Origin of the sequence: Streptomyces sp. NPDC088246 (assembly GCF_044741025.1) — a bacterium.
Classification (GTDB): Bacteria; Actinomycetota; Actinomycetes; order Streptomycetales; family Streptomycetaceae; genus Streptomyces.
Window position 1 is genome coordinate 112,103 of record NZ_JBIURV010000018.1, and the last position, 57,671, is coordinate 169,773.

General features: G+C 68.3%; 46 protein-coding genes and 3 pseudogenes (1 of these 49 cut by a window edge). 25 read left to right on the forward strand and 24 right to left on the reverse strand.

Going from position 1 to position 57,671, the window contains the following annotated elements; all coding sequences use genetic code 11:
- A protein-coding gene (locus tag ACIPEK_RS24595) for a fumarate reductase/succinate dehydrogenase flavoprotein subunit (protein ID WP_401999759.1) crosses the window boundary here: on the forward strand, positions 1-841 show its 3' end. Its footprint begins 1,109 nt before the window's first position; the window shows 841 of its 1,950 coding nt (coding positions 1,110-1,950); its start codon lies off the left edge, out of view; its stop codon occupies positions 839-841.
- The gene (locus tag ACIPEK_RS24600; RefSeq protein ID WP_266355361.1) at positions 838-1,584 is read left to right on the forward strand and encodes a succinate dehydrogenase/fumarate reductase iron-sulfur subunit; all 747 of its coding nucleotides are present in this window, start codon (positions 838-840) and stop codon (positions 1,582-1,584) included. The genes ACIPEK_RS24595 and ACIPEK_RS24600 overlap by 4 nt, the downstream gene beginning before the upstream one ends.
- A gap of 72 nt (positions 1,585-1,656) precedes the next feature.
- On the opposite strand, the gene ACIPEK_RS24605 is transcribed toward ACIPEK_RS24600, so the two are convergent.
- From ACIPEK_RS24605 to ACIPEK_RS24615, 3 genes are all read right to left on the reverse strand, one after another.
- A complete protein-coding gene (locus ACIPEK_RS24605; RefSeq protein WP_401999762.1) occupies positions 1,657-3,420 on the reverse strand; it encodes a glycosyl hydrolase family 18 protein in 1,764 nt (587 codons plus the stop codon).
- Between the two features lie 248 nt (positions 3,421-3,668).
- Positions 3,669-6,092, reverse strand: coding sequence for an ABC transporter (locus ACIPEK_RS24610; protein ID WP_401999765.1), 2,424 nt, complete (start codon positions 6,090-6,092; stop codon positions 3,669-3,671).
- A 204-nt stretch (positions 6,093-6,296) separates the two neighbouring features.
- A complete protein-coding gene (locus tag ACIPEK_RS24615; protein WP_401999768.1) occupies positions 6,297-7,688 on the reverse strand; it encodes a polysaccharide pyruvyl transferase family protein in 1,392 nt (463 codons plus the stop codon).
- A gap of 384 nt (positions 7,689-8,072) precedes the next feature.
- Here ACIPEK_RS24615 and ACIPEK_RS24620 point away from each other — a divergent pair, with 384 nt between their 5' ends.
- Complete coding sequence (locus ACIPEK_RS24620; RefSeq protein WP_401999771.1) at positions 8,073-8,561, forward strand: hypothetical protein; 489 nt, start codon at positions 8,073-8,075, stop codon at positions 8,559-8,561.
- A gap of 50 nt (positions 8,562-8,611) precedes the next feature.
- Here the strand turns inward: ACIPEK_RS24620 and ACIPEK_RS24625 are convergent, their stop codons facing one another.
- Entirely contained in the window at positions 8,612-8,827 is a 216-nt protein-coding gene (locus ACIPEK_RS24625; RefSeq protein WP_266355349.1) for a dodecin, read from the reverse strand.
- 201 nt (positions 8,828-9,028) lie between these two features.
- Between ACIPEK_RS24625 and ACIPEK_RS24630 the strand changes: the two genes are divergently transcribed.
- The 3 genes from ACIPEK_RS24630 to ACIPEK_RS24640 all read left to right on the forward strand — a co-directional run bounded on the left by ACIPEK_RS24630 (position 9,029) and on the right by ACIPEK_RS24640 (position 12,206).
- The gene (locus tag ACIPEK_RS24630) at positions 9,029-10,285 is read left to right on the forward strand and encodes an extracellular solute-binding protein (RefSeq protein ID WP_401999774.1); all 1,257 of its coding nucleotides are present in this window, start codon (positions 9,029-9,031) and stop codon (positions 10,283-10,285) included.
- A gap of 173 nt (positions 10,286-10,458) precedes the next feature.
- The gene (locus ACIPEK_RS24635) at positions 10,459-11,274 is read left to right on the forward strand and encodes a GNAT family N-acetyltransferase (RefSeq protein ID WP_401999777.1); all 816 of its coding nucleotides are present in this window, start codon (positions 10,459-10,461) and stop codon (positions 11,272-11,274) included.
- Positions 11,271-12,206: a lysophospholipid acyltransferase family protein gene (locus ACIPEK_RS24640; RefSeq protein ID WP_401999780.1), complete on the forward strand. Its 936-nt coding sequence runs from the start codon at positions 11,271-11,273 to the stop codon at positions 12,204-12,206. Before ACIPEK_RS24635 ends, ACIPEK_RS24640 begins: the two co-directional genes overlap by 4 nt.
- On the opposite strand, the gene egtD is transcribed toward ACIPEK_RS24640, so the two are convergent.
- The 4 genes from egtD to egtA are packed head-to-tail and all read right to left on the reverse strand — an operon-like array spanning position 12,149 to position 16,543.
- The gene (egtD, locus tag ACIPEK_RS24645) at positions 12,149-13,111 is read right to left on the reverse strand and encodes an L-histidine N(alpha)-methyltransferase (RefSeq protein WP_401999783.1); all 963 of its coding nucleotides are present in this window, start codon (positions 13,109-13,111) and stop codon (positions 12,149-12,151) included. The genes ACIPEK_RS24640 and egtD overlap by 58 nt on opposite strands.
- A complete protein-coding gene (egtC, locus tag ACIPEK_RS24650; RefSeq protein WP_401999786.1) occupies positions 13,108-13,863 on the reverse strand; it encodes an ergothioneine biosynthesis protein EgtC in 756 nt (251 codons plus the stop codon). Before egtC ends, egtD begins: the two co-directional genes overlap by 4 nt.
- Positions 13,863-15,227: an ergothioneine biosynthesis protein EgtB gene (gene egtB / locus ACIPEK_RS24655; protein ID WP_401999788.1), complete on the reverse strand. Its 1,365-nt coding sequence runs from the start codon at positions 15,225-15,227 to the stop codon at positions 13,863-13,865. Before egtB ends, egtC begins: the two co-directional genes overlap by 1 nt.
- Positions 15,224-16,543, reverse strand: a complete 1,320-nt coding sequence (gene egtA, locus ACIPEK_RS24660) for an ergothioneine biosynthesis glutamate--cysteine ligase EgtA (protein ID WP_401999791.1) — start codon at positions 16,541-16,543, stop codon at positions 15,224-15,226. The genes egtB and egtA overlap by 4 nt, the downstream gene beginning before the upstream one ends.
- A 150-nt stretch (positions 16,544-16,693) precedes the next feature.
- Here egtA and ACIPEK_RS24665 point away from each other — a divergent pair, with 150 nt between their 5' ends.
- Entirely contained in the window at positions 16,694-17,527 is an 834-nt protein-coding gene (locus tag ACIPEK_RS24665) for a TIGR02452 family protein (RefSeq protein ID WP_401999794.1), read from the forward strand.
- A gap of 257 nt (positions 17,528-17,784) precedes the next feature.
- Here the strand turns inward: ACIPEK_RS24665 and ACIPEK_RS24670 are convergent, their stop codons facing one another.
- Positions 17,785-19,299: a flotillin family protein gene (locus ACIPEK_RS24670; RefSeq protein ID WP_401999797.1), complete on the reverse strand. Its 1,515-nt coding sequence runs from the start codon at positions 19,297-19,299 to the stop codon at positions 17,785-17,787.
- A gap of 138 nt (positions 19,300-19,437) precedes the next feature.
- Positions 19,438-19,656: a hypothetical protein gene (locus ACIPEK_RS24675; protein ID WP_093897988.1), complete on the reverse strand. Its 219-nt coding sequence runs from the start codon at positions 19,654-19,656 to the stop codon at positions 19,438-19,440.
- Positions 19,657-19,705: 49 nt separating this feature from the next.
- Between ACIPEK_RS24675 and ACIPEK_RS24680 the strand changes: the two genes are divergently transcribed.
- On the forward strand, positions 19,706-20,728 hold the full coding sequence (locus ACIPEK_RS24680; RefSeq protein ID WP_401999800.1) for a LacI family DNA-binding transcriptional regulator: 1,023 nt from the start codon (positions 19,706-19,708) through the stop codon (positions 20,726-20,728).
- A 71-nt stretch (positions 20,729-20,799) separates the two neighbouring features.
- The gene (locus ACIPEK_RS24685; protein ID WP_327271353.1) at positions 20,800-21,081 is read left to right on the forward strand and encodes a hypothetical protein; all 282 of its coding nucleotides are present in this window, start codon (positions 20,800-20,802) and stop codon (positions 21,079-21,081) included.
- Positions 21,082-21,244: 163 nt separating this feature from the next.
- On the opposite strand, the gene trxA is transcribed toward ACIPEK_RS24685, so the two are convergent.
- Positions 21,245-21,616 (reverse strand): thioredoxin, encoded by a 372-nt coding sequence (gene trxA / locus ACIPEK_RS24690; RefSeq protein WP_401999803.1) that lies wholly within the window; start codon positions 21,614-21,616, stop codon positions 21,245-21,247.
- Positions 21,617-21,731: 115 nt separating this feature from the next.
- On the opposite strand from trxA, the gene ACIPEK_RS24695 reads away from it, so the two are divergent.
- Complete coding sequence (locus tag ACIPEK_RS24695) at positions 21,732-23,174, forward strand: dihydrolipoyl dehydrogenase family protein (RefSeq protein WP_401999806.1); 1,443 nt, start codon at positions 21,732-21,734, stop codon at positions 23,172-23,174.
- An 81-nt stretch (positions 23,175-23,255) separates the two neighbouring features.
- Here ACIPEK_RS24695 and ACIPEK_RS24700 read toward each other — a convergent pair whose 3' ends face one another.
- Positions 23,256-23,849: a histidine phosphatase family protein gene (locus tag ACIPEK_RS24700; protein ID WP_401999809.1), complete on the reverse strand. Its 594-nt coding sequence runs from the start codon at positions 23,847-23,849 to the stop codon at positions 23,256-23,258.
- A 260-nt stretch (positions 23,850-24,109) separates the two neighbouring features.
- Here ACIPEK_RS24700 and ACIPEK_RS24705 point away from each other — a divergent pair, with 260 nt between their 5' ends.
- A complete protein-coding gene (locus ACIPEK_RS24705; protein WP_401999812.1) occupies positions 24,110-24,325 on the forward strand; it encodes a CbtB-domain containing protein in 216 nt (71 codons plus the stop codon).
- A 29-nt stretch (positions 24,326-24,354) separates the two neighbouring features.
- Positions 24,355-25,128, forward strand: coding sequence for a CbtA family protein (locus ACIPEK_RS24710; protein ID WP_401999815.1), 774 nt, complete (start codon positions 24,355-24,357; stop codon positions 25,126-25,128).
- 127 nt (positions 25,129-25,255) lie between these two features.
- Here ACIPEK_RS24710 and ACIPEK_RS24715 read toward each other — a convergent pair whose 3' ends face one another.
- Positions 25,256-25,762, reverse strand: coding sequence for a GNAT family N-acetyltransferase (locus ACIPEK_RS24715; protein ID WP_401999818.1), 507 nt, complete (start codon positions 25,760-25,762; stop codon positions 25,256-25,258).
- A 223-nt stretch (positions 25,763-25,985) separates the two neighbouring features.
- Here ACIPEK_RS24715 and ACIPEK_RS24720 point away from each other — a divergent pair, with 223 nt between their 5' ends.
- From ACIPEK_RS24720 to ACIPEK_RS24730, 3 genes are all read left to right on the forward strand, one after another.
- Positions 25,986-26,732 carry an SDR family oxidoreductase gene (locus ACIPEK_RS24720; RefSeq protein WP_401999821.1) on the forward strand — a complete coding sequence of 249 codons (747 nt, stop codon included), beginning with the start codon at positions 25,986-25,988 and terminating at the stop codon, positions 26,730-26,732.
- Between the two features lie 66 nt (positions 26,733-26,798).
- Positions 26,799-27,695 (forward strand): SDR family NAD(P)-dependent oxidoreductase, encoded by an 897-nt coding sequence (locus ACIPEK_RS24725; protein ID WP_401999824.1) that lies wholly within the window; start codon positions 26,799-26,801, stop codon positions 27,693-27,695.
- Positions 27,696-27,729: 34 nt separating this feature from the next.
- Positions 27,730-28,458, forward strand: coding sequence for a TetR/AcrR family transcriptional regulator (locus ACIPEK_RS24730; protein WP_401999827.1), 729 nt, complete (start codon positions 27,730-27,732; stop codon positions 28,456-28,458).
- Here ACIPEK_RS24730 and ACIPEK_RS24735 read toward each other — a convergent pair.
- Positions 28,455-28,814: a tetratricopeptide repeat protein gene (locus ACIPEK_RS24735; RefSeq protein ID WP_401999830.1), complete on the reverse strand. Its 360-nt coding sequence runs from the start codon at positions 28,812-28,814 to the stop codon at positions 28,455-28,457. The two genes, ACIPEK_RS24730 and ACIPEK_RS24735, sit on opposite strands and share 4 nt — an antisense overlap.
- Before the next feature lie 178 nt (positions 28,815-28,992).
- On the opposite strand from ACIPEK_RS24735, the gene ACIPEK_RS24740 reads away from it, so the two are divergent.
- The 5 genes and pseudogenes from ACIPEK_RS24740 (at position 28,993) to ACIPEK_RS24760 (ending at position 39,248) form a co-directional block, all read left to right on the forward strand.
- Positions 28,993-29,958, forward strand: a complete 966-nt coding sequence (locus ACIPEK_RS24740; protein ID WP_401999833.1) for a pirin family protein — start codon at positions 28,993-28,995, stop codon at positions 29,956-29,958.
- Between the two features lie 742 nt (positions 29,959-30,700).
- Positions 30,701-31,597 (forward strand): annotated as a pseudogene (locus ACIPEK_RS24745) (IS30 family transposase); the annotation flags it as partial.
- A gap of 61 nt (positions 31,598-31,658) precedes the next feature.
- Positions 31,659-31,934, forward strand: a pseudogene (locus ACIPEK_RS24750) (IS3 family transposase); the annotation flags it as partial.
- Positions 31,935-32,218: 284 nt separating this feature from the next.
- Positions 32,219-38,521, forward strand: coding sequence for an RHS repeat-associated core domain-containing protein (locus ACIPEK_RS24755; protein ID WP_401999836.1), 6,303 nt, complete (start codon positions 32,219-32,221; stop codon positions 38,519-38,521).
- 124 nt (positions 38,522-38,645) lie between these two features.
- Positions 38,646-39,248 carry a hypothetical protein gene (locus ACIPEK_RS24760; RefSeq protein WP_401999839.1) on the forward strand — a complete coding sequence of 201 codons (603 nt, stop codon included), beginning with the start codon at positions 38,646-38,648 and terminating at the stop codon, positions 39,246-39,248.
- A 1,317-nt stretch (positions 39,249-40,565) separates the two neighbouring features.
- Here the strand turns inward: ACIPEK_RS24760 and ACIPEK_RS24765 are convergent.
- From ACIPEK_RS24765 to ACIPEK_RS24775, 3 genes and pseudogenes are all read right to left on the reverse strand, one after another.
- Positions 40,566-41,735: a hypothetical protein gene (locus ACIPEK_RS24765; protein WP_401999842.1), complete on the reverse strand. Its 1,170-nt coding sequence runs from the start codon at positions 41,733-41,735 to the stop codon at positions 40,566-40,568.
- A 731-nt stretch (positions 41,736-42,466) separates the two neighbouring features.
- Positions 42,467-42,652: pseudogene (locus tag ACIPEK_RS24770) on the reverse strand (transposase family protein); the annotation flags it as partial.
- Positions 42,653-43,013: 361 nt separating this feature from the next.
- Positions 43,014-43,850: an SDR family NAD(P)-dependent oxidoreductase gene (locus ACIPEK_RS24775; protein ID WP_401999930.1), complete on the reverse strand. Its 837-nt coding sequence runs from the start codon at positions 43,848-43,850 to the stop codon at positions 43,014-43,016.
- A 359-nt stretch (positions 43,851-44,209) separates the two neighbouring features.
- On the opposite strand from ACIPEK_RS24775, the gene ACIPEK_RS24780 reads away from it, so the two are divergent.
- Positions 44,210-45,433 (forward strand): IS701 family transposase, encoded by a 1,224-nt coding sequence (locus tag ACIPEK_RS24780; protein WP_401999933.1) that lies wholly within the window; start codon positions 44,210-44,212, stop codon positions 45,431-45,433.
- 67 nt (positions 45,434-45,500) lie between these two features.
- Here ACIPEK_RS24780 and ACIPEK_RS24785 read toward each other — a convergent pair whose 3' ends face one another.
- A complete protein-coding gene (locus ACIPEK_RS24785) occupies positions 45,501-46,988 on the reverse strand; it encodes an aldehyde dehydrogenase (protein WP_401999845.1) in 1,488 nt (495 codons plus the stop codon).
- A 106-nt stretch (positions 46,989-47,094) separates the two neighbouring features.
- Here ACIPEK_RS24785 and ACIPEK_RS24790 point away from each other — a divergent pair, with 106 nt between their 5' ends.
- Positions 47,095-47,685, forward strand: coding sequence for a TetR family transcriptional regulator (locus ACIPEK_RS24790; RefSeq protein ID WP_401999848.1), 591 nt, complete (start codon positions 47,095-47,097; stop codon positions 47,683-47,685).
- A 1,001-nt stretch (positions 47,686-48,686) separates the two neighbouring features.
- Here the strand turns inward: ACIPEK_RS24790 and ACIPEK_RS24795 are convergent.
- The 3 genes from ACIPEK_RS24795 to ACIPEK_RS24805 form a co-directional block, all read right to left on the reverse strand.
- Positions 48,687-48,902, reverse strand: a complete 216-nt coding sequence (locus ACIPEK_RS24795) for a hypothetical protein (RefSeq protein WP_401999850.1) — start codon at positions 48,900-48,902, stop codon at positions 48,687-48,689.
- A gap of 33 nt (positions 48,903-48,935) precedes the next feature.
- Complete coding sequence (locus ACIPEK_RS24800; RefSeq protein WP_401999853.1) at positions 48,936-49,739, reverse strand: DUF2254 family protein; 804 nt, start codon at positions 49,737-49,739, stop codon at positions 48,936-48,938.
- Positions 49,740-50,205: 466 nt separating this feature from the next.
- On the reverse strand, positions 50,206-51,213 hold the full coding sequence (locus ACIPEK_RS24805) for a DUF6528 family protein (protein WP_401999856.1): 1,008 nt from the start codon (positions 51,211-51,213) through the stop codon (positions 50,206-50,208).
- 1,336 nt (positions 51,214-52,549) lie between these two features.
- Here ACIPEK_RS24805 and ACIPEK_RS24810 point away from each other — a divergent pair.
- The gene (locus tag ACIPEK_RS24810) at positions 52,550-53,002 is read left to right on the forward strand and encodes a hypothetical protein (RefSeq protein WP_401999859.1); all 453 of its coding nucleotides are present in this window, start codon (positions 52,550-52,552) and stop codon (positions 53,000-53,002) included.
- Positions 53,003-53,339: 337 nt separating this feature from the next.
- Here the strand turns inward: ACIPEK_RS24810 and ACIPEK_RS24815 are convergent, their stop codons facing one another.
- From ACIPEK_RS24815 to ACIPEK_RS24825, 3 genes are all read right to left on the reverse strand, one after another.
- On the reverse strand, positions 53,340-53,933 hold the full coding sequence (locus tag ACIPEK_RS24815; protein WP_401999862.1) for an HAD family hydrolase: 594 nt from the start codon (positions 53,931-53,933) through the stop codon (positions 53,340-53,342).
- Between the two features lie 38 nt (positions 53,934-53,971).
- Entirely contained in the window at positions 53,972-55,114 is a 1,143-nt protein-coding gene (locus ACIPEK_RS24820) for a cytochrome P450 (protein WP_401999865.1), read from the reverse strand.
- A 122-nt stretch (positions 55,115-55,236) separates the two neighbouring features.
- Positions 55,237-56,874 (reverse strand): prenyltransferase/squalene oxidase repeat-containing protein, encoded by a 1,638-nt coding sequence (locus tag ACIPEK_RS24825; protein ID WP_401999868.1) that lies wholly within the window; start codon positions 56,872-56,874, stop codon positions 55,237-55,239.
- Between ACIPEK_RS24825 and ACIPEK_RS24830 the strand changes: the two genes are divergently transcribed.
- Positions 56,852-57,010 carry a hypothetical protein gene (locus tag ACIPEK_RS24830; protein WP_401999871.1) on the forward strand — a complete coding sequence of 53 codons (159 nt, stop codon included), beginning with the start codon at positions 56,852-56,854 and terminating at the stop codon, positions 57,008-57,010. The two genes, ACIPEK_RS24825 and ACIPEK_RS24830, sit on opposite strands and share 23 nt — an antisense overlap.
- Positions 57,011-57,076: 66 nt before the next feature.
- Entirely contained in the window at positions 57,077-57,370 is a 294-nt protein-coding gene (locus ACIPEK_RS24835) for a hypothetical protein (protein WP_401999874.1), read from the forward strand.
- Positions 57,371-57,671: the final 301 nt, after the last annotated feature.

The following is a 57,671-nucleotide window of genomic DNA, read 5'->3' on the forward strand; positions in this document are numbered from 1 at the left end:
GGAGGCCATCCAGCGGATGGGCAAGGCCAAGGTGGAGGAGAAGTACGGCAACCTCTTCGACATGTACGCGCGGATCACCGCGGAGAACCCGTACGAGACCCCGATGCGGATCTACCCCGCCGTGCACTACACGATGGGCGGACTCTGGGTCGACTACGACCTCCAGACCACCATCCCCGGCCTCTTCGCCATCGGCGAGGCCAACTTCTCCGACCACGGCGCCAACCGGCTCGGCGCCTCGGCGCTGATGCAGGGCCTCGCCGACGGCTACTTCGTCCTGCCGTCGACCATCAACGACTATCTGGCCCGCAACCCGCACCACGGGGAGGTCGACGCCTCGCACCCGGCCGTCGAAGAGGTCGTCGCTGACACCGAGGACCGGCTGAACCTGCTGCTCTCCGTCGAAGGCGACCGCACCCCCGACTCCTTCCACCGCGAGATCGGTGAACTCATGTGGGAGTACTGCGGCATGGCCCGCACCGAGGAGGGGCTGCGCAAGGCCCTCGACCGGATCCCGCAGATCCGCGACGAGTTCTGGCGCCGCATCAAGGTTCCCGGCACCGGCGACGAGTTCAACCAGTCGCTGGAGAAGGCCAACCGCATCGTCGACTACCTGGAGCTCGCCGAGCTCATGTGCCTCGACGCCCTGCACCGCGCCGAGTCCTGCGGAGGCCACTTCCGCGAGGAGTCACAGACCCCGGACGGCGAAGCCGCCCGCCGGGACGAGGAGTTCTCCTACGCCGCCGCCTGGGAGTTCTCCGGCACCGGCGAGGCACCCGTCCTGCACAAGGAAGACCTCGTCTTCGAGTACGTCCACCCCACTCAGCGGAGCTACGCATGAAGCTCACCCTGCGCGTCTGGCGCCAGAAGAACGCCGACGCCCCCGGCGCCATGTCCACCTACGAGGTGGACGGCATCTCGCAGGACATGTCGTTCCTGGAAATGCTCGACACCCTCAACGAGGAACTCATCCTCGCCGGCGACGACCCCGTCGCCTTCGACCACGACTGCCGCGAAGGCATCTGCGGCGCCTGCAGCCTTGTCATCAACGGCGATGCCCACGGCCCCGAGCGCACCACCACCTGCCAGCTCCACATGCGGTCCTTCCAGGACGGCGACACGATCGACATCGAACCGTGGCGCGCCTCCGCCTTCCCGGTCGTCAAGGACCTGGTGGTGGACCGTTCGGCCTTCGACCGGATCATCCAGGCGGGCGGCTACATCTCCGCCCCGACCGGCACCGCCCCCGAGGCGCACGCCACGCCGGTGCCCAAGCCGGATGCCGACTTCGCCTTCGAGCACGCCGAGTGCATCGGCTGCGGCGCCTGCGTCGCGGCCTGCCCCAACGGCTCGGCGATGCTCTTCACATCGGCGAAGATCAACCACCTCAACGTCCTGCCGCAGGGCGCCCCGGAGCGCGAGACCCGGGTGCTCGACATGGTCGGACAGATGGACAGCGAGGGCTTCGGCGGCTGCACCCTCACCGGCGAGTGCGCCACGGCCTGCCCGAAGGGCATTCCGCTGCCGTCGATCTCGGCCATGAACAAGGAGTGGCTGCGGGCGACCCGGAAGGTGCACCGCTGAGACCACGGCCGACTTCCTGGCCCCGGAGGCCGCCCACCTCAGGGGCCAGGAAGTCTCAGATGCTCAGGCGGGTCACGACGTCACCGAGATGTCGTCGCCGTAGACCGTGCCCTGCCCGTACCAGCCGTGCAGATAGACGGTCACCGTGCCGGTCGAGCCGGTGGTGAACGCCACCGTCTGCTTGGCGTAGCCGCTCGACGAACCCCAGGTGCTCGCCGAGGCGTCGCCCCGCACACCGAGGTAGCCGTAGTTGCCCTGCACCCAACCGCTCAGTGTGTAGCCGGTGTTGGGGGACAGTGTGATCGTCTGCGTGCACTCGCCCGTCCGGGACGGGTCGGCCGCCGCAGCGAGCGCGTGCGAACCGCCGTGCACAGGAGTGGAGACGACCGCGCCGCCGGACTCACAGGTCCAGGGACTCAGCGAACCCGTCTCGAGGTCGCCGTTCACCAGTGCGCCGGTGCCGCCACCCGGACCCGACACCGTCAGGGTGAAGGTCGCCGCGTGGCTGAGCGTGCCCGCGGTGCCGGTCACACTGATCCGGTACGTGCCGGGCGCCGCGGAAGCCGACGCGTCGACCGTCAGCTTCGACGTACCCCCTGCGGTGACCGAGGTCGGGCTGAGGGCCGCCGTCACCCCGGCGGGCGCCCCGCTCGTCGTCAGCGCGACGGTCTTCGCGTTGCCGGAGGTGACCGCGGTGTTCACGGTCGCCGTGGTGGAGCCACCTGGGGCGACCGTGGCCGAACCGGGTGCGACGCCCACCGAGTAGTCGTCCGTCACCGGACCGGCACCGCTCGTGAAGGGCGCGAAGGTGTGCGAGAAGTACCAGGTGTCCTGCGCGATGCCGGAGCAGGTGTCGCTGCCCCCGGTGCCGGGGCAGCCCCCGTTGTCTCGCTGCAACGCCCAGAACGACAGCGTGCTGACGCCCTTGGACACGGCCCAGTTGTAGACCGCGGTCGCGTCCGCCGTCGTGAACGTCTCGGCCGGGCCGTAGTCGTCGATGCCCGGCATCTCGGTGATCCCGGTCATGCCCCACAGCTGGGCGTCGGTCTTCGACGGGTACAGATCGGCCAGTTGACCCTTCAGGCCGGTGATCGCCGTCTGGGTGTCCCGCGCCATGTTGTGCGAGGCGCCGTCGTAGTAGTCGAACGTCATCAGGTTCACGACGTCGACCTTCGTGCCGTTGGACACGGCGTTCTCCAGCACCGCCAGACCGCTGTCGGCGAGGCCGCTCGTGGTGGTGGGCAGGGTGTAGGAGATCTGCACCGAGCGCCCGTTGGCGGCGGCCCAGTCCTGCACCTTCTTGATCGCCTTGTTGCGGCGGTCGATGCCGGCGTTGTTGTCGAGGGAGTTGTCCTCGATGTCCATGTCGAGGCGGGACACGTCGTAGGTCGTGATGACCTTCTCGTACGCCGCGGCGATCGAGTCGACGCTGGTGCAGCTGTCGGCGATCTCGGTGCCGCCGTTGTCGGCCGCGTAGCCGCCGAACGACGGGATCACATCGCCGCCGCGCGACCGGATGGCGGTGAAGTCGGCACCGAATTCGGACTGTGCGATGGGCCGGCCCGAATCGCCGTTCCAGTACGGGGTGCAGGAACCGCGGGCCTCCGTCTGGACGAAGGCCATGGTCAGATACTTGGCACCGGACTGCTCGGAGAGAGCGGCCGGGCTGTCTCCGTTGTACGCCTCGAAGTACGGGGCGAAGACATGCGCGGGCAGGGGCGTGGCGGCGGTCGTGGCGGCCTGCGCACCGGCGCCTGATCCGAGGACGAGGCCGGCGGACGCGATGGTCGTTGCCAGGACACTCAGGACTGCGCCGAGTGTTCTTGGACGTCTCATGGGGTGCTCCCAGGGGGGTGAGACAACGGGCGGATCGCACGGCTGCGCCGCGCCCCGTCGGGGGCGCGGCCCGTTCCTGTGAATCCCGGCCGGGGGTCACATGCCGCACGGCATGCAGCGGCCGTGCGGCATGCCCATAATTGGTCTGGACCAGCCTGTGGTCAATGTTCTTTGCCTTTTCATTTCCCATTGCTTGCCCGATGCGGCAACTCTCAGTGGAAACCGGGCAGTTGAACCCGATCGAATCCTCAGGCGAGACGGAGGGACGCTCTGAGGTACGCCGCCGTACGGCTGCCCTCCGCACGCGCGACCTCGGCGGGCGGTCCCGCCGCAACGATCCGGCCGCCCCGGTCGCCGCCGCCGGGACCGAGGTCGATCACCCGGTCGGCGCCCGCCACCACCGCCATGTCGTGCTCCACGACCACAACCGTGTTGCCCGCGTCGACCAGACCGTGCAACTGCCGCATCAGCACCTCTACATCGGCAGGGTGCAGCCCGGTCGTCGGCTCGTCGAGCAGATACATGGTGTGGCCTCGGCGGGTGCGCTGGAGCTCGGCGGCGAGCTTGATCCGCTGGGCCTCACCGCCCGACAGCTCCGTGGCGGGCTGACCCAGCCGCAGATAGCCGAGCCCGACGTCGAGCAGTGTCCGCAGACTGCGCTCGGCAGCCGGCGTACCGGCGAAGAAGCCGGCCGCCGACTCCACCGTCAGGTCCAGCACCTGCGCGATGTCGAGACCGCGCAGGGTGACCTCCAGGGTCTGAGGGTTGTACCGCGCACCGTGACAGTCGGGGCAGGGCGCGTACGTACTGGGCAGGAAGAGCAGTTCAACGGAGACGAACCCCTCGCCCTGGCAGGTCTCGCACCGCCCGCCCGCCACGTTGAACGAGAACCGTCCGGCCTTGTAGCCGCGCTCGCGCGCCGTGTCCGTCTCGGTGAACAGCTTCCGTACGACATCGAAGAGCCCGGTGTACGTGGCCAGATTGGACCGAGGGGTACGGCCGATCGGCCTCTGGTCGACCTGCACCAGACGGTCCACCGCCTCCAGTCCCTCCACCGACGCGCACCCGGGCGTGGGACGCTCGGTGGGGAGGTCGGCGATGGCGGACGCCTGCCGGTCGGCGAGGACACCGGCCAGCACCTGACCGACCAGGGTCGACTTCCCCGACCCCGAGACACCGGTGACGGCCGTGAACACCCCGAGCGGGAACTCCGCGTCCACCCCCCGCACATTGTGGCGGTCGACCCCGTTCAGCTTCAGCCACCCCGACGGCGTACGCACCGCCCGCACCGGAGCGGGTCCGTCGTCGAAGAGGAAGCGCCGGGTCGCCGACTCCGCCACCTCCGCAAGGCCGGCCGGGGGACCGCTGTGCAGCACCCGGCCCCCGTGCTCACCGGCCAGCGGTCCCACATCGACCAGCCAGTCCGCCCGGCGCACCACATCCATCTGATGCTCCACGACGAAGACCGAGTTCCCGGCCTCCTTCAGCCGGCCGAGCACCCCCAGCAGCGACTCGGTGTCCGCCGGGTGCAGACCCGCCGACGGCTCGTCCAGCACATAGACGACACCGAACAGACCGGAGCGCAACTGGGTGGCGAGCCGCAGCCGTTGCAGCTCGCCCGAGGACAGTGTCGGAGCCGTACGGTCGAGGCTGAGATAGCCGAGTCCGAGCTCGGTGACCGTCTCGATCCGGGCGAGCAGATCTGCCGTCAGCACCCGCGCCGTGTCACCGCCGCCCGCCTCGCGCAGCACCTCGGCGAGCGAGGTGAGCGCAAGCGCGGCGAGTTCGGCGATCGAACGGCCGGCGAAGGTGACCGCCATCGCCTCCGGACGCAGCCGGCTGCCGCCGCAGACCGGGCAGGGGGCGCTGGTCAGGAAGCGCTCGGCCTTCGCCCGCAAAGTGCGGCTCTTGGAGTCCGCGAAGGTGTGCATCACATAACGGCGGGCGCTCATGTACGTGCCCTGGTAAGGGCGTTGGATACGCCCCGCGTCACGCACCGGATGGACCGTCACCACCGGCTGCTCATCGGTGAACAGGATCCACTCCCGGTCCCCGGCGTCGAGCTCGCGCCACGGTCGGTCGATGTCGTAGCCCAGCGCGTCCAGCACATCGCGCAGGTTCTTGCCCTGCCAGGCCCCTGGCCAGGCGGCGATCGCACCGTCCCGGATCGACAGCGAGGGGTCGGGTACGAGCAGCTCCTCGGTGGTGCGGTGGATACGGCCGAGACCGTGGCACTCAGGACACGCACCGGCGGCGGTGTTCGGTGAGAAGGAGTCGGAGTCCAGCCGTTCGGCACCGGCCGGGTAGTCCCCGGCGCGCGAGAACAGCATGCGCAGGGAGTTCGAGAGCGTGGTGACCGTCCCGACGGACGAACGGGCACCGGGCGCCGAGCGGCGCTGCTCCAGCGAGACGGCGGGCGGCAGCCCGGTGACCTCGCCGACCGCGGGCGCACCGACCTGATGGATCAGCCGGCGGGCGTACGGGGCGACGGACTCGAAGTAGCGGCGCTGCGCCTCGGCGTAGATCGTCCCGAACGCGAGGGAGGACTTCCCGGAGCCCGAGACGCCGGTGAACACGGTGAGTGTGTCGCGCGGGATGTCGACCGAGACGTCCTGGAGATTGTGTTCACGGGCGCCGCGCACCCGGACGTACGGATCGTGGGGGGTGGACATGTGCGCGGGGACTCCGTACGGATCGGGGCAGGGCCGGCGGCCTGGGGACAAACACTCCGATTCTAGGCGTCGGGAGTGGCTCAGGCGTGGCGAGGCCCGTAGGTACGGGACCGGTCGGCGCAGGGCTGCCGGACCATCTCCCGGGCCCCGGACGACCGGAGGCCGGTCCTGCCGGACCGGCCTCGGACCAGGTTCGGACAGGTCCTAGCGCGACGGACGCAGGGCGCGCTTTATGGGCCTTCCCACGACACTGCGGGCCCGCTGGTACGTGGAGCGCTGGACGGGCAGCGCGGTGCTCTTAGCGAGCTTCCGCTTGAGCTGGGTGTTCTGGGCGGTGAGGTCCGTCAGCTGGGACTGGAGCCAGTTGAGTCGCGCACCCATCGTGGAGGCGTCGGCTCCGACCCAGGGGCGGATACCAGGAGGGAAGGCCAGAGTGCTCATCCGTGCCTCGAAGGCCGCACCGCCGTCGCCGTGGGTGAAGGTGTTCTCCAGGCCGTTCTTGTCGAGGAAGTTCATGAACCGGTCGAACCGCTCCTGGTGACCGCGCATCAGCGGCCCGAAGTCCGCCTCGGCGTAGAGGTCGGCGGGGTCGAGGTCGAAGGGGGCCTCGGTGAGCATCCGGTGCGGGATGTCGTAGTAGCGGCACAGCTCCAGCGTCCGGGAGTCGCCGCAGAGCACGGTGGCGGGCGTTCCGGTCAGCAGCGCCGCGATGTTGCCGTGGATCCGGGAGCCGAAGGAGAAGTCGAAACCCCGCAGGTCGTCCATCCAGGTGACCGGGTCGATGTAGACCCGGACCTTGTCCTCCCCGTACATGGGGTGGTCGGGATGGGTGGGGATGTCGGTCAGCGAGGCGTTCTGATGGGACAGGTCGCGCCAGTGCAGCTGACGTGCGTCGGAGAGGTTCTGGCCGATGAACCGGAGGTGGGGGTAGCGCGCGTGGGTACGGTTGATGATCTGCCCGAGCTTGTGCTTCCGCACGGCGTCATGGGATCCGTTGATGGCGACCCGCGACTCGGGCCCCAGTGCCCGGCCGCTCTCCCGGATGTCGAGCCTGCTGCCGTTGAGGAACATCGAGGGACAGCCGATGACCTCCACGTCGCGGAAACCCATGTCCCGCAGATACCGCTCGGTGAACTCCCCGCGCACGCCGATGGAGGCGCTGTGGTCGAGCACGGCGGAGACGAACGCGTGGACCGTCTCCTGCATGGGCCGCAGCCGGTCCGCGGAGTAATTGACTCCGGTCTGGGCGCCCACCCCCGGGACGACGACCGGGATCTTCAGTTTCGAGATCAGCTGCGTCAGGCGCTCCAGCTGGCGCTCGAAGGACGGCCGGAAGGCGTTGGCGAGCGGGATGACGAAGACATCGTACTCGCTGTTGATCCGGTCGGCATCGGCGACCCTGGTGGCGATGCCGTTCGACACCACCTCCGAGCGTGGCGTCTCAAGGATCTTGTGAGCGGCGTCGCTGAAGATCAGGTTGCCTGAGTTGGTGGCGAACACGTCGTCATGGAGAGCTCGCTCGACGGGGACGACGTCGTAGGGGCTCTTCCCTGAACGCAGGAGTATTCGCTTCACATGGTTAACGTTGGATGCCACAAACCTGAATATAGCTTTACAAACGCTTTTGATTCCATGCGCATCCTGCACAACCTTTTGCGATCTGCGCGGAACGTAAGGGCATGATCGCACATCCGCGCGCGCGTGGACGCGGGGGTGTGTAACGGAGGCCTCGGGGCGGTCCTCGTGAGGTCCTCACGACGCACTCTTGAGTGCCGGACGGCCCCGCCCGTACGCTGCGTCCTGCGCGCGGGCGCGCCTACCGGGGAAGTGGAAGCGCCGTCATGGCCGACTCACCGGCCGAGGACGACGTCCTCGAAGCGGTCGCCCGGCACACCGGCCGGTCCGGACAGGGGCCGCAGCTGCGGCGGGCCGGCGCCGGCATCGCTCAACTCCCGATGCTCGACCTGATTTGCTGGGGGTGTGAGAAGCGACCACCGGCCCCTGGCCGTATTCGACTTGGACGGCACGCTCGCGGACACCGGCCACCGGCAGCACTATCTGGAGGGGCGACGGCGCGACTGGAGCGGCTTCTTCTCCGCAGCCGTTGACGACCCACCGCTTCCCGAAGGGGTACGGCTGGTACTGAGCAGCGCCGAGGAGTGCGAGATCAGGTATCTCACCGGGCGGCCCGAGCGCTGTCGCCGGGACACCGTTGCCTGGCTGGCGGAACAGGGACTGCCCGAGGGACGGTTGTACATGCGCCGCAACGACGACCGCAGGCCGGCCCGGCACACCAAGCTGGAGATCCTGAAGCGGCTGGGCCGGGAGCATGAGGTGCGGATGCTGGTCGATGACGACGAACTCGTCTGCGATGCGGCGGAGCAGGCCGGCTTCGCCGTGGTGCGGGCCCGCTGGGCGAAGGTGTCGCCCGCGCTCGAGGACGCGCAGGAGCGTGAGGGCCGTACGTGAATCCGGCGTGGCGGAACCGGCCGGACGCGGCCCTGAGCGCTCGCGCCGGATCAGCTCGTCTCGTCGAGCCGGAAGCCCACTTTCAGGCCCACCTGATAGTGCTCGATCCGGCCATCCGTGATCTCTCCGCGAACCTGCGTGATCTCGAACCAATCGAGATTGTGCAACGTTTCCGAAGCTCTCGCGATGCCTCTGCGGATGGCGTCGTCGACGCCTTCATGAGAGGTTCCCACGATTTCCGTGACCCGATAGGTGTGATTCGACATCTTATGTCTCCTCTCGTCCCTACCACGGTGCCCTACCCGGCCCGGGGACGCGAGAGGTCGGTGTGCGGAATGCGTGATGAACGGGACTTGACCAGAGCAATGGTCCATACCAAAATCCAGCCACGCCCGTGCGAGCGCCGCCCGCATTCCCCCACACCGGGTTCTGGATTTCGTCGTGCCGTTTCGCAGAAGGTGAACCTGGTGAAGAACCGCATACTCGTCGGAGCCGTTGCGCTCGTTTCCACCTTTGCGCTGGGCGGATGCGGCTTTGTCCCGGGCTCGGAGACGTCCAGCAGCAAAAAGGTCACGATCTGGCTGATGAAGGACAGCGTCTCCGCCGATTTCCTGAAGCGCTTCACGAAGGCGTACGAGGACGAACACCCCTCCGTCGAGCTCGAGTTCAAGATCCAGAGCTGGAGCGGCATCGGCCCGAAGGTCACCGATGCGCTCAACGGCAAGGACACCCCGGACGTCATCGAGGTCGGAAACACCCAGGTCCCCCAGTACGCGGAGAGCGGCGGGCTGCGCGACCTCACCCTGGAGTCCGTGCGTGACCTCGGCAGCGAGGACTGGCTGCCAGGTCTCGCCGACCCGGGCAGCATCGACGGCGTCCAGTACGGCATCCCCTGGTACGCAGCCAATCGAGTGGTGATCTACAACAAGGACCTCTTCGAGCAGGCCGGTATCAAGACTCCGCCGAAGACCCGGGACGAATGGATCGCGGACAGCTCACAGCTGAACCGGCACGGCAATCAGGGCATCTATCTCGCGGGCCAGAACTGGTATGTCCTTGCCGGATTCATCTGGGACGAGGGCGGCGAACTGGCCGAGGAGAGGGGCGGCGACTGGGAAGGCGCCCTGGACAGCCCCGGCGCAATCAGGGGCATGAGCTTCTACAAGGAACTCCAGGCGCTCGGTGACGGCCCCAAGGACGCGGACGAGGAAAGGCCCCCGCAGGCCAAGGTCTTCGCCAAGGGCGACGTCGCGCAGATCATTTCGGTGCCCGGCACCGCCGCGCAGATCGAGCAGCTGAACCCCGAACTCAAGGGAAGGCTGGGCTACTTCCCGATCCCGGGCAAGTCCGCGAAGGCCCCCGGCTCCGTGTTCACCGGCGGGTCCGATCTGATCGTTCCGGAGAAGGCGAGTCAGCGCGCCGCGGGTATCGATGTGATCAAGGCGCTGGCGGGCCGGAAGTGGCAGGAGGAACTCGCCAGGACCATGAGCTACGTGCCCAACAAGCCCGGTCTCGCGCGTGCCATCCTGGGACAGGAGGGCACCGCGGCGATGGCCCGGGGCGCCACGAAGGGGCGTGCGACGCCCAACTCGCCGCAGTGGGCGAACGTCGAGGCCGTCAACCCGATCAAGCCGTACATGACGGCTGTCCTCCAGGGCGGCGACCCGCGGGACGAGGCGAAGGCGGCCTCGCAGAAGATCACCGACCAGCTCGCGGGCGGCTGACACACCCAGTATTGATCCGCTCGGACACACCCGGGATTCAGCCTTCGCACATCCCGGCTCCCCCATGCGGTCATGTCGAATCCAGCCGGTCACGGAAGAAGTAAGGGGCCGGGCTTCGCAGCAGTGCGAAGGCCCGGCGGCCGCCCTTGCCGATCCGTCCCCCGGAGACCGTCATGAACGCGCTGCCCGTCACCTCGCTCCCCGCCGCCCCCGTTGTTCCCGCTCAGCCCGCCCCTCCCGCCCCGTCGCGCTACCGGGTGTCCCTCGCCGTCGACCAGGAAGACGTACGTGCCGCCCAGCGCCTGCGCCATCAGGTTTTCGCCGGTGAGTTCGGCGCCAGGCTGGACGGAGCCGAACCCGGTCTGGACAGCGACGCGTTCGATGCCTACTGCGACCATCTGCTGGTACGGGAGGAGACCACCGGCGACGTCGTCGCCACCTACCGCCTGCTGCCGCCCGACCGGGCACGGATCGCCGGGCGCCTCTACGCGGAGAGCGAGTTCGACCTCGGGCGGCTCGGACCGATCCGCGAAGACCTGGTCGAGGTCGGCCGGTCCTGCGTCCACCCGGCCCACCGGGACGGCGCCGTCATCGCGCTGATCTGGGCCGGACTCGCCCGCTACATGGAACGCACCGGGCACAACTGGCTGGCCGGCTGCTGCTCCATACCCCTCGCCGACGGTGGCGTCGCCGCGGCCGGGGCCTGGGCAACCGTACGGACCAAGCACCTGGCACCCGAGGATCACTGGGTCACCCCCCACCGACTCTGGCAGCCCACCGCCGGATCCGCAGGAAGGGGAGACGTGCCCACCGGACTCTCCACGCTCCCTCCCCTTCTCCGCGGCTATCTGCGACTGGGCGCCCGGGTCTGCGGGGCGCCCGCGTACGACCCCGACTTCAACGTCGCCGACCTGTACGTACTGCTGTCGCTGCGCCGCACCGACCCGCGCTATCTGCGCCACTTCCTCGCACTCGCCCCACAGCGATGAACCCGTGGCTGCCCACCTCACCCTGCACCCCGCTCACCTGCGCAGGTCACGACGGACGTACGCGGGGCCGCGCGGCGGCCGTGGTCCTGCTGCTCGCCGGGTGCGCGTTCATCCTGGCCGGGGTACTGGGTGCCCCGCTCGTGCTGCTGCTCGGCGCGGTACGGCGGGAGCGGTTGATCCGGCTCTGGGCGTACGGGGTCGTGCGGGCCTTCGGGATACGTGTGCGGGTCATCGGCACACCCGGGGCAGGCGCACCGGGCACGCTCGTCGTCGCGAACCACATCTCATGGCTGGACATCCCGCTCGTCGCGGCCGTGTTCCCCGGCCGGATGCTGGCCAAGAGCGAGATACGGAACTGGCCGCTGCTCGGCCGGCTCGCCGCCGTCGGCGGCACGCTCTTCGTCGAACGTGAACGGTTTCGCGCACTGCCCACGACCGTGCGCGACATCGCGGCGGTACTGCGCGGCGGTTCACGGGTGGTCGCCTTCCCGGAGGGCACCACCTGGTGCGGGTGCGGCGGCGGGCGGTTCGGGCCTGCCGTGTTCCAGGCCGCGATCGACGCGAATGCCACCATTCAACCAGTACACATCACCTACCGCACCGCTCCGCCGCGCGGCACTGTCGCCGCCGACCGGACGGGGCCCGCCGTCGCTGCACGGCCGGCCGGTGGGGGCGGCCGGTCGCCCGGCCACGAGCGCGCCGCTCCGGCGGAGCACACGGCCCCGGCCGGTGCGGCCGCGTTCGTCGGTGACGATCCACTCATCGCCTCACTGTGGCGGGTGGTGACGGCGGCCGGGCTGACCGCGGAGATCCGCGTCCTGCCGCAGATTCCGGCGGGCGACTGCCCGGACCGCCGTACCCTGGCCCGTCTTGCTCAGACCGCCGTCGCCAACGACAGCGCGAACCGGTCCCCTGAGTCCGTCCACCACTGATCCATGCTCAGACCGACCGCGGCGAGTTCGGCCCGGATGCCCTCCTTGCGGAACTTGGCCGACACCTCCGTACGCACCTCCTCGCCGGCCTCGAAGGCCACCACCAGATCCAGGTCCGGGACCTTCACCGTGAGTGCCTCGCGGGCCCGCAGTCGCATCTCGATCCACTCCCGCTCCGGGTCCCAGAGCGCCACGTGATCGAAGTCGGCCGGGTCGAAGTCCGCGCCCAGCTCCCGGTTCACGACCCTGAGGACGTTCTTGTTGAACTCCGCCGTCACCCCGGCCGCATCGTCGTAAGCGGCGACCAGCACCTTCTCGTCCTTCACCAGATCCGTGCCGAGCAGCAGCGCGTCGCCGGGGGAGAGCAGCGACCGGACCGACTTCAGGAACACCGACCGCTCGCCGGGCAGCAGATTGCCGATCGTGCCGCCCAGGAACGCGATCAGCCGCGGCCCCGGGGTGCCGGGCAGCGCGAGACCGCCCGTGAAGTCGGCGATCAGGGCGTGCACGGAGAGGTCGGGCCGCTGCGCGAGCAGAGCCTCGGCGGCGCCGCGCAGCGCGCTCTCGCTCACATCGACCGGCACATAACTGTGCAGCACGGGCAGCGCGTCCAGCAGGTGCCGGGTCTTCTCCGACGACCCCGATCCCAGCTCGATCAGGGTCTGCGCCCCGGACGCCGCGGCGATCTCCTCGGCGCGGTCGATCAGGATCTCGCGCTCGGCGCGGGTCGGGTAGTACTCGGGAAGCCGGGTGATCTCCTCGAACAGTTCACTGCCGTGCGCGTCGTAGAACCACTTGGGCGGCAGTGTCTTCGGGTGCCGGGTCAGGCCGTGCAGCACATCGGCGCGCAGCGCCGCGTCCGTCGCGTCCGCCGGCAGGGTGCGGGTCAGCAGAAAGGGACTCACTCAGCGGGCTCCTTGAGCGGGGTCAGCAGGACTTCGGCGCGGGTCGCCGTCAGCAACGTCCGGTCGGGGACCGTGCGCCAGTGCGGATCGTCGTCGTACGGTTCCGAGGCCACGACCGTGCGCAGGCCGGGCTCGGCGAGATACCACAGGGTGTCTCCCCAGGCCGTCGCCACGATCGTGGTGCCGTCGGTGAGCAACAGATTCAGCCGCGATTCCGGTGCGGCGGCCGCCACGTCGAGCACGGTGTCGGCGACGGCCTGCGGCAGTTCGTCGCCGTCGGCGAGGCGGTGTCGTACGAGGGCCCAGACCAGGGCCGAGTCGCAGCGGGCGGTGAGGGTCAGCAGTTCGGCCGGGGGCAGCGCGGCGGCGAGTGGCGCCAGGGACTCGGGCCAGCCCTTCACCGCGCCGTTGTGGCTGAACAGCAGCCGGCCGGCGGCGAACGGCGCGGCCGCCGCCTCGCCGTCGGCGCCCGCCTCCGTGGCGTCACGTACCGCGGCGAGCAACGCCGGACTGCGCACCACTCTGGCCAGATCGGCGAACGTCTGGTCGCCCCAGACCGGGCCCCGGCGCCGGTACCGTCCGGGCACCGGATCGCCGTCCGCGTACCAGCCGACGCCGAAACCGTCTGCGTTGACGGTCCCATGCCGCTGGTTTCTCGGCGCCCAGGACTGGCGCACGAGGCTGTGCGGCGGTCGTTCCAGCACCTCGCCGAGAGCCACCGACGGTCCCAGATAAGCGATATGACGACACATCAGAGATCCCTCGCGGTACGGAATCCGGAGAAGATCTGGCGCCGCACCGGCAGGTCCCAGTTGCGGAACGTCCCTCGGCACGCCACGGGGTCCACGGCGAACGAGCCGCCGCGCAGCACCTTGTGTGCCGGTCCGAAGAACACCTCGGAGTACTCGCGGTACGGGAACGCCGCGAAGCCGGGATACGGCAGGAAGTCGCTCGACGTCCACTCCCATACGTCACCGATCAACTGCCGTACGCCGAGCGGCGACTCGCCCGCGGCGTACGCCCCCGCAGGTGCCGGCCGCAGATGGCGCTGCCCCAGGTTGGACCGCTCGGGAGTCGGGTCCTCGTCGCCCCACGGATAGCGCAGCGAACGGCCCGACGCCGGGTCGTGGCGTGCCGCCTTCTCCCATTCCGCTTCCGAGGGCAGCCGGCGCCCGGCCCAGCGGGCGTATGCGTCCGCCTCGTACCAGCTGACATGGAGCACCGGCTCGGTCTCGGGGACCGTCTCGGTCACTCCGAAGCGGCGGCGCAGCCACTGACCGGCGTCCCGGTACCAGAACAGCGGAGCGGTCAGTTCGTGCTCGCGGACCATGGCCCAGCCCTCGGGGGCCCACCAGCGCCGCTCGGTGTAGCCACCGTCCTCGACGAACCCCTGGTACGCGCCGCAGGTGACCGGGGTCGTGTCGATGAAGAAGTCCGGCACGTCGCGCACATGGGCCGGGCGTTCGTTGTCGAGAGCCCACGGTTCGGTGGACGTACCCATGGTGAACGGGCCGCCCGGGACCAGTACTTCGTCAGGGAGGCCCGCCGCGTCGGCGGGTGCGGGCGGCGGAACCGGCGCGGTCAGAACGGCAGGTCCCGATCTCAGCTGATGGGTGATCAGCATCGTTTCGTCGTGCTGCTGTTCATGCTGGGCGATCATGCCGAAGGCGAACCCGGCCCGCACCAGTGGGCGGTCACCGTGCAGTGCCGTGCCGTCGAGTACGTCCAGCGCGCGACCACGTACCTCCGCGGCGTAGGTGCGGGCCTCGGCAGGCGCCAGCAGCGGCAGCGAGGGGCGGGTCGCCCGGGGATGCTCGAAGGCGTCGTACAGCCCGTCGATCTCCGGGCGCATCGCCTCCCGCCCGGCCACCCCGCGCAGCAGCCACAGCTCCTCCTGATTGCCGATGTGTGCGAGGTCCCATACCAGGGGGGACATCAACGGCGAGTGCTGGGCGGTCAGTTCATGGTCGTCCACGCTGTCGGTGAGAAGTGTGGTGCGTTCACGAGCGGTGAGCAGCGCAGTGAGGGCGCGCTGCCGGAGCGCCTCGGTGTCCGCCTCGTCCGGACCGGCCGTGCTGTGCGGACCGGAAGCGGCGGGCATGGGGGAGTCGGTCATGAGCGGGGCCCCTCGAAGTGATGGCCCGAATCACCTGCTGAACCCGGCGCGAGCAGTTCGGGAAGATCGTCGGCCGGACATCGGCTCCGGGCGACGAAGCGGTCGTTGAAGTCCGCCACCGCCTTCTGCACGGCCGTGGTCGCTCCCATCCGGGGCAGCGCCTCCAGCGCGAGTTCGAAGCAGGTGACGGCCGCCGACCGCAGTTCGGGATCGGTCAGGCCGTCGCGGGCGGCGCCCACCCAGAGCGGATTGCGCGGTGCGGGCCGTGGCCCGGCCGTCTCGGCCAGTGGTTTGACGGTGCGGTACACGGTCTCGGCGGCCTCCGGGTCGTCGAACAGGGCAGTGGTGACGGCGAGCGGCACCAGCCACCCGTCCGCGCCGTGCTGCGCGTCGATCATGCGCAGCTCAAGATGTCCGCGCGGACGCACGGGCGGAAAGAGGGTGCTGATGTGGTAGTCGAGGTCGGCGCGTACCGGTGGTCTCGGCGTGCCGGTGCGGATCCAGTTGCGGAAGGTCAGACCGTCCGGCACTGCCCATGGCCCCTTGTCCTTGCGGATGCACATCACCGGGGTGTCCAGGACATGCGTGGCCCACGCGTCGCGCGGCGGCAGACAGCCGGGCGGCGCCAGGGACCGCCACGGATCGAGGTCGGCCCAGAGCGACTGCCGGGTGGACCGCCACGGTGTCGGGCGGCCGAACTGGAACGGCGAGTTGGCGAACACCGCCACCAGCACCGCGCCCAGCAGATGGGACAGCTGCCAGCGCCGCCCGTAGCCGAGCGGACCCGGCTCCTCCTCTCCTGCGTCCAGACATACCTGGACGGACGCGGTGGTGCACATCATGGCGCGGCCGGCCGGTCCCGACCGGTCGAACGAGATCTCCATGGCGTCGTAGCGGGGCTCGTGCAGCAGACGGCGGGGTGGATGCCACGGATCGACGCCGAGACCCACCGGTGCGAGATCCACCCGGTCCAGGGCGTCACGTACCGCGGTGAGATCGGCGGCGGTGGCGTCGATGCACGCCATCAGGGAGCCGGCGGGGCGCGAGCTGAGTTCCAGCTGGCCGCCGGGTTCGAAGGTGAGCGCCGCACTCAGGGGCAGGGCCCGGAGGATGTCGGCGGCCGCGTCGAGACGGTGGTGTGGGACAGGGACGCGGGGCTGATCCCGGTGGTGAATGAGCCATTCGAGTTCAACGCCGACCGTTCGGGGCGGTCCGGTCTTGAAGCAGATGCAGCGCAGTAAATCCTCCGCCTCGCCCTCGCCGAGGGGCGGGGCCTGGCCGGGCGGACCGTGGTCTCCGGGTGTGTCGGATGACATGCCGGGGCCTCCTTCTGCTCGGTTCGTCCGTACCAGCCAAACCCCTACGGGGAGATCGCACAAGAGTGCCCCTGTGCGTCGGAAATACAGTTGCATCCATGCCGTTGGAGCGCAGAGCATGCCCCGTATGCACCACACGGGGGAGTACCGATGAGCGCACGGCTGCGCGGCATCGCGCGAGAGACCGAAGCCATTGTCGAGGCCGGCCGCTACCGCACGCAGGAAGGGCGTGAGGTGAGCATCGAGCGTGCGCTGACCACCGCACTGTCGGGTACCAGGCTGTACGGCCCCGAGCCGGTACCGGTCGCGGCACTCGACTCTGACCGCACGCCGGTCGTCGAGGTCACCGACGAGAGCAGCCTGCAGGCGGCGCGGCGGATGGCCGGCGAAGGGCCCGGCAAGATCGCTGTCCTGAACTACGCCTCCGCCCGCAATCCCGGAGGCGGCTATCTCAACGGCGCACAGGCCCAGGAGGAAGCCCTGTGCCGGGGCTCCGCCCTGTACGCCACGCTGCTGCGCGCTCCCGACTACTACGCCCACCACCGCGCAGAGCGCAGCGCCTTCTACACCGACCGGGTGATTCATTCACCGGGTGTACCGGTGTTCCGCGACGACCGGGGGCGGCTGCTCGACACCCCGTACACCGCGGGCTTCCTCACCTCCCCGGCACCCAACGCCGGAGTCATCCGCAGCCGCACCCCCGAGGACGCGCACCGCATCCCCGCCGCGCTCGCGTCCCGGGCCGAGCGGGTACTGGAGGTCGCTGCGGTGCGCGGGTACCGCAGGCTGGTGCTGGGCGCCTGGGGCTGCGGTGTGTTCCGCAATGATCCGGCGCAGGTGGCCGGTGCGTTCCGGGCGCTGCTGCTGGACGACGGCAGGTTCGCCGGGCACTTCGAGCAGATCGTCTTCGGCATCCTCGACCGCAGCCCCGAATCCGCCACCAGGTCCGCCTTCGCCCGGACGTTCGGCGGTCAGTTCCGATAGACCGGGCCCACGTCGCGCGGGTCGGCCTCGGATGTGGCGGTCGGGCCGGTGCGGCCGGGTAAGGCAGCCGGGCCGTCGGTGCTGTCGTCACGGTGCTGGATGGTCATCCCCACACCGTAGGACCTGCATGGCCCGTTCCACGGAGCGGGGCCGGTGAACGGGCAGCAGGCCACACGCTCGACTTCGAGGACCCGGAGCTGTGGCCGGTGCTTGCCCCGGGCTGAGGGGCGTGCACCGGCCACGGCCGACCGGACCGGTCAGGAAGGCGTGCCGCCCTCCTGATCACCCGTCACCGCAATGTGCTGCTTACGCGGCGAGGGCGTAGCGGCCGGCGTGACCCCGTTGACCTCGGACGCCGGTTCCGCCGGGCTGTCCTGACTCATCGTCGACAACAGCTGCCGGGCCAGTCCGAGGCCCGTGCCGCCCATCGTCAGCGCCTTCGCGAACATGTCCGACATGCCGTCGGCCCCGTTCAGCAGCACCATGTGGTCCACGCTGCTGAAGGCGCCCGCGCCCGCCTCGACGATCTCCGGCCACTTCTCGGCCAGCTGCTGGGCGACCACCGCCTCCTGGTTCTCCGCCAGGGCCGCGGCCCTGGCCTTGATCGCCTCCGCCTCGGCCAGGCCCTTGGCACGGGTCGCCTCGGCCAGTGCCAGCCCCTTGGCCTGGGCCGCGGCGGCCTCCGCCTCACCCGTCGCCCTGGTCGCCGTCGCGGCGGCGGCGCCGCGCGCCTTTGTCGCCTCGGCCTCCGCGAGCGCCGCAGTCTTGACCCGGTTGGCCTCCGCGACCGCGGCGAGCTCCGTCTCCCGCGCCTTCGCCTCGGCCGCCGAGATCCGGGCGTCGCGCTCGCCCTCGGCCAGGGTGCGCTTCTCGTACGCCTGGGCGTCCGCGGGCTTGCGCACATCGGCCTGCAGCTGTTGCTCGCGCCGCTGGGCCTCCAGTTCGGCGACCCTCGTCTCCTGGACCACGACCTCCTGCCGCGCCGCCGCGTCGGCCAGCGGACCCGCCTGCCGGGAGCTGGCCGCGGCCTTGTCGCGCTCGGCCTGATACCCGGCCTGCAGGATCTCGCTGTCGCGGGTCGCCTCCGACATCCGGGCGGCGGCCTGCTGCTCCGCCTCGGTGGCCCGCCGGTTGGCCTCGGCCTGCGCTATCCGGGCATCCCGCTGCACCGCCGCCGCATGCGGCATCGCCAGGTTCTTGATGTAGCCCGTAGGGTCCTCGATCTCATGGATCTGGAGCGAGTCGACGATCAGCCCGAGCTTCTCCATCTCGGTCCCGCACGCCGCCCGGGTCTGCCCGGTGAGCTTCTCCCGGTCCCGGATCATGTCCTCGACCGTCAACCCGCCCACGATGGAACGCAGATGACCGGCGAACACGTTGTGCACCCGCTCCGACATCATCTTCTGCTGGTCAAGGAAGCGGCGGGCCGCATTGGCGATCGACACGAAGTCGTCGCCCACCTTGAAGATGACAACGCCGCGCACCCGCAGCGGAATCCCCTGATGCGTGACGCAATCGACCGACAGCTCGGTCTCGTTGAGGTCCAGTGACATCTTCCGCACTGCCTGGACCCCGGGCAGGACGAGCGTTCCGTGACCAGTGACGATCCTAAATCCCATGCCCTGCCCGAGACCCTCGGTCTTGTGCTTGGAACCGGAGATGACGAGTGCTTCGTTCGGCTCGGCCACTCGCCACATCAGCTTGAACAGGCCGATCAACACAATGATGGCGGCGAGTACGAGACCCGCCGTGACGCCGATGACCATCGGCATGCGCCCCCTTATCGCAGTGCCCCGTCGGCACCGCTGAACGGGGGGAGTCTTCTCCTGCTCGCGGCGGTGGAGAAGACGCTTGCGCAACCTTGCCGCATTCTTGACGACGAAAGGTGTGAAGACCCTCCCGCCGGGGCCTCAACTACCGTATGCGCGAGCCACATACACCGTCCGTGGCGGCAGATACTCGATCACCGTCACCACCGTGCCCGGCTCGATGCGTTCCTTCGCGGAGGCCGGATGCGCGAGGAAGTGCTCGGCGCCGCCCCGGATCCGTACGATCACCTCGCCGACCAGCCCCGGCCCCACCGTCCCGGTCACCCGGCCGATCAGTCCCACCATCGAGGAGTCATCCATGCCCCGGAGCGTACACACGCCGCACAGGTCTGGAAGACTGCCCGACGCCATGAGCCAGTTACCGAACCAGCCCACCGAAGGCCCCGTCCCGACCAGTGCCGATGTGGCACGGCTCGCCGGAGTCTCCCGGGCCACCGTGTCGTACGTACTGAACAACAACGCGTCCGTGCGGATCAGCGAACCCACCCGCCGCCGGGTCAGGGAAGCGGCCACCGAACTCGGCTACGTACCGCATGCGGCGGCCCGCAGCCTGCGTGCCGGACACACTCGCATGGTGCTGCTCCCCACCATGAACTTCCCGGCCGGCCCGCTCCACCACCGCTTCTTCCACCAACTGGAATCCGGGCTGCGCCGCCTCGACTACACCGTGGTCCAGTACGGCAGCACCGGTCTGGACGCCGACGCCGCGCCACGTGCCTGGGCCGAACTCCGTCCCGTCGCCGTCATCGCACCCGGCACGATCGCCCTCACCCCGCAGGGCATATCCGTACTCAGGCGATCCGGAGCCAAGGCCGTGATCACCCTCGGGCCCCGTCCTGTGACCGGTGCCCATGCGCTGGTCATGGACCAGAGGGAGGTCGGCAGCTGTGCGACCCGACATCTGCTGGAGCGAGGCCGGCGCCGCATAGGGGTCGTCATGCCCGAGGAAAGCGACGTCGGCCTGTTCGCCGAACCCCGGCTGGCCGGAGCCCGGCAGGCCGCACTGAGCCATGGAGCCCGTATCGAACCGCTGCCGTTGCGGTACGAGGAGAAAGCGGCCGCCCGGCTGGCCGCCCGCTGGCGCACCATGGGCCTCGATGCCGTGTTCGCGTACAACGACGAATACGCGATGCTCCTGATGAGGGCCCTTCAGGACGCGGGCATCGAGGTGCCCCGCGAGACGGCCGTGGTCGGCGCCGACGACCTGATGCTCGGCAGACTGCTGCGGCCCCGGCTCAGCAGTGTGCGGATGGAGCTGGCCACGCCACAGCCGCTGGCGGACCTCGTCGACCGGCTGGTGCAGCACTCCGGTGGTGCCCCCGAGCACCACGACCTGCTGCGGGCCCGGGCGGTCCACCGCGAGTCCAGCTGAGCCGCCGACTCCGCACGGTGCAGCAGCGCGGCAACGTGCGCACCGCGCGCCGCTTGCCTAGCGTCATGACCATGAGCCATCCGCAGAGCTACGAGATCCTGCTGGTCCCCGGATTCGCCGAGGACACCACCGACGCCGCCGAGCCCGGCGGCGCCATCCGTTCGGCGGTCGTGGCGGCGACCGGTGAGACCGGGGCATCGGGCTACCCCCGGTATTCGGGCGAAGGCATCGTGGCGGACATCGACCCGGCGACGCGCACGGTAGAAGCCCTGCTGGTCGACGGAGCCGAGCTGGACTACGGCCTCTCGGTCCGGATCAAGGAGAAGAACGCCGAGGACAAGGCCGACAGCTGAGGCAGGGCCGCCCGTTTCCGGCCGTGGAAGGCCACGGAAGGCCACGGAAGGCCACGGAAGGCCACGGAAGGCCACGGAAGGCCACGGAAGGCCATGGAAGGCCATGGAAAGAGACCCGACCGGTGTGGTCGGGCCCCTCACCCTGCTCATGTGTGCGCGGAGCCTACTTCTGGTCCTTCTGCTGATCCTCGATGGACTTGCGGACCTCGTCCATGTCCAGCTTCCTGGCCTGCCCGATGACGTCCTCCAGCGCCGTCTCCGGCAGCGCCCCGGGCTGGGCGAACACCGCCACATTGTCCCGGACGATCATCAGCGTGGGGATGGAACGGATCTCGAAGGCCGCTGCCAGCTCCTGCTGCGCCTCCGTGTCGACCTTGGCGAAGACCAGGTCGCCGTGGCGCTCGGACGCCGCGTCGTAGACCGGCGCGAACTGCCGGCACGGGCCGCACCAGGAAGCCCAGAAGTCGATCAGGACGAAGTCGTTGTCACTGACGACCTGATCGAAGTTTTCCTTGGTGAGCTCAACGGTGCTCATGCTCTGTTACCTCTTCCTGTGCCCGTTCGGACCTGTCCGGCACAACCGTGCCTGTACTTGCGCTATTCCGCCTGCCCATGTGGCCGTCGCGCACACCCACGACCAGACTGTCCCCATGACAGATGCTTCCCTGAACACCGAGTACGACGTCGTGGTGATCGGAGCAGGTCCGGTGGGTGAGAACGTCGCCGACCGGGCCCGTGCCGCCGGGCTGAGCACGGCGGTCGTCGAGGTGGAACTCATCGGCGGCGAATGCTCGTACTGGGCCTGCATTCCCAGCAAGGCCCTGCTGCGCCCGGTCGTCGCCCGCGCCGATGCCCGCCGGGTCCCCGGCCTCAGCGACGCCGTGCAGGGGCCGCTGGACACGGCAGCGGTCCTCGCCCACCGTGACGAATACACCTCGCACTGGAAGGACGACGGACAGGCTGCCTGGCTGGAGGGCGTCGGAGCGGACATCTACCGGGGCCGGGGCCGGCTCACCGGTAGAAAAACGGTCTCCGTCACCGCCCCCGACGGCACGGAACACCGACTCACCGCCCGGCAGGCCGTCGCGGTCTGCACCGGCAGCCGCGCCGTCGTCCCCGCCCTGCCCGGCATCGACGGGGCCCGCCCCTGGACCAGCCGGGAGGCGACGAGCGCCAAGAAGGTACCCGACCGCCTCATGATCGTCGGAGGCGGCGTGGTCGGGACGGAGATGGCCACCGTCTGGCAGGCCCTCGGCGCCCGGGTGACGATGCTGATCCGCGGCAAGGGACTCCTGCCGAAGATGGAACCCTTCGCGGGCGAGCTGGTCGCCCAGGCACTGACGGAGGCGGGCGCCGACATCCGTACCGGAGTCTCGGCGACTTCCGTACGGCGCGCGGTCCCGGACGGCCCGGTCACCGTGGAGCTGAACAACGGAGAGCGCGTCGAGGCCGACGAGATCCTCTTCGCCACCGGCCGCGCCCCGCGCACCGACGACCTCGGCCTGGAAACGGTGGGACTGAAGCCCGGCTCCTGGCTCACCGTCGACGACAGTTGCCGCGTCGACGGCACAACCTGGCTCTACGCGGTCGGCGACGTCAACCACCGGGCGCTCCTTACGCACCAGGGCAAGTACCAGGCACGCATCGCGGGCGCCGCGATCGCCGCCCGCGCCGCGGGTGTGCCGCTGCTGGAGACCGACCGCTGGGGCGCCCACGCAGCCACCGCCGACCACGCGGCCGTCCCCCAGGTCGTCTTCACCGACCCCGAGGCCGCATCGGTCGGTCTTACCCTCGCCGAGGCCGAGGAGGCCGGCCACCGCGTACGCGCCGTCGACCACGACCTCGCCGCGGTGGCGGGCTCCGGCCTGTACGCGGACGGCTATCGAGGCCGCGCCCGCATGATTGTCGACCTCGACCGGGAGATCCTGCTCGGTGTCACGTTCGTCGGGCCGGGCATCGGCGAACTGCTGCACTCGGCGACGATCGCGGTCGCGGGCGAGGTCCCCATCGACCGGCTGTGGCACGCGGTGCCCGCGTATCCGACGATCAGCGAGGTCTGGCTGCGCCTGCTGGAGGCATACCGGGACGCGTAGGGCACGGCCCGCCCGTCGCCAGCAGCTCCCCCGGGCAGCGCGGCATCCGTAGTTGTTCATACCGCGGGCCACGGGAGGACGTCAGTCCCCCGGAGCGGGGGACAGCGGCTGCCCACAGTGCAGGTTCCACCGTCCGGACCGGCCGCTGAGCCCGGTCAGCGTCAGCGGGGCTACGTCCAGCCGCCAGAACGCCTCCGTCGGGAGCGCGAGCGCCCGTACGATCACCGCCCGCACCACCGCAGGCTCGACGACCCCCAGCACACGGCCGCCCTCGTCGCCGTACAGGGGCTGGAGGGCATCCAGCCAGCGGCCGACCCTGGCGCAGAACTCCAGCAACGGTTCGCCGCCGTGCGGAGCCGCCGAAGGATCGGTCATCCAGGCCGACACCGCCTCCGGCTCGCTCCCGCTCACCTCCTCCAGCCGCTGTCCGTTCCACCGGCCCATGTCCCAGCCGCGGAGGGCGAGTTCGTGCTCGGCGCGCAACCCCAGCGCGTCGGCGGTCCGGTCGCACCGTTCGGACGGCCCGCAGACATACCGGTCGGCCGCAGGCACCGCTGCCGCAGCGGCCCTGGCCCGCCGGACCCCGACCGCGTCGAGCGGCGCATCGCCGTCGAAGCGGGCCTCGCGCAGCCCGGCATTGAGCGCCGGTGAAATCAACATCACCTTTATCGTCATGACTGGGTCAACCCCCTGAAGTCTGGCCCCTCAAGTGCACCCACCATGGCATCCGGGCGTTCCGGCCCTGCCGACGGCACCATGGCCGCGCCTGCTCCCAGGCGGTATCGTCCGATGAGCATGACGAAGTGTGACGGAAGTTCGGTGAGAATCCGGCACGGTCGCGCCACTGTGAACCCGTACCCGTACGGGAAGTCAGACCCAGCACCTTCGTCTCAGGCACCACGAACGGGACGCGTGTTCCCTCAGGAGGTTCTGCCATGGCACAGACTGCTGCCCCCGCCACCGCCGTATCGGCGATCACCCCCATCTCCCTGAAGGCCATTGCCCCTTGGGCGGTCTTCTTCGGCATCCTCATGCTCGTACTGCTGTACTTCGTCGGCGCCGAGCAGGGCGCCACCGCGGTCATCTCCGGCGAAGGTGTCCACGAGTGGGTCCACGACGGCCGCCACCTCCTCGGTTTCCCCTGTCACTGACATACCGTCCGACCCCAGGGGAAATGCTCATGAACTCCATATCTGTCAGAGCCCTGCTCGTCCGCGGCATGCTGGCCGGCCTCGCCGCGGGCGCGCTCGCCCTGGTCGTCGCCTACTTCCTCGGCGAGTCCCGGGTCGACGCGGCCATCGCTCTCGAAGAGGCGCACAGCCATGACCACGGCGGCGGCGAGGAACTCGTCAGCCGGACCATGCAGTCCACTGCCGGCCTCGCCACCGGTGTGCTCGTCTTCGGTGTGGCGATCGGCGGCATCGCCGCCCTCGTCTTCTGTTACGCCCTCGGCCGGATCGGCAGATTCGGCCCGCGGGCCACGGCCGCCCTGATCGCGGGTGCGGCCCTGCTGACGGTGTACATCGTGCCGTTCCTGAAGTACCCGGCCAACCCGCCGGCCGTCGGCAACCCCGACACGATCGGCCGGCGCACCGCCCTGTTCTTCCTGATGGTCGCCCTCAGCGTGCTGCTGGCCGTCGCTGCCGTCATCTTCGGCAAGCGGCTGGCTCCACGCCTGGGCAACTGGAACGCGACGATCACCGCATCCGCCGCCTACGTCGTCGTGATCGGGGTCGCCTACGCGTTCCTGCCCTCGTTCAACGAGGTCGGAAAGGACTTCCCGGCCGGCCTGCTGTGGGAGTTCCGCCTGGCCACGCTCGCCGTGCAGGCCACTTTCTGGATCACCTTCGGCCTTGTCTTCGGCCGGCTGACGGATCGGCTTCTCGTGCCGAGGACCGACTCCGCCAGGACCGGAAACGGTGCGGCGAACCGGGCTGCCACCGCGGCCGGCTGACCGACGCACCACTGGCCAACCAGAAGACATCGGAACCCGCCGGGAGCTTCCCGGCGGGTTCTGCCGTCCCGTAATGCGCAGCCGACCCGGCGCCTACGTACCCGCAAGGGGCCGGACGACCGGGGGCTCAATCCTCGGCCTGCTGATCCCAGTCGATCCGGTAGTGCTTCAGCAGCGCGTCCTCCTTCACCAGGTGCATACCGGCGGCTGTCATGACGTGCTGCGACGCGAGGTTGTCCAGATCGGTGTCGCCGTGCACGCAGCTCACACCCTGGTCGCGGGCGAACAGGAGCAGTGCGCGCAGCGCCTCGGAGGCGTAACCCATGCCCTGAGCCGAGGGGACGAGGCCGCAGCCGATCGTGACGTGGCCGTTCTCGTCCGGAGCGCCATGGAATCCCAGCCCGCCGATCACCTCTCCGTCGTCGCGGCGACGTATCTCGTACGAACCGAAGGGGCTGGGATCACCCGTCGTCGCGCATGTGTCGAGGAAGCGCTCGGCCGCGGCCATCTCGCCGGGGGACGGGTATCCGGGCGCCCAGCGGGCACCGTCTCCCGGCTTGCCCGCCATCACCCGCAAGGCATCGGAGGCGCTCATCAGGCGAAGGAAGAGGCGGGGAGTCTCAAGGTCGGTCATGACCGAGTGAAGTATCACGCGGGACGGGCGGAAGGCATCCGGATTGTCCGACGGGAGCGTGCGAAGCGGGGCGGGGACCCCGGTGGGGTCCTGCAGGGGCCCTGCAGGGCGCGGGGTAGGGCTGTTAGCAGATAGGTACCGTCGTTACGGTATTGATGTTAGCGTCGCTATCACCGGCCGGGGTGCGGAATTCACCGGCCCGCCTGAGACAGGGAGCGCCGTCATGAGCGAGCAGCACACCACCACACGCCGGGTAGCGATCGTCACCGGAGGATCCCGGGGCATAGGCCGCGAGAGCGCCGAGCGACTGGCTTCCGACGGATTCGCCGTCGTCATCAATTACGTGGGCAACCAGGCCGAGGCCGACTCGGCGGTGGCGGCGATCACCGCGGCGGGCGGGCAGGCCGTCGCCTTCCGTGCCGATGTGGCCGACGAGGTCGCGGTCTCGGCACTCTTCGACACGGCCGAGGAGACCTTCGGCGGAGTCGACGTGGTAGTGCACGTGGCCGGTGTCATGACACTGGCGCCGTTGGTCGACACCGATCTGGACGCACTGGACCGGATGCACCGCACCAACATCCGCGGGACGTTCGTCGTCGACCAGCAGGCGGCCCGCCGACTGCGCAAGGGCGGGGCGGTCATCAACTTCTCCAGCTCCGTGCTGTCGCTTGCCATGCCCGGCTACAGCGCCTATGCCGCCACCAAGGGCGCCGTCGAGGCCATGACCCTGATCCTGGCCCGGGAGCTGCGCGGGCGGGACATCACGGTCAACGCCGTGGCCCCCGGGCCGACCGCCACCGCCCTGTTCCTGGACGGCAAGGACGAGCAGACCATCGCGAGGCTGGCCGGCCAGGCACCGCTGGGGCGGCTGGGCACCCCGCAGGACATCGCCGAGGTGATCTCCTTCCTCGCCGGCCCGGCCCGCTGGGTCAACGGCCAGGTGCTGCGCGCCAACGGCGGCATCGTCTGAGCGGCCGCCAGAGCACTGCCCCGCCCGCCCCGTTCGACAGTTGATCCACACCCCAGGAGGACAGCCATGAGCAGGACCATCGTGATCACAGGTGCGGGCTCCGGCTTCGGAGCGCTGGCCGCACGCGCTCTGGCCGATGCCGGGCACACCGTCTACGCGGCCATGCGCAACACCACCTCACGCAATGCCGACCGGGTCGCCGACGCGGCGCGGTACGCCGCCGAGCACGGCGTGGACCTGCGCACCGTCGAACTCGATGTGCTCTCCCAGGAGTCCGCCGACGCCGCCGTTGCCACGGTCCTGTCCGAAGCCGGCCGTCTCGACGTGATCATCCACAATGCAGGGCACATGGTCACCGGCCCCACGGAGGCATTCACCCCCGAGGAACTGGCAGCGGTCTACGACACCAATGTTCTCGGCACCCAACGCGTCAACCGTGCGGCCCTGCCGCACCTGCGGGCCCAGGAGAACGGCCTGGTCATGTGGATCGGCTCCACCTCCACCCAGGGCGGCACCCCGCCCTGCCTCGCCCCCTACTTCGCCGCCAAGGCCGCCATGGACGCTCTCGCCGTCTCGTACGCGGCCGAGCTCGCCCGCTTCAACATCGAGACCAGTATCGTCGTGCCCGGCTCCTTCACCTCGGGGACCAACCATTTCGTCACCGGCGGGCACCCCTCCCACGAAACGATCGTCGCAGACTACGAGGAGCGCTACGAGGGCCTGATGGACCAGGTGTCCCAGCGTCTGGCCGCCCTGGCGCCGGCCGATGCCGATGTGTCCCAGGTGGCGGACGCGATCGTGGCCGTTGTCGAGACCGAGCACGGCAAGCGGCCCTTTCGCGTCCATGTCGACCCGGCGGACGACGGCAGTGAGGCGGTCAGCGCCGTCGCCGACCGTATCCGTGCCGAGTTCCTTACCCGGATCGGCCTCGACGACCTGCTCACCCCTCATGCCGTCGTCTGACACCCGTCAGGGCGCACTTGATAGCGTCCGTGCGATGAGCACACGAGCACGAATCCTGGAAGTGGCGGCGCGCCTGGTCGCGGAATCCCCGAACGGGGACATCTCCACCCGGGCCGTGTGTGAGGCCGCGCAGGTGGGCGCCCCGGCGCTCTACCGCCATTTCGGCGACAAGGAAGGCCTGTTGTCCGCGGTGGTGGACCACGGCTTCGACACATACTTGGCGACGAAGCGACAGCGTGGCGAGAGCGCAGACCCCATCGAGGATCTGCGCAACGGCTGGGACAGCCACGTCGAGTTCGCCCTGCAGAACCCCAATCTGTACCGGCTGATGAATTCACCGGCCATGCATACGCCACCGGCCGCGGCCCTCGAGTCCCATCAGATCCTTACCAGGGACCTGGAGCGGGCCGCGGCTGTGGGCAGGCTGCGCCTGACCCCCGAACTGGCCGCGCAGATGGTGATGTCGGCCAATGTGGGCGTGGCGCTGATGCTCGTCGCCCGCCCCGCGACCTTCGGCGACGCGAACGTGTCACGGCGGGTACGCGACGCCGTGCATGCCGCGGTCTTCACCCCGGATGTGCCCGGCGCTTCCGCAGACGCGGACGACACGGGGGCCGCCGTGTCCGAGGCCCACGTGCCGTCCACCGCGGCCCGGCTGAACGCACTGCTGCGGCAGTCGCCGGATCCGGCACTCAGCGCGGCCGAGGGTAGCCTCCTGACGGAATGGCTGAACCGCCTGTCGAACGCTCCACGCGACCGCTAGAGCCCTGCCCGGTCCGCGTCGAAGTCCCCGGAGAACGCAGCCGCCATCCGCAGATGACCGGTCGCCTCCGCGCTTCGCCCCTGGCGCTCAAGCGTGCGGCCGAGCATCAGCCGCGCGTAGTGCTCCACCGGGTCGCGCTCCAGAACCGCCCGCAGCTCCGTCTCGGCCCTGCCGAGCCGAGCCGAGTGGTAGTAGGCCCGGGCCAGCAGCAGACGCGGGGAGACCTGCTCCGGCGCCTCCTCGACCAGACCTTCCAGAATCCGGGCCGCAGTCATGTACTCCTTCGCTTCGAAAAACATCTGCGCACGGTCCCAGCGGTCGGCGGGCGTACCGAACTCGAAATAGGTGTCGCTCACTTGAACTCCTCGTTCACGGACCGTCCCGGGATCGCTCCCGGCCCTGTCCAGCCACTGGCCCGGCCATATGCTCAGCCGTGCTCCAGTCACCCGAACATGGCACACTGGTTGAATATTCCACTAAATTATCGGCGTGGGTACCGGCACCTAGGGCCTGCGCGGGAATAGGTTGAGCGCCATGAGCAATCTCGATCGCCAGGCCATACTTTCCGTCTGTGGAGGACGGGGCTTCGTCGTCGCCGAGCCTGTACGTGAACTCCTCACCCCGCGCCATGTCCGGCTGGGTGAGTCCACCGAGGTCCGCAGACTGCTGCCCAATCTGGGCCGCCGGATGGTCGGCGCATGGGCCTTTGTCGATCATTACGGCCCCGACGACATCGCCGGCGAACCAGGGATGCAAGTACCGCCCCACCCTCACATGGGCCTGCAGACGGTCAGCTGGCTGCACGACGGCGAGGTCCTGCACCGGGACAGCCTCGGCAGTCTCCGCACGATCCGCCCGCGCGAGCTGGGACTGATGACCTCCGGCCGGGCCATCAGTCACTCCGAGGAGAGCCCGAAGTCGCATGCGAGGTTTCTGCACGGCGCCCAGCTCTGGGTCGCCCTGCCGGATGCCCACCGCCATGTCGAGCCGCACTTCCAGCACCACACCGAGCTGCCCACCGTCACCGCCCCCGGCCTCACCGCCACCCTGATCCTGGGCGAACTCGACGGCGCCACTTCGCCCGGCACCGCGTACACCCCGATCGTCGGCGCCGACCTGGCCCTGTCCGCCGGCGCCGAGACTCGCTTGCCACTCGATCCGGACTTCGAGTACGCGGTGCTCTCGATGTCCGGCCAGGCCGAGGTCGACGGCGTACCCGTGCTGCCCGGTTCCATGCTCTACCTCGGCTGCGGCCGCACCGAACTCCCCTTGCGCGCGGACACCGACGCGGGTCTCATGCTCCTCGGCGGCGAGCCCTTCGAGGAGGAGATCATCATGTGGTGGAACTTCATCGGGCGTTCCCATGAGGAAATCGGGGCGGCCCGTCTGGACTGGATGGAGGGCCCCCGCTTCGGCGAGGTGAAGGGCTACGACGGGTCCGGGCTGCCTGCTCCGGCCTTGCCGCCGGTGGCGCTGAAACCCCGGGGTCGGGTGCGCTGACCTGGGGTGATGTGTCCTCCAACGGTCCCCGTCGCGTGCCTTCGCTGCGTCCCCTCGCCGGTACGGCGGGGGGACGCGGTTGTGCCTGCCGTGGGTCGGTTCCTCGGGCGGTCGGTAGTTGCACGTGTTGGCACCTGTGACCAGGTCTGATCGAACACTTGCTGACCCTTTGCTGACCTTACTGATGCGTAATCAGATTTGTGGGGTCATCGAACCGTCGGTGCCGACCCTGCTTGGTCCGTGCTCACCCCGAGCTGCTCGCGCTGTGCGAATCCGGGTAGTGAGAGAAAAGGCTGCGTTGCTACATTCGCGGCCCAGCTGGGCGTGGTTCATCCGTTCGTCTCGCTTGTGGAGGTGGCTGGTGCCGTCGGTGCTTGGTCTGCTGGAGGCCCGAGAGAAGAAGGTCCGGGAAGAGATCGCGCTGTTGCGGGAGGAGGTCGAGCGGGTGCAGGCCGCGCTCGTCGCGGCGGAGCTCACGCTTCAGCGTCTGGCCCAGGCCCGTGAGACGGTGGCCGAAGTGCTGGCCGGGCCGCCGTCCGCGGTCGCGGAGCCGGCACGGAGCGCGGTGGCAGGCTCGCCCGTGCCGCGGCGGGCGGAGGGCATGGCGGCGTCGGTCCTTGCGCCGGACTACCAGCGGATCGTGTCGGTGCTGGAGTCGGAGGCGGGCCGGGAGGGCATGCGCTGCCAGCAGCTGGCCACAGCCCTGGGACTGGAGGCGGTCCCGGCGAAGGTCGAAGGGGACGTACGCCGTCCCGACGGAACACAGGTCACCGGGCCGAAGACGCCACGGTGGAAGGGACGGAACAAGCCCCGCCGTCAGGACCGGCGGTGGGCGACGGCCTGGAGTCCCGAACAGATCGCGGGCCGGCTCAGGACGGATTTCCCCGATGATGAGTCCATGCGCATCTCGCACGAGGCGATCTACCAGGCGCTTTACATCCAAGGGCGTGGAGCCCTCAAGCGTGAGCTGGTCGGCTGTCTGCATACCGGGCGTGCGCTGCGGGTTCCCCGCGCCCGAGCCCGACGGCGGGCGAACGGGCACGTCACCCCCGAGGTGATGATCAGCCAACGACCGGCCGAGGCCGAGGACCGGGCAGTCCCGGGACACTGGGAAGGCGACCTCATCATCGGCACCGGCAAGTCCGCGATCGGCACTCCGGTCGAGCGCACGACCCGGTTTACCATGCTGCTGCACCTGCCCCGCATGGAAGGCTTTGACACCGAGCCGAGGGTGAAGAACGGGCCGGCGCTGGCCGGTCTGGGTGCCGAGGCCGTCAGGGACGCGATCGCCTCCACTATCACCACGCTGCCCGAGCAGCTGCGTCGCTCGTTGACCTGGGACCGCGGCAAAGAACTGGCACAGCATGCCCGGCTCCGCGTCGACACCGGCCTCGAGATCTACTTCGCGGACCCGCACAGCCCGTGGCAACGCGGCACGAACGAGAATACGAATGGGTTGCTGCGGCAGTACTTTCCGAAGGGCACGGACCTGTCCCGATGGCAGACAGACGACCTCGCAGCCGTTGCACTCGCCCTCAACAGCCGCCCCCGCAAAACCCTCGGATGGAAGACACCCGCTGAAGCCCTCAACGAACACCTACTCTTGACTCAAGAAGCCGGTGTTGCGACAACCGATTGAGTCCGGGCAATATACGTCGATCAAGCTAACAACTCGCCTGCTGTGACCGGGAGTTCAGGCGTCCATGGGCTCGGTCGGAGACTCGTACGACAACGCCCTCGCGGAGAACCTGTGGATGATCACCAAGACGGAGTGCATCCGCGGCCGCGTCTTCGCCACCCGGGCCGAGACGAACCTGGCGCTGTTCGAGTACATCGATGGGTTCTATAACTCCCGGCGCATCCAGAAACGGCTCGGCTACCTCAGTCCGATCGAGTTCGAGGAGAAGCACTACGCCGACCAGGCAACGGCGGAACGAACGAACCTGAAACCCCGTCAACCCGCCCTGACCAGCTGATCAGCACCTCCCGCACGCCGGGGGAACCTCAGGCCGACTCAAGGGTGTTGCCGTGCTCGCCAACTTTCGGATCGGCCAGAAGAGCAGCTGCTCTCTGACCATCTTTGACCACTAAACGTGTCCGAAAGGATTCGTACGGTGATAAAGATCACGACCTCGGTTTGAAGGAGCAAGATCCTTTTTGCCTCCTACTTGCCGTCTTTGCTCCCTTTTTACTTCAGCTAGCTTCACAACAGCGTCACATCTGTGACGTTTTCGCGAAGTGGATGAACCGGAGAATCAGGATGATTCGCAATCATGCGTCCCATCGACGCAGACGACTCTGGGCCGGGGGGAGTACGCGCTGGATAGCGGGAAGCCTGTCACTGGCCCTTGCGGTTACGCTCCTTGACGGCGCGTACGCAGCGGCCGTCGCCGCGCCGCAGAACCCCAAGAAGTCGAAGAGCGCGGCCGCCGCCCAGGCCGCAGACATCCCGTCGGCGCGCGTCGCTGCCCGGCTGTCCGGCAAGCGGGTCGAGGCGCTGTCCGAGCGCACCGAGACCTCGACGACCTGGGTGAACAAGGACGGCTCGCTCACCACGGAACTCGCTGCCGGGCCCGTTCGGTTCGCGGACGAGGCCACGGGGCAGTGGCGTGAGGTCGACCTGGACTTTGTCCAGGGTGTCGACGGGAGTGTCGAGCCCAAGGCTCACCCGGGCGGGCTGCGCTTGTCTGGCAAATCCGGGACCCCAGCGAAATCGCTGAAGGCCGCTCAGCAGGCCAAGGCCACCGACCTGGTGACTTTGAGTCAGGGCGATCAGCAGATCACGCTGCAGTGGAAGGGTGGCCTACCCAAGCCGAAGCTGGACGGTACTCGGGCGGAGTACGTCAACGCCGTACCTGGCGCCGACGTGGTGGTCGAGGCGACCCGTACCGGTTTCGAGCAGTTCGTCGAGATCAAGCAGAAGCCTGCCATCGACGGCTACACGTACACCCTGCCACTGAAGGCCAAGGGTCTGAAGGCCGAACAGCAGCAGGACGGCAGCGTGTTGTTCACGGACAAGGAGAACAAGAAGCAGGCGGTGATGCCCGCTCCGGTGATGTGGGACTCCACCGTCGACGAGAGGTCCGGTGAACACACCAGGCGGGTGCCGGTGGCGATGAAGGTAGTGGCCAAGGGCTCGGCCATCGACCTGGTCATCACCCCGGATGCGGAGTTCCTCGCCGATCCGAAGACGAAGTACCCGGTGACGGTAGATCCCTCCACCTCCTCCTTGTCCAACGTCTTCGACACCTATGTCCAGCAGGGTGAGACCGTCGACTGGTCGAACGATGTCGAACTCGACCTGGGTAACCCGGGCACGAAGAACGCCGACGGCACCCCGCGTACGGCACAGTCCTTCATCTCCTGGAACACGTCAGCGATCCAGGACGCCTTGGTTTTGGATGCGAAACTTTCCCTGTGGAACTTCCACTCCGGCAACAACCTGGACTGCAAGGCGTATCCGTGGGAGGTGTGGTCCTCTCCTGCGGCCTCTACGTCCAGCCGGTGGACGAACCGACCGACGATGACGGCGAAAAAGGCCACTTCCACGGAGACGCGCGGTAACGCCTCGTGCACCACGCAGCCCGATGGATGGATCAACGCCAACGTCACGACACTCGTGCAGGAATGGACGTCAGCTAAGGCCACTCGCGGTCACATGGGGTTGCGGGCTACTGACGAGAGCGCGGTAGCCCAGTGGAAGCGGGTCAACTCCGCCAACGCGGCCTCGAACCCGCCGAAGCTGGTAGTGAACTACAACTACCGGCCGCGCACCGGAACCAAGCAGGAAGCTGGCCCGCCGTATTTCTCCTACGGCGGCGCCTACACCGTGAACACCGTCACCCCGACGCTGCGGGACACGTTCGTCGACTCCAACGGTGACAAAGTCAACGGTACGTTCCAGATCTTCGACAGCGTCACCAACGCCCAGGTCGGCGATGTCATCGTGTCGAAGTATGTGCCTTCCGGCCAGGTCGCTTCAGTGACTGTCCCGGCCGGGGTGCTGACCAACGGCAAGACGTACAAGTTCCGCACCTCGCCGTATGACGGTACGCACTACAACGTGGGCTGGTCGGAGTGGAAGACGTTCACCGTCGACACCAGCAGCCCTTCCGCCCCGACGAAGATCGTATCGACGGACTATCCATCGGACGCGTGGGTCAAGGGCGCAGGCCAGGCCGGGACCTTTACCGTCACTCCTCCGGCAGCCGACCATAACTGGCTGGAATGGTCACTGGACGGTGTGACCTGGTCCAAGGTCGCCACCGGCGGCTCTTCAACCGCCAAGGGCATCAGTATTAAGCCCCCCAGAGACGGCACCCATACTCTGCAGGTGCGAGCTGTGGACAAGGCTGATAACAAGTCCGAGCCCGTCGAGTACAGCTTCCACGCCGGTCCTGGTGGCTTCATCCAACCTGCCGAAGGTCAGCGCACTGCGCGCCGTCTGCCCCTGATTGCCGAGGCAGAGGCCAGGAAGTACGAGAAGGTGTCGTTCTCTTGGCGCCGATCAGAGGCCGATTCCTGGGTGCAGATCCCGGCTGGAGACGTCACTTCGGACGGCACCGCACTGGCCACCTGGCCCGTGCCGATGAGTAGTGGCAGGAACGCACCGCTCGTATGGAACGCCACCGACACGGTGCAGCCTAGTGGCACTGTGCAGATAAAGGCCGACTTCACCGGCCCGGACGCGGCCGCCGGATCGACGCAGCCGCTCAACGTCGTTGTCGGCCAAGACGTACAGGCCAACACCCCGGGACGGGTAGGACCCGGGCTGGTCAACCTCCTCACAGGAGGCTTCACCCTCTCAGAGTCTGAAGCCTCCCACTTTGGACTGTCGGTCTCGCGTACCGCTACCTCTCGCGAACCCGACACACGCTCCGACGGCAATGGGCAAGTACCGATCTTCGGCAAGGAGTGGTCGGCGGGTACCAGCGCCGAGACCACAGACTCCGACTACTCCTACATCCGAAAGATCTCTGACACGGTCGTCGACGTCGTCACCGGCAGTGAGGACGTTGTTCACTTCACTGCTAATGCCGCAAAGACCGGCTGGATCGCCGAGCCCGGAGCGCAGAAACTGACTCTCACCGGCAGCGTGAGCGGTTCCTTCACACTCACGGATTCGGAGGGGGCGGCCACCAGGTTCAGTAAGCTCGACCTCACCTCCGACATCTGGAACGTCTCATCCTCAGTACTCAATGGGAAGGATGATACGACTACCACGCTGGTGTCCGAGACAGTCACCGTGAACGGTGAGAAGCTGGCCCGTCCCAAGCGGATGGCCGGCGATACCTCCGCTGTCTCGGCTGCCACATGTGCGGCCACCCCGGCGGTCAAGGGATGCCGCGCTCTGGAGTTCGTCTACGCCACCAATACGACCGCTACCAGCAACACACTTGGCGACTACGTCGGCCGTGTCGTTGAGATCAGGGCCTGGTCGACCGAGCCAGGCGCGTCAGCTGCCACGAGCCATGCCGTCGAGACCTACCGATACGACAACAGCGGGCGTCTGCGTGAGAACTGGGACCCTCGGATCACCCCTGCGCTGAAGACCACCTACACCTACGACGCCGCCGGACGGGTCGTCGAGTACGGGGCGGCGGGGCAGCTGCCTTGGACGTTCACGTACGGCCAGGCGGGCAGCAGCGCCAGCAGCGGCGAGGGCATGCTCCTCAAGGCCTCGCGGGCGACCTTGAAGCCGGGAACAAAGGACGTCATCGAAGGGACCGCTGTCACCAGCATCGTCTATGACGTTCCGCTTACCGGCGCCAAGGCTCCCTACCAACTGGGGGCCTCCGATGTGAAGGCATGGGGGCAGACCGCTGTTCCGACGGACGCGGCGGCTGTCTTTCCGCCAGGATCGGTACCCGCCTCACACAGCGGCGACGAACTGAGTGCCTCGGCCTACGCATACGCCAGCATTCAGTACATGGACGTTTCCGGCAGCCGGGTGAACACAGCCAGCCCTGGCGGTCACATCCTGTTCACAGAGGAAGACCGCTTCGGGAACACGGTCCGCGAGCTGTCTCCCGCCAACCGTGCCATCGCCCTCGGCCTGACCGCCACCGACAAGGCTGTGCAGGCTGAACTCGGCATTTCTCAGCTGCCCAGCGCGGAACGTGCCGAACTGCTCTCCGGCCGGCAGATCTACAACGACAGTGGTACGCGCAAACTCGAGGACCTCGGGCCCCTGCGGCGGATCGACCTCACAGCCGACCTCAAGTCCGGCACCACCACCTTGGCCCAAGCCGGCACTCCCGTCACGGCCAGGCCGTGGGCTTTCTACGAGTACGATCAAGGGCGGCCCACTGACGGAAGTGCAGCAGTAAAGGACCAGACCACTAAGGTCACTTCAGGAGCCCAGGTACGCGAACATCCAGGTGTGCACGGCGAAACCCGAGTGACCGAGAACGTATTCGACTGGGTCAAGGGCCTGCAGGTCAAGACCATCCAGGATCCGGGCGGACTGGCCATCACCTCGGCCACCGAGTACGACGAGCAAGGCCGCGTTCGCAAGCAGCTCGCGCCGGGCGCCTCGGGCACCGACGCTGCAACGCGAGTGACAACCTACTGGTCCGCTGCCGGTGCTGGGGCATGCGCTGGCCGCCCGGAATGGGCCGACCTGATCTGCTCCACGGGGCCGGCCGGGGCCGTCACCGGAGGAGGCTCGAACCCGGCGCAGCTGCCTACCACCACTATTGAGTACGACTGGTGGGGCGGCACATCGAGAACAACAGAAACCGCCAATGGTGTCTCTCGCGTCACCACTGTGACAAGCGATGAAGCCGGCCGCCCGCTGACGACGACCATCACAGGCGGCGTGGGCGTCGCGGTTCCCGAAGTCACCACGGAGTACGACCCGACCACCGGCGAGCCGGCCAAAACGATTTCGCCCACCGCCGGAACGATTACTCGCGTCTACGACAAACTCGCGCGCATTCTCTCCTACACGGATGCTGACGGCGGTGTGACGCGCATGGAATTCGACCACCTCGACCGTCCGCTCAAGATCACTGACAGTGTTCCGTCTACTGTCACCTACACCTACGACACCGCAATCGAACCCCGCGGCCTCCCAACAAAGCTGACGGACTCCGTGGCAGGCTCGTTCGAGGCTGCCTACGACGCCGACGGAGGTGTAACCACCGAAAAGCTCCCTGGCGGCTACACCCTCACGCACGGCAGGAGTACCACCGGTAACGCTGTCGCACGCACCTACACACGTGATAGTGACGGAATGGTCGTCTTCGCCGACCGGTCCAACGAATCCGTCCACGGCCAGCTGACCACGCGGGCCGGATGGTCGGACCAGTCTTACACCTACGATGCAGTCGGACGTCTCACCACCGTGGCTGACACGGCGGAGACCGTGTGCACCCGCCGCAGCTACGGCTTCGGCACACGCAGCAATCGCACCTCGCTCACCACGGCGAGCGGTGCCCCCGGCGTGGACTGTCCGGCAGGCGGAGGCACCGTAAAAACCTCCGCCTACGACAGTGCCGACCGCCTCGTCGACGCTGGCTACACCTACGACGCCTTCGGGCGCACCACCGCAGCTCCGGGGCACGGGAGTCTCGCGTACTACGCGAACGACCTCGCCTACCAGCAGACCGTGAGTGGCCAGCGCCAGACATGGCGGCTTGACGCCAAGATGCGCTTCCGCTCCTGGAAGACTGAGAGCGGAAGCGGTTCCACATGGACCCAGACCGGATCCAAGGTCAACCACTACGACAGCGACACGGACAATCCCCGTTGGATCACCGAGGACGCCGCAGGCACTGTGACCCGATACGTCGAACCCGTCACGGGCGGCCTCGCCGCTACCACCAGTAAGACCGGTGGCACGGTCCTGCAAATCACGGACAGCCACGGTGACGTGGCCCTCCAACTGCCGCTGGACAGCAGTCAGGCACCCGTTGCGCTGGACAACGACGAATACGGTAACCCCCGGGCGGGTCAGACGAAGGCCCGCTACGGTTGGTTGGGCAACCAGCAGCGTTCCTCGGAGACATTGACCGGCCTTACCCTGCTGGGTGTGCGGCTCTACGACCCCTCTCGCGGCCGTTTTCTCCAGTCGGACCCTGTCTACGGTGGTTCTGCCAACGCCTACGACTACGCCAACGCTGACCCGTGCAATGCCAGTGACTCCACCGGCATGTCCCCTAACTGCGGGAAGCGCCGGATCAAGAACGGCTATGGCATGCGGATCATCATCCAACGAGCCGGCGGCGGAATGGGTCATGACATTAAGGGGAAGGGGTCGTACCCGTACATCGGTTACTACATCAACGTTCAGGTGATGGGTTTCGCTAACCGATTCCTGTCCAAGAGCTTCACCTATGGCGAGGCGTGGGGCAGCTACCCCGGTCGAGGTAAAGCGCAGAAGCTGTACAAGATGCAGCAAAAGGGAAGCTGGCAGAACAGGGCAAAGATAGGCTGGGCCGTGCATTTCAAGGTCAAGGTCAGACCCGGTAGCAGAGTCTGGGCGTACGGCGCGGTCGTCGTACTCGGCTGGCGAGGGTACGCCGCAGACATGTCCTATTCCTGTAATGCCAAGACGTAACGCCACCACCTGACCCAATGCACAGTGCGGGCGATGTGGCGCGGCCTTCGGCCGCGCCACATCGCTGTTCAATCCGTGAGCTCCGGTAAAGATGAAAGAGAAGCGATAAATCATGCGACGGCCAATGTCACAAATCGCCCGAGAAGCCCTGGATAGGGGGAGTGCGGACTTCCAGTCGCTTTCGAACGGGCCGGCGGCCACTGATGTCTGGATCGACGCCAGACTTGGTCTGGTGCTGATGGCGCACCGTCGTGATGACGGCCTCGTGGCCGAAGAGCTCTACCAGGCAGTCCGTGATGACAGCGGCCAGTGGTCGGAATGCGATCACCTCAACGGGGGTATCACCGGAGTTGATATCGAATCCCCTGAAGCAGTCGCGCAAGCTCTCGCCGGGTCCTTTATGGAAATCGTCTCGGAATCCACATCACTAATCTTCACCGGCTGTGCGGACGATGAGGAGGCCGAAGAAGAGGACTGCGACGAAGGAGCGGAGGGCCTCGAACTGCTCCGCATCCTGAACGTCCTTGTTGGTGACAGGGTTGATGTCATCGAGCTTGAGTACCTCACTCACTCCTCCTCTCCGGCGTTGGAGCCACGTATCAGGGAGGTGGCATCCCCGTTGGTCTTGATCGTGCTTCTGCCGGGCCAGCGTGTGCGCGTATCCCCCGCCCGGAGAGACGGTGCGTCGACGTCGAGGCTCGGCCCGTCATGGGAAATCGCCAATTGAAAGAAACGAGAAGCCGTCCTGGGCGGCTCCATGGGCTTGTACGAAGTGGAGTGGCGTCGGACCGCAGCAGGATGTGCAGCTGTCCGGCTCCCGCATCGTCGGAGTTCTGGACGAACTCGGAGAGGACCTGGAGCCGGTCGGTCGAGAGTGTCTTGGCGCCGTGCAGCGCGCCCTCGGCCATCTTGCGGCCGCTGCGCAGCCCCTGATCGAGAAGCCGGACGGCGCGTGCCGCTTCTTCCGAGGTCGGCACATCCACTTCCGTAGATGCATCCGGATCTCCCAGAAGCGTGTGTACCGCAGCCGCGAGAGCGTCCACGTCCCGCGTCCCTCCCCTTTGGTGCCTTGTGATGTCGACAAGCCTGGGGTCCGGGACGGTTCCCGATGATCGGGCTGACGTGATCCAGCCATGTGCGTAAGGTGCCACGGCGTGCGGTGTAGTTTGACCAAACGATGTCGGCGCTGCGGGTGCAGGCAACGGGGCGGATGACATCACGCTCCGGCAGGGTGCTGAATGCGGCGGAAACTGGTTCCGATCGCCCTTCGGCTGTCAGACTGGCCTGGTAGAGCGCCTTGGCTGGCCATAACGCCCCGGTCGTGGATCCTGCCCGACTGCGCACGACGCTTGATCGCGGCGATGACCTGTGGGGGCAATCTCGCGGGTGGCAAGATGGGACCCGATTCCGTAGACGTGCGTGCCTGCCTGCGGACTCACAGGGAAGGAAATTCGCCAGTTCGTGTCCGGTGGCAGCAGACCCGGACCGTTTGCCACCGACGTTGGATCAGCGACTGCTGTTCGAGCAGTCCGGAGCCCATGCCAACGGCCTCCCGCTCCTTGGATTTCCCGGCGGAATCGTCCGGTGCCTCAAACGCTACGCTGCCCGCGAGGTGTTCCACCTAGTCAGGGCCATACAGCCGTGGCCCAGTCATAGGGGCTGTTGTGAGATGTGGGAGCGTGGGCGGGTGAGTGAGGCGACGGCTGAAACCCTGCAATACCGCTTTGACGGGCCAGAAGACGCACCGGTCCTGGTCCTGGGCCCCTATCTCGGTACCACATGGCACAGGTTGTAGATCGCGTCTTGTGCGGTACAGGGTGGTCCAGGTGACGCGCGTAAGTGCAGGTCAGGCCCCTGTGGTCCAGGAGCGTCTACGGTGTTGGTGACAGCCATGTGAGAGATGCGTACCCCCGTCGGCAGGTGCCGGCGGGGGTTCTGCGTGTCGCGGCGGGTCTCTCTGCGGGGCGATCGATGTGGCCTGTCGGGTCGGGGTGTCTACGTCCCTTCTGCTGGGGGCGGGCGTTGACGACGCTTTCGGGTGCGTTCACTGAGGTTGCCGTCTGCGGATGGGGAGGATGCTCAGGGCCATGACGGTGCCGTCGTCGTGGAAGGAGATCGGCCCGTTCCATCTGCCGGTTCCGTGGGTGTTGTGCGGGGTGGAGCGGCTTTGGAAGGCGGCTTGGCGGTATTCCTCCACGCGGCCTTTCTTGATGAGTTCGTACAGGGGCTCGGCCATGCCAGAGAATGCCTCGATGCGTACGGACCCCATACGGAAGACATGGTCCGTGCCGACGAATTTCGTGCCGCCGACTTGGATGTCTGCGTCGTCAACGCTTGATGTGGCGGCGAAGGTGGGCACGTCGTAGTGCTGTCGTCCCTGACGCGTGGTGAGGTACTGGGCAGTTTGGGGTCCTCCGCCGGCCAGAGCGGTCAGGTTGGCAGCTCCGGTACGGGCCAGGAGCTGACCGAACCAATCGCGGTCGGCCTCGGCTACTTGGAAGCCGTCGACGGTCCGTGCTCGTTTCCCGTCGCGGGCGGGTATGTGAATGGCGTTCGGGTAGGGGATGCCGGCCTTGTCTCGGATCTCTACATCGGCATTTCCCGGGGCACCCGGTGTGCGGAGGGGGAGCAGGGATTCGCCTCGCGCCTGCAGGGCATTGACCACGATTCCGCCCTGCCCCATGAGTTCTGTGGACAGGATCAGGCACGGCGTCGTATTCCACGGGCCGATGTGCATGCCTTCGGTCAGCTCGGCGCCCTTTACCAGTTGCTGGACGGTGGTGCTGCGGGTCCGCCCTCCTCGTTTGCTCGGCCTCTGGTGGTTTCCCCGGCAGGCCACGAGCGTGATTTTCGACGGCTCGCCAGGTTTCCATGCTTCGATGAGGTAGTCGGCGCGGGGCCGTGAGGTCTTGTTCCGCTGTGAGACGTTCAGGGGCCAGCCGGCTCGCAGGACCGTGCTTGTGTCCACGACCGAGGTGACGTGGTCCGGGTATCTCTGTTGCACGATGTGTTCTGCCACAGCGAGTCCGAAGCCGACGGCCAATTCCCGGGCCTGCATGGCCTTGTACCAGCGCTCGGGAGTGCGGCCCTTGTCAGTGAGATCCATGGCACCGGCGCGATTATTGCCCAGCGCTTCGCAGAACTTCAGGCTCAGCCAGTGTTCCGCGAGCCCGCGCCCCATTCCCTGGCCGGCCAGTACGTAGCCACGCGCCACGGCGTGCAGTACCTGCCACGGTGTCAGTTCGATCGTCTGACTGCACTCGGCTCGTGGAACGGGGAGCGGTTCAGGTTTTCTGCGTACTGGTGCTTGTCCCTTGTCCCGGCGTTTCTTGTCGAAGGCTGCTGTTGCTGAGCTGACATGGGCAGCGAGTTCTGCCGTTGACCGGACGTGGATGTTCGTCGAGCGGCTGAGCGTGTTCAGGGTCTGTCGCGCGGTTCTTGCCATGCATCCCCCACGATGTTCGTCTGCCCTGGTCGGTCAGGAACGGTAATTCGGGGCGCGTGGGCGCACGCAAGTGCGCATGGTGCGGTCGCGGTGCAGAAGGGGCCGCGCCGGCCGGTTCCGTGAGAAGAGAGGACCCCGCCTGGTTCATCCCCGTGGCGCCCCGCCTGGGGCTGCTGGTCGGGCGGAGACGGGGCGACCGACCCTGATACATCGCCGCTTCTGGGGGATGAGGCCCGAGGCCCGCCGGCCGACTCTCTGGAACTTTGAACGCTGTCAGACGGAACCTCAGGACGCCCCCGCAAGTGTTGCGACCCGGGGATGCGCGGCGGCCCTCCTGACGATCGGAGCGGATTTGGCTGTGATCGAGTGGTTACGGCAGTTCACCATGTCGGGAGGGAGGAGCAGGTGACGATGGCGCCGCCGCCTTGCGACAGGAGCCTTGAGGGCCTGATGGCTGTCATTTTCTCGCTGTTGCGTGCAGTCGCTGTCGCCAGCGGGCGCCAGGCTGCGGCCAGTTGGCTGTAGGTGTCGCCCCGACGCAGGTGGGCCAGGGTGAGCAGGGCCTGACGTCCCGTCGACAGCCGTCGCCAGCGTGTCCGCAGCTGCTTTCGCCGCTCACTCAGACGCCGGGACAGGAACCGAAGGGTCGAACTGGACAGGTCGATCGCGGACGGGTGGACCAGCACGATGAAGCTCCTGGCAGGGCGGGGTGATTTTGGTCTTGAGCCCGTCTACCAGGAGCTGCGCTGCTTCGTACAGTTCGACGGCCCCAACCTTCCTGACAGGGAGGTTGGGTTGGCTGGGTGACTGAACGACGATGGTCTTGGTACAGGGGCAGCCGTGCAAGGTCAGCCTGTTCCCGCAGGGGCTACAACGTCTTTGTCCGCCCGTTCGGCCCGGGTCTGTCCACTCCGGCGCTGCGGCTGGGCATGATCTGGTCTTCACCGGCCCTGGCGTTGGCGTCAACCGAGGTGGCGGAGACGGTGGCCCGCCGCCATGAGGCGGACGGGAAGCCTGTTTCGGGTGGCTCGTCGGCGTGGCGGGTCATCATCGGGCTGCGTCGATGAGGGCGAGCGAGACGTCCCACAGGCGCCGGGCCGCGTCCTTGTCGAGAGCCCATGCGCGTACCCCGTGCAGTCCGTCGATAATTTCTTCGACGGGTTCGGCCTCGTTGCAGTCGTCGAAGTAGCGGCCGCTGATGCCTTGGAGCCGGGGGGAGGCGGCCAGGAGCACGCTGGTGGCGGTTCCCTGCTGGGGTGTCTTGCCGGGGATGGCGGCCTTGAGCCGCGCGCGCCGGTCAGGGTCCCAATGCCGTTGCAGGTTGGTCCAGATGCCGCCGGGCATCAGCGCGTTGGTGGTGATGCCGTGTTGGGCCCAGCGGCGGGTGGCTTCTACAGCGAAGAGGATCTGGGCGGTCTTGGACTGTCCGTAGGCGTGCCCGGGGTCATAGGGGCGGCGGCGGAAGAACAGGTCGTCGAAGCGGACGGGTGAGCTGCCGTGGCCGCTGGAGCTGACGGCGACGATGCGTGCCTCGCCGGTGGTGGTCGCCGCTTCGGCGAGGGCGTCGTGGAGGGCCAGGGTCAGGGCGAAGTGCCCCAGATGGTTGGTGGCGAACTGGAGTTCCCAGCCGTAGCGGGTGTACCGCTGCGGTGTCTCCATGACGCCGGCGTTGTGGATGAGGGCGTGCAGCGGGCCGTTCCATCCGGCAGCGAATGCGTCGATGGAGTCCAGGTCGGTGAGGTCGAGTCTGCGGACGCTGACGCGGTCGTTGCCGGTGGTGGCTGCGATGTCGTCGGCAGTGCGCTGTCCGGCGTTCAGGTCACGGACGGCGAGAGTGAGGTGAGCTCCGCCGGCCGCGAGGGCGCGAGCGGTTTCGACGCCGATGCCCGAGGAGGCACCCGGTGACGATCATTGCCCTGCCGGTGAGGTCGACGCCGGCGATGACGTCCATGGCGGTGCTTGAGGCCGTGAACGGAGTTGCGATTCGCATGACTGTTGTCCAAGTGGGTGACGTCTGCGCGGTGGGAGGTGAACGGTCCGGTCCGGTCCGCCACGGCGGACCGGACCGGACCTTGCTGCTGCTAGTACTCCAGCCTGACTTCGCGATCTTGTCGCGGACCCGGCTGGGAACGGGTACGGCCACCGCGTGATCATCGGGGGTTGTGTGGACTCCTGAAGATCGTGCGGTGGCCGCGGGCCATAGCGTAGACCCTGCCCGCTGGCGGGCGATGTTCGACCAGGTCATGGCCCGGATCGCGGGCCGGTTCGGGCGGGTTGAGCCCCGGGCGTCGGCCCGCTCCTACCTGCTCGGGCTGCTGTCGAACGTCGAACGGAAGAACTGCTGGCAGCTGGCCGAACAGGCGGGCCACAGCCGGCCCGGGCCGATGCAGCGCCTGCTGCGCCATGCACGCTGGGATGCCGATGCGGTCCGCGACGATGTACGTGCCTACGCCGCCGAACACCTCGGCGCCGACGGCGCCGTTCTCGTGGTCGACGAGACCGGCTTCCTGAAGAAGGGCCGGGCCTCGGCGGGCGTGCAGCGGCAGTACACCGGCACCGCAGGACGCATCGAAAACTCCCAGGTCGGCGTGTTCCTTGCCCTGGCCACCAGCCGGGGACGGGCTCTGATCGACCGTCGGCTCTACTTGCCCGAGCACTCCTGGTGTTCCGATCCCGAGCGCCGTCACGCGGCCGGGGTCCCCGAGGACATCCAGTTCGCGACGAAGCCCCAACTGGCCGGTGAGATGATCGCCGCCGCGCTGGAAGCCGGCATCACCGCGTCCTGGGTAACCGGCGACGAAGCCTACGGCCAGGACCCCCAACTCCGCGCCGCCCTCGAGGCACGCGGCACCGGCTACGTGCTGGCCGTCGCCTGCTCGACGCGGGTGAGGATCAACCGCGGCCGCACTGCCGTCCGCGCGGACAACGTCGCAGACCGCCTGCCCGCCACGACCTGGCAGCGGCACAGCGCCGGCAACGGTGCGAAGGGTCCGCGGTACTACGACTGGGCCTGGATCCACATCGGCACCGGCCGACACCGCCACCTGCTCATCCGACGCAACCGGTCCACCGGTGAACTCGCCTTCTATCTGTGCTGGTCACCCACCGAAGTGACCCTGTCCGAACTGGTCCGCGTCGCCGGTGTCCGCTGGAGCGTGGAGGAGTGCTTCCAGGCCGCCAAGGGCCAGGTCGGCCTGGACCACTACCAGGTGAGGCACTGGACCTCATGGCACCGACACATCACACTCGCCATGCTCGCCCTGGCCTTCCTGACCGCCGCGGCCGGCGACGCGGCACCGCAACGGTCCGCCGATCCGCACCAGCACGCCCGCAGCAGCGACCCCATCGCGTTGACCGTGCCGGAGATCCGCCGTCTCTTCGGTGCCGTCTTCAACCCGCACGCCGTGTCGGCGGCCAGGCTGCTGCACTGGTCCACCTGGCGCAGACGCCACCAGGCAACAGCCTGACGCAGCCACTACCGACGACGGACCGCCGACGAATCCGCTGGGTAGGTCGCGAAACCACACTGGAGTACTAGCCGCTGATCACGCGCAGGGGTTCTCCATTGAGGAAGATGACGTGCGTGTTGAAGAAGGCGTCCAGGCCCTCGGGGCCCAGTTCGCGGCCGTAGCCGGACTGCTTGACGCCGCCGAACGGCACGCCGATGTCGACGGTGATGCCGTTGTTCAGGTTCACGGTGCCGGCGTGGATCTGCTGGGCCACGCGCAGGGCGCGCTCGGTGTCGGTGCTGTAGACGGCGCCGGACAGGCCGAACTCGGTGTGGTTGGCGATGCGGATGGCCTCTTCCTCGTCCCGGTAGGTCAGGACGGTCAGGACGGGCCCGAAGATCTCCTCCTGTGCGACCTTGGCGTCCGGGGACACACCGGTGATGATCGTGGGGGCGATGTAGTAGCCGACGTCGTGGCCGGGGGCCCGGCCGCCGCCGACTGCGAAGGTGCCGCCTTCCTTCTCCGCGGAGGCGAGGTAGTCCAGGACCCGCTCGTAGTGCTTGCGGGTGACCATCGCGCCCACGTCGGTGGCCGGGTCGCGGGGATCGCCGACGGTCAGCTTGGCGAACGCCTCGACGAGGGCGCCGACGATCTCGTCGTGACGGTGCTCGGGCACGATCAGCCTGCTGGGATTGGTGCAGCTCTCGCCGTTGTTCCCGGTGACCCCCGGCACCAGGGTCTCCACGATGCGGTCCAGATCGGCGTCGTCCAGCACGAGTGCCGGCGACTTGCCCCCGAGCTCGAGCGTGAGCTGCTTGAGGGTGTCGGCGGCAGCGGCGGCGATGCGACGCCCGACCACGGTGCTGCCCGTGAAGGTGATCTTGTCGACGCCGGGGTGGCGCACCAAGTCGTCGCCGCCCGCGGGCAGGGCGTTGACGATGTTCAGTACACCGGCGGGCAGCCCTGCCCGCAGCGCGGCGTCGGCGAAGTAGCCCGCGCTCAGGGGTGTGTCCTCCGACGGCTTCATGATGACGGTGCAGCCGGCCAGCAGGGCCTGTGGAAGCTTGAACGCAGCGAGCGCGAGCGGGGCGTTCCAGGGGACGATGGCCGCCACGACGCCCACCGGCCGCTTCTCGATGCGGGCGCTGACCCCCGACAGACCGGTGCGCAGTTCGGTCAGCTCCGTCGTGTCCGCCAGGGAGGCGTAGTAGCGCAGCAGGCCGGGCATGGTCAGGGCCCCGCCGCGGCTCTGCCCGGCCGTCAGGCCGGTCTCGGCGACCAGCACCTCGGTGACCGGATCGACGTCCTTCTCCAGTTCCTCGGCGAACCTCGTCAGGATCTCGGCTCGCTCCTGCAGGGTCAGCCGCGGCCACGGACCGGAGTCGAACGCGGTACGGGCCGCGGAGACGGCCGCGTCGATGTCCTCGAAGGCCGCCGCGGCAGCTGATCCGATCTCCTTCTCGGTCGCGGGGTCGACGACCGGAACGCGCTCGCCCGAGGAGCCGGGACGCCAGGTGTTGTTGATGAACAGGTCCCGCTCGAACACGGGCGAAGAGGGCGTGGAAGCACTCATGACATACCTTCCGCTACGGCCAGTAATGAAAATAACTGGATGTTTACCATCTAGGCACGGGGTCCGGAATTTGTCAATAACCGGTTGTTTACCTTAGGCTGGTGCTATGCCCTACGACTCCGCAGCAACCCGCGCAAAGATCCTCGTGGCGGCAATCGAGGAGTTCAGCGCCTACGGCTTCGCCGGTGCTCGCATCGAGCGCATCGCCGAGGCCGCGGGCGCCAACAAGCGGTCCATTTACGTGTACTACACCAACAAAGAGCTCTTGTTCGCCGCCGCCCTGCACAGGGTCATCAGCGAACTGAACGACGCGGTGCCGCTCACCGAGGACGACTTGCCGGGATACGCGGGCCGCATGTTCGACTACCTGACTCAGCGCCCTGCCGCGCTGCGCATGCATCTGTGGCGCCAGATGGAACGGCCTGAGCTGGGCCCCGACGCGGCGGACGTCTACAACGAGAAGATGGCCCGTATGACCGCGGACTCAGCCGCCGGGCAGCTACCGTCGACAGACCTGCTCGTCCTCATCACCGGGCTCACGCAGAGCTGGGTTCTCGCACCGCGAGATCTCCTCACGGCTGTCGACGGCGCCGACCCCTACCGGCCGGAACGGCTGGCCGAGCACCGGGCCGTCATCGTCGAAGCCGCCCGCCGCCTCTGCGCACCCGCCCCAAGAGACGCAGTCGGCTCGGCGTAGAGACGCGGCCGCCTCAGCAGCCGGCCTGAGAGGGCGATAGGAGACGGTTCCTCAGACTTGGTGCCGATCTGCCCCCCTGATGGCGGGCTACCCCCTGCGGAATTCGCGTGGACGACCTCACTGGCGGGCTTCGACCCGTGACTCCCCACCTCGCTGGAGGGAGTTCTGTCCGGTAAGTCCCTCTGTGAGCCTCCGGAGTGATCGCGTAAATTGGGTCGAGCTGGCTCTTATCGCCCTCTCACGTCTCCAAGATCGTCCCACTGCCCCTTCTTGGGCTCGCCTCATCCGGACCCCATATTGTTCTCCAGCGTGACGCTCATTTGACGCTCTGCGCGCCTGGTGACCCCCAGATGGAGACGGAGAACCACATCTGACCTGCGGTTTTGTCGATGCGCATCATGTGTGGTGTGGGCGTTATGGGCGATATCTTGACGCTGAAGTGACGCTCGTTATGATGGGCCATCAGGCGTGCTGCGTCGCTGGTCAGCAATCTGCTGACTGCGTGAGTGTGGCAGGGCGCTGGGAGTTTCATGGCGCAAAGCGGTGTCGCTGATCCACGCGCGCGGAACGCCCAGCAGGTTCTTCGTCTGCTGGTGGTACACGATCCGCATCACTGTTGACCAGCGAAAACGGATTCCTTGGTGCTCTTTGAGCGAGGCTTGGTCCGGGAATGGCCCGGATCTTGGGGCACTGAGGCGGTGCAGCCAGCGCTCTCGGATGACCCGCCCAGCGCCTGGACCGGTGGCGGTCCGCCGGGGGATCGCAAGGAGCCCGGAGACTTGACATCGAGACCCGCATATTGGAGCCGTCCCGCGCAGGCTGCACGCCGGCGCAGGAGACCGTCGTCTCTCGTCGGTCGCCTTGTTCGCCAGGGCCTCGGCGAGATGGCTGTTCCCCGTGCCCGAGACCCCGGCCACAGCTTGATTCGGGCGAACTTTCTCGGCCTGACAGACCGTCCGGTTGCCGGCCCACTCGCTCCCCGGGAGCCATGAGCCCGGTGATCAGTCACTGCCTGCCTCGGCTCCTCCCAGACCGCGCGGATCCGCCCGGGCCGCAATGGCGTTCAGCAGCGGATCGGGCAGCGCGGTTGCGGCCAGGCGCTCAAGCGCCTGACGGCGTTCGACAACCGGTGTTGTGCGTGCGTCTGTCGTGACGGCGAGCGGGTGGTCGAACAGGGCGTTCAGGCGTGCGTCGGACGACCTGCGGGTTGGCGGCACCGTAGAGGAGCGTTTCGTCGAGGGCGAGGGAGATCAGATCGGTCCAGTGGGGGCGGAGCTGTGAACACGTGGCCGGCCGCGCCTGTCCACCAGCCAGGCGGGGCCGAGGGGCCGGTCCGACAGGCGCAGGAGTGCGTCCTCGATCTGGTCCAGTGCCTGAACTGCGGTGGTCGGGTCGTTGACGGCGGGGGACAGCGCCCTGATGGCGATGTCCGCGAGGAGACGGAATCCGTACGCGACGTCCTGCTCCACGGTGCGGCTGGGCCCGAAGCGGACGCAGGCGGCCATATGCCGGGCCAGCCGCTCGTATCCAGCCCGGTCGGCGTCCCGGCCGTCCGGTGGCTCCACATACGCCACCGTCGTTCCCGATCCGACGAAGTCGCCTACGGCGTGCACGAAGCGGACGCGGACGTCGTTGCGGGAAGCGAGCCGGGTCAGACGGGGCTCGTCCAGAGCGACGATCACGGACGGCCGTCCGCGGTGCAGGACCGGCAGTTGTCCGTCCGGTGGGTCCACGTACGGACCCGGGACGGGCGGCTGGGTGTCGGCGGGATAGGTCTGGTCGACGACGGCGCGCAGCCGTTCACCCACGGCCCGGGCCAGTGCGCCGCCTGTCACGGCATGCCGGAGGGAGGCGAGCAGGGACAGTACGGTCACGGCGTCGACGAGGACGAGTGCGACGGCGAAGGTCACACTCAGCCGGGGGACGTCCTCCCCTCGGATCTGGCTCAGTGCGACCAGCGTGTACAGCGCGGTGCCGATCAGGAGGCCGAACAGGACGAGGTACCGGCTGAAGTGGCCGAGGGCCGCCACCAGCCGGGGTGACATGGACTGCACCGTCTGGACGACCAGGGTGATCGCTCTTCGTTATTGGTGGAGAGCAATACGTTGCACACGCCGGAATTCGAGCGACTGCTACCCGGCTACGGTCCCCGTGATGGCCCTTGGCAGGCCAGGCGACTGAGACGGTCCGCCGGGCCGTCACGAAATTCCTGGGGCCGGCGTGATGTGTAGGTGAGTGACGTTCTCCGACGAAGACGACCCGAGCTGTCGAGTGTCAGGCCACCGGTGTGACCGGAGAGAGCACTCGGTTGGCGTCGCCTCCCTGTACAGCCTCTCGGGCGCCGGAAATCGCCTCGTGGGGCACGCCGAGGGAGACCGCGCTGACATCTGACAGGTGTGCTCCGTCGGTCCGATCGAGCGGTACCCGTCTACCTGACCGGCATGGAACGATCGCCGAACATCTTCAAGGCACCCACCACCTGAGGGCGGCCTGTTGGAGGTGCCGCCGCGGGCCGGAGTGTCAGACCCACCAACGGGCTTTGTAAATACTCGTCGAGGGCAGGGAGTCGTAGCGGTCCGGGTTGATGAAGCGGACCTGCGAGCTGCACCAGGTGCAGCTGGTCTGTCCGTCGGGCCTGACCGTGATGATCTGGCCGGTCTCCGGATGCTGGCTGATGCTCTTGACGCCGGAGCTGTCGAGACCGGGCGGCTGAGTGGCCCTGGCGAACGTGCCCGTGGCGACCGAGAAACGGTAGACGTTCCTGCTCGTACTGAGCCAGCGGTCGCCGGGGCTGCCCGGCACCGGAGCCAGGTCATGGCCCCCCGTCGCGGGCAGCGTGTAGCGGTACCGCAGGGTCAGGGCGGGCCGGGCGGCGGTTCCGGTGAGGGCCAGACCGTGGAGCTCGCTGGTGCCGATGACCCACAGCAGGTTCCGGCTCGCACTCCAGGAAACCGCGTGAGCGCCGGCCAGCCTGTACTGCACGTAACGGCTGGCCCGGGGCCCCTGCGAGGCCGCATAGAGACGGACGTACCCGCCGGTGCTCGCAGCGATGGCGACGTTGCCGTCCGGAAGCATCTCGAGGCTGTGGACGTTGTCGGCGCGCGGAAGGGCCTGCGCCCAGTACGTGGTGCCCCGGGTCCGGTTGACAGCTACCGCCAGCCCCCCCGACGCACTGGCGAGGAGGAACACCCCCCTGCTCGTCACCGCTTGCGTCGCCTCGCTGACGTTCACCCAGCTCCGTGCCGGGGCGAGGTCCGAAAGCCCGGGGTCGGACGCGGGATTCCAACTCCACAGCCGCGACAGATCCAGCGATCGCCCCCGAGTGCTCAGCAGCGTCTGCGACTCTACGAGGATCACCGACTGCGAACGCTGGTCACACAGCAGAAGGGTTCCCTGGGTGGCCAGGGAGCGTGCAGGAGCTGCTCCCAGAAGTGGAACAAGCCCCGCGACGGCAGATGCCCGCAGCAACCCTCGACGTGTCAGCCCGGTCTTCGGTCCACTCACAGCGCGAGATTCCTGATTCAGCATCCGCCAGGCCTATCACGGTGCGCGCAGCACCCCTGAGAACGTTATGACGCGGCGCAGCGGAAGTAGCTCGTCCGTCGTAAGGGTGGGTGCCGGGACCTGATTTCGAACAAGGCGAACATCTGGCGCACACACACTTTGCGGCGCCCGACCGGGGGCAGCCAGTGCGTGATGATGGGCAGACCGTCACCGCAGGAACAGCGCTTTCCCCCGAGGCGGCATGGCCGCCAATTGATCGTGACGATCTTCGCAAGGCGCATTCTGGCTTGCCTCCGGTGTCGACCCGGCAGAGTGTGCGCGCCGCGCCGGACAGAGCATCCAGGTCCTCTTCCGCTACTACGCCAAGTTTCTGGCCGAGGCGCGGAACCATGCCAACAGCCTGATCGAGGAGTCGATGCGAAGGTGGGAGGGGCAGGACCGCAGTGCAGAGGACACATGAGCCGGGCCTTGGCCCGGAAATGCCCCGGAACAGCTGGTCAGAGGTGGGATAGCAGTGGGAGATATCGGGAGTTACTCCGCACTTCACCCCGTTGCTTAGATGCGCTCCAGGGAGGGCGCCTGAACAGGTGAAACACCTGTTCAGGCGCCCTTTTTTGACGTCTAGAAGAAGCCCAGCTTCTTCGGCGAGTACGACACCAAAAGATTCTTCGTCTGCTGGTGGTATGCGTTCCGCACTGCTGGTGACCAGCAAAAAAGCGTTCCTCGGTGGTCTTCGAGCCCGGCCTGGTCCGGGTATGGCCCGGATCCTGGGCGAAATGAGATTCGGTGTCGGTTGCGAGCCAGCCCGGGTGGACGCCGCGCAGCGCGATCATCGAAGCGCCAAGACGTTCGGCGAGGGGTGGCCGGGGCGGATTCGGCGGTGAATACGGCTGTCGCCGTGGGGGACGCCTGTGCCGCCCTGATCGACGGGAGCTGAAGCGGTTGATGGGTGCATCGAGGTTGCGTGCCCGAGTCAGGGGTCGGCGTGAGTAGTCTCAACGGCAACCAGGTCCGAACCGGTGGACTTCGTCATGGAGGCCCCTGGGGCAGGGCGCTGACCTGCTGATTCGCCGCCAAAGGGGGTGCTGACCTGCGGTGATTCATCTTTCTCGTCTTTCAGCGTCGTGTGGGCTTGTGCAGCTCAAACTCCCCACGAACTCCCCACCCCGCTCGGGGACTCCCCAGCCGCTCCCCAGGGGGAACGGCTGGGGAGCGGCCGACGGGGAGGCGCTGTTGTCCCATCAGTACGCGGCCGGCTCTTGACGCCCTCTCCGTCGGCGCCCCCACAGCACGGCCTGCCCGCCAGTTGCCCCTGAGGGGTGCCCGCCGCCGGTGACCTGGGGCCCGCACGAGATGACCGATGGCCTCCCCACCTGCCGGTGCCGATATGACCGCAGCGGGCGGAGGCCGAAGCCCCCAGTCCCGCAAGCTGACCGTCGTCTCCCTGGCCGCCGAAGCCGGACTGCGCCGTAACAAGCTCACCCACACGCACACCGGCCTCAAGGACGTGTTCGCGCGGACCGGGGAAAGGACTACGACAGCCCCTGCTGTGCTGGAAGGAGCCGAAGCCCGCGACACCGTCGCCCTCGCCGCGTACGACGATCACCTGCACGCCGTCTACCCGGCGGCCGACAGCGAGGAACTGATGCACACCCGCTACGACGGGGGCGGCTGGAGCACACCCGAAACGGTCGAGGGCCACCCCTGCACCACCACCCCGGCCCTGATGACCCTGCGCCAGGGCCCGGGGGCTCCCGACGACGGCCTCCTCCTCGTCCACCGCGGCCCCGGCCAGCCCCGCTTCACCAACTGACAGGCCCGCCGACCCGGACCACGTGTGAAGCGGCGGACTGGGCCATCACCAAGACCCCCGGCAGACCGTTGCCCCCTGCGTACGGAGATGCTGCCCTTCGTCCCATCGGGGCAGCTTCTGCGGTCCCTTCAGAGTGGGCCCGCGGTGACGTATCGCATCGCATCGCGTGCGTGAACATCCGGCCCCCGCGGATTCGCGAGTGAGCCCCGGACCGATGCGGTCAGGGGCTCACGGTTTCCTGCCCTCGCGGTTCAGGCCGACGCAAATCTCGCGGGCCGGGTCGACCGGTCGATGGTCAGAGTCGCCGGACACCACCTGGTCAGCACCTTTGCGGGAGTCACCGCCAAGATAGCTGTCGGATGTCGAGGACGTGCAGGCCGGCTGTGGTGGCGGCAGTGATGCCTTCGTCGGTGTCCTCGTGGGCCAGGCACTGGCTCGTGTGTACGTCGAGGAGTTGGGCGGCGTGCAGGTATGCGTCGGGGGCGGGCTTGGGGTGGGCGACGTGGTCGCGGCCGACGATGGTCCAGGGCAGGTCGTCCAGTCCGATGACGGTCAGGCCCGCGCGGACGACGTCGCTGTAGTTGGCGGAGACGACGGCGACGGCGGCGTGTGCGGCGGCAGTGCGCGCGGCGGTGGCGGCCGCGGTGATCGGGAGAATCTGGTCGGTGTGCGCGAACCAGTAGGCGCGGGCGGCGTGGACGAAGGTGTCCTCGGGCAGGGCCGCGGGTGGGAGGGTCAGACGCCGGCGCAGTTGGGCAGCGGTGAAGACGGGTTCGGCGGCCAGCCAGGTGGGGGTGATGGTGATGCCATGGGCGGCGAGCGAGGCCAGCACCGCGGCATGGTTGACGGCGGCAGTGTCGGCGAGGGTGCCGTCGAAGTCGAAGGTGTACGCGGCGTACGGGCCGCGGCCCTTGGATGTTGGCGTCGCCACCGCATGATTCCTTCCTGCCGGGGCCGGGCGGTGGGGGCTCAGGCGGTGACGTGTACGAAGAGCTGCGCGGGGCCGTGGATGACGCGGTGGGTGTGGGTGGGGATCTGGTCGGGGGCGGTGGCCAGGTGCAGGTCGGGGAAGCGGTTCAGCATCGTGGTGAGCAGGGTGCGCAGTTCGGTGCGGGCGAGTTGGTCGCCGATGCAGTGGTGGGGGCCGTGGCCGAAGCTGAGGTGTTTGGCGGCGTCGGGGCGGTGGGGGTCGAAGTGGTCGGGGTCGGTGAACCGGTTGGGGTCGCGGTTGGCGGCGGGCAGGTGGAGGACGACCCGCTCGCCGGTCTGGATGGGTTGTCCGGCGATGGTGAGGGGTTCGCGGGCCACGCGCAGCAGGCCGAACTGGAGGACGGTGGCGTAGCGCAGGGTCTCCTCGATGACGTCGTCGACCAGATCGGGTCGGCGGCGCGCGGTGTCCCACAGGCGGGGTGGGTGCAGCAGGAGAAGGGTGGCGAGGCCGAGGACGTTGGCGGTGGTCTCGTGTCCGGCGATGAGGATGAGCTGGGCCAGGGCGGCGATCTCGTCGTCGGTCAGCGTCGGGTCGTCGGCTTGGGCGTGGAGGAGGCCGGAGAGGAGGTCGTCGGCAGGCTGTACGCGCCTGACGCGGATGAGTTGCAGCAGGTAGTCCTTCAGCTCGGCTTTGCTGGCCAGGAGCTGGTCGCGGGTGCGGTCCAGGGAGAGCAGTTCGGCGGTCAGGCGCTGGTACTGGTCGCGGTCGGTGAAGGGGACGCCGAGGAGTTCACTGATCACCAGGCAGGGGACGGGCTGGGCGACAGTGGCCATCAGGTCCACCGGCCCGGGCGCGGCGGCCATGACGTCGAGGTGGTCGTCGACGATGGTCTGGATCCGTGGGGCGAGCTGGTTGATCCGGCGGGTGGTGAACTGGCCGGCCACCAGGCGGCGCAGGCGGGTGTGTTCGGGCGGGTCGCTGGTGAGCAGGTCGGAGGGGCGCAGGACGGTCATCTCCGCCGGGGTGATGAGGCTGGCGCGGATGTGGGAGTTCAGATGGGGGCGCCGGGAGCTGAGCCGGGGGTCGGCCAGCGCGGTTCGGACGTCGTCGTAGCGGGTGATCAGCCAGCCCGGCGGGCCGTCGGGGAAGGCCAAAGGCGCCACCGGCAGCTCGGCACGCAAACGCCCCAATTCTTCGGGGAGGTCGAGCAGAGAGGGCCGGTCGACCGGTAGGGGCCTCGGCGTACGGACGGGGCACGCGGGCTGTAGCCCGCCGGTGGCGGGTGAGTCCGCCGGGTCCCGGCTCATTCGGCCGGGGCGGTGTCGCAAGCGGTCAGGGCCAGCAGGACCCAGATGTCGGTGAAGACCGGTACGTCGAACAGCAGCGGGCGGGGGGCGACCTGGTCGGGCAGCGCGGTGAAGGTGCCGTCGGGTCGCTGCCGGGACAGCAGATGTTCCACGCCCGCCCGCACCACCTGATCTTCCTGGCGGCGCCGGTTCATCGCGGACAGGGCGAGCAGTGAGTAGCTGGTGCTGGTGGTATCGCTGGGGTCGCCCGGGCGGTAGCCCCAGCCGCCGTCATCGTTCTGGGCCCGGGCAAGGAACCGGTAGGAGGCGTCGCTCGCGTCGGCGATGCGCTGGGCCAGGGTGGTACGGGCCGGTTCGGGCATCGAGTGCAGCGCCCACATCGCCCGCCAGATCGTGTTCGCCTCGCTCAGGCTCCAGCTGCGCTCGAACGTGCCGTCCTTGTGCTGTGCGTCCAGCAGCCAGCGCGCCCCGTTCGCCAGCAGGTCACCATGAGCGGCGCCGTTCCAGGCCAGGGCGCAGAGGGCGCCGGCGGTCATGCCGACCTCGGACGGGTCGCCCTTCATGTAGGTGGGGAACCCGCCGTCTCTGCCGGCGATGCTCCGGAAGTACCCGCCCGCCCGCTTCAGGGCCGGCCGGTGGCGTGCGGGGTCGACGGCGGCCAGGCACGCCGCGGCGTAGGAGCTGGCGTCCACGTCGCTGTGCCCCATGTGCTCGCCGAACGCCCACCCACCATCGGGCATCTGCTGACCGGTCAGGTAGTCGCACATGCGGTGCAGCAGACCACGGTCAGCTCCCGCCCGTGCCAGGGCCAGCCCGGCGGGGCCGGTACTGAACACGTCCAGGTTCGCCATGCTCGGCACACCCCCGTCCGTGTTCCGGCACGCCAGCACGGCGGCCACACCGGACTGAACGAGCGCATGCCCCGGGGCGAACTCGTGGACCGCGAGCAGCGCCATCAAGTGGGCGGCGGGGTAGTTCTCCCACACCGGTGTCCGGCTGGAGCCCAGCAGCTCCAGCAGCCGCCCACGCTCCCACTCGGTGACCTGGTCGCCCGCGCCGAGACCGTGCGCGACCACGACCCGCACACTCAGCATGATCATCTCAATCCAGGTGACCGTATTGTCGCCGCCGCCGCTGTCGCTACCGGCGTCTGCGCTACGGTCCGGCTCGCGGGGCGGGCGGAGCATGGACTCATCGAACGGGGCCGCGCCGGCCACGGCCAGGTACACGTCGAACAGCAGCCGCTTGCGCACGCGTGAGAAGTGGTCGAACCCGGCCAGCAGCTGACTGCCCACCACATCGGTGCCGGGGCTGAGGCCGTCGAGAGCGGCCCGCGCCATGGCTGTGCCGAACGCGTCAGCTCGCGCCTGCGGGCCGCCCAGGTACGCCGCGAGTTCACGCTGCTCCTGCGGGTGGCTGCCGCACCGGCGCAACAGCACCAGCAGAAGCGCCGACTCCAGCGCCCGGCTCGCGCACGGCCTGCGTACCGTACCGTCCGAGCCGACAACGGCAGTCAGGCCGACGCGCACGCTTTCCCGGACGGCCGTCAGCCGCCCGGCCGCCGAAGGTTCGGTTGCCGGGTCCAGGTCGCCGGATGCACCCGAACCGCTCGTGCCGATCTCGCTCGTCGTCACCGTCACCTCCTCGCTCTCCAGCCGCGGCCCGGGCCGCTCCATGTCGGCAGCCGCGCATCAGCGCCGCAAGGAGCTGATACAGCTGAGCGAAGCGCACACCGGTGCCGGGAAGGACAGTTGTTCGGAACTGGCGTGAACGACACCGACTTGTGCCGCCGGCTGAACACTTCGTGATCAGTGCTGCCGCAGCAGGGCGACACCCGTGTCGCTGTCCCGTGGAACCGTCGGTGCCGGGGCGTGCAGTTTCGTGGACAGCTTCTTCGAGCATCCAGCGTTCTTTTCCAGGAACGGCCTCACCGCCAACCGCGAGCTGTGGGACTGGCGGGAGACCGTGCTGGAGGGCACCGCGCAGCGCCGCGACGGCCACCTCGTACTCAACGGCGACGACGGCAAGTCGGCGCAGTGCTCGGCGCTGTCGCTCAGTAGTACCGCCACGAAGATCGTCGTGGAGGAGTTGGTGCTGGTGGTGGAGAGCTTCGAGAGGGTCACCGAGTAACGGCCGCGGCGCGCTCCCTTGCCGCAGGTCACGGCTCGTGGGCACCCGGCGGCTTCGCCCACCGCCGCGCTCGACCGGTCGGCTGGCACGGGCGCCGGTGGCCGCGAGGCACGGGAGGCGAGGAACAGCAAAACGAGACCGGCGCCAAGCCCTGGCACTGCCCGGTCGCTTACGACCTCTGCGGGACATTGCAGGCACCCGATGAGGAGTCTCGTTGACCAGTTCGCCGTCCAGGTCCTGACCGCGCCCCGGGCGGTCGTGTGTCCGCGGGGTCTCGCTGCTGGCCGTCCGGATCCTCCCC

Bases quoted from the DNA above. Each gene is read 5' to 3' on its own strand.
- ACIPEK_RS24805 (WP_401999856.1), bottom strand. From the start codon at position 51,213: ATGCTGAATCAGGAATCTCGCGCTGTGAGTGGACCGAAGACCGGGCTG.
- ACIPEK_RS24670 (WP_401999797.1), bottom strand. From the start codon at position 19,299: ATGCCGATGGTCATCGGCGTCACGGCGGGTCTCGTACTCGCCGCCATC.
- ACIPEK_RS24760 (WP_401999839.1), top strand. From the start codon at position 38,646: ATGTCACAAATCGCCCGAGAAGCCCTGGATAGGGGGAGTGCGGACTTC.
- egtA (WP_401999791.1), bottom strand. From the start codon at position 16,543: ATGTCATCCGACACACCCGGAGACCACGGTCCGCCCGGCCAGGCCCCG.
- ACIPEK_RS24725 (WP_401999824.1), top strand. From the start codon at position 26,799: ATGAGCAGGACCATCGTGATCACAGGTGCGGGCTCCGGCTTCGGAGCG.
- ACIPEK_RS24740 (WP_401999833.1), top strand. From the start codon at position 28,993: ATGAGCAATCTCGATCGCCAGGCCATACTTTCCGTCTGTGGAGGACGG.
- ACIPEK_RS24755 (WP_401999836.1), top strand. From the start codon at position 32,219: ATGATTCGCAATCATGCGTCCCATCGACGCAGACGACTCTGGGCCGGG.
- ACIPEK_RS24720 (WP_401999821.1), top strand. From the start codon at position 25,986: ATGAGCGAGCAGCACACCACCACACGCCGGGTAGCGATCGTCACCGGA.
- ACIPEK_RS24685 (WP_327271353.1), top strand. From the start codon at position 20,800: ATGAGCCATCCGCAGAGCTACGAGATCCTGCTGGTCCCCGGATTCGCC.
- ACIPEK_RS24790 (WP_401999848.1), top strand. From the start codon at position 47,095: ATGCCCTACGACTCCGCAGCAACCCGCGCAAAGATCCTCGTGGCGGCA.
- ACIPEK_RS24780 (WP_401999933.1), top strand. From the start codon at position 44,210: ATGGCCCGGATCGCGGGCCGGTTCGGGCGGGTTGAGCCCCGGGCGTCG.
- ACIPEK_RS24610 (WP_401999765.1), bottom strand. From the start codon at position 6,092: ATGTCCACCCCCCACGATCCGTACGTCCGGGTGCGCGGCGCCCGTGAA.
- ACIPEK_RS24695 (WP_401999806.1), top strand. From the start codon at position 21,732: ATGACAGATGCTTCCCTGAACACCGAGTACGACGTCGTGGTGATCGGA.
- ACIPEK_RS24715 (WP_401999818.1), bottom strand. From the start codon at position 25,762: ATGACCGACCTTGAGACTCCCCGCCTCTTCCTTCGCCTGATGAGCGCC.
- egtB (WP_401999788.1), bottom strand. From the start codon at position 15,227: ATGACCGACTCCCCCATGCCCGCCGCTTCCGGTCCGCACAGCACGGCC.
- ACIPEK_RS24600 (WP_266355361.1), top strand. From the start codon at position 838: ATGAAGCTCACCCTGCGCGTCTGGCGCCAGAAGAACGCCGACGCCCCC.
- ACIPEK_RS24810 (WP_401999859.1), top strand. From the start codon at position 52,550: ATGGCCTCCCCACCTGCCGGTGCCGATATGACCGCAGCGGGCGGAGGC.
- ACIPEK_RS24700 (WP_401999809.1), bottom strand. From the start codon at position 23,849: ATGACGATAAAGGTGATGTTGATTTCACCGGCGCTCAATGCCGGGCTG.
- ACIPEK_RS24705 (WP_401999812.1), top strand. From the start codon at position 24,110: ATGGCACAGACTGCTGCCCCCGCCACCGCCGTATCGGCGATCACCCCC.
- egtC (WP_401999786.1), bottom strand. From the start codon at position 13,863: ATGTGTCGTCATATCGCTTATCTGGGACCGTCGGTGGCTCTCGGCGAG.
- ACIPEK_RS24730 (WP_401999827.1), top strand. From the start codon at position 27,730: ATGAGCACACGAGCACGAATCCTGGAAGTGGCGGCGCGCCTGGTCGCG.
- ACIPEK_RS24680 (WP_401999800.1), top strand. From the start codon at position 19,706: ATGAGCCAGTTACCGAACCAGCCCACCGAAGGCCCCGTCCCGACCAGT.
- ACIPEK_RS24675 (WP_093897988.1), bottom strand. From the start codon at position 19,656: ATGGATGACTCCTCGATGGTGGGACTGATCGGCCGGGTGACCGGGACG.
- trxA (WP_401999803.1), bottom strand. From the start codon at position 21,616: ATGAGCACCGTTGAGCTCACCAAGGAAAACTTCGATCAGGTCGTCAGT.
- ACIPEK_RS24640 (WP_401999780.1), top strand. From the start codon at position 11,271: ATGAACCCGTGGCTGCCCACCTCACCCTGCACCCCGCTCACCTGCGCA.
- ACIPEK_RS24635 (WP_401999777.1), top strand. From the start codon at position 10,459: ATGAACGCGCTGCCCGTCACCTCGCTCCCCGCCGCCCCCGTTGTTCCC.
- ACIPEK_RS24625 (WP_266355349.1), bottom strand. From the start codon at position 8,827: ATGTCGAATCACACCTATCGGGTCACGGAAATCGTGGGAACCTCTCAT.
- ACIPEK_RS24785 (WP_401999845.1), bottom strand. From the start codon at position 46,988: ATGAGTGCTTCCACGCCCTCTTCGCCCGTGTTCGAGCGGGACCTGTTC.
- ACIPEK_RS24665 (WP_401999794.1), top strand. From the start codon at position 16,694: ATGAGCGCACGGCTGCGCGGCATCGCGCGAGAGACCGAAGCCATTGTC.
- ACIPEK_RS24605 (WP_401999762.1), bottom strand. From the start codon at position 3,420: ATGAGACGTCCAAGAACACTCGGCGCAGTCCTGAGTGTCCTGGCAACG.
- ACIPEK_RS24710 (WP_401999815.1), top strand. From the start codon at position 24,355: ATGAACTCCATATCTGTCAGAGCCCTGCTCGTCCGCGGCATGCTGGCC.